Below are 48,190 nucleotides of genomic sequence, written 5' to 3'. Positions count from 1 at the left end.
GTCAGCGACCTGATTGCTTCGAATGCCACCTTCGGCGCGCTGCTGTTTTCCGACCTCAGCAACAAGCTCAGTGCGCTTTCCGAGCGCAAGAACCAGCACGAGCTGCAGTCGCTCACGATGTCCCGCGTGGACGAGGCGTTCCTTCGGCCGGCCCATTTCGTCGACGCCAGCACCGACATCCTCTCGGTGGTGAAGCTGTTCCAGGCGCACCGCACGTCCAACGTGCTGGTGCGCGACACCCAGTCGCAACCGCCACGGCTGGGCATCTTCACCGCCACGGCGCTGCAGCGTGCCATCCTGGACGGCCGGCCGCTCGATCAGCTGGCCGTCGGGGAGCTGTCCACCTTCAAGCTGATCGAGGTGAAACCCTCCGACCAGCTGGGCGACGCGATGGCCGTGATGCTGCGCCGTCGCGTGCACCGGGTGGTGGTGGCCGAGGGCGATGAGATCCTGGGCATTCTGGAGGCGCTGGACCTGTTCAGCTTCCTGTCCAACCAGTCGCACATGATCACGGTGCAGATCGAGGAGGCGAAGGACCTGGAGGGCTTGAGCCAGGCCGCCACACGGATCACACGGATGATCGCCCTGCTGTACCGCAGCGGTTCACGGGTCAACCTGATCGCCAAGCTGGTGCAGCAGCTCAATGCCCGCCTTTTCGAGCGGGCCTGGCAGCTCATCGCTCCCCCCGACCTGGTGGCCCACAGCTGCCTGTTCGTGATGGGCAGCGAAGGACGGGGCGAACAACTGCTGAAGACCGACCAGGACAACGGCCTGGTTCTGCGCGACGGCTATGTACCGCCTGCGGACCTGGCGGGCATCTGCGAGCGCTTCTCGGGGGCGCTGCGTGATTTCGGCTATCCGGAATGCCCGGGGCACATCATGGTGAGCAACGCCCAGTGGCGCAAGCCGGTCAGCGAGTTCGCCCAGATGACGCGCCAGTGGCTGATCATGCCCGACGGCGACAGCCTGATGAACCTGGCTATCTTCATGGACGCCCATGCGGTGTGTGGCGATGCCCACCTGCTGGAGGCGGTGCAGCGCGGCCTGATGAAGCTGGCCACCGACAACGACGCCATGCTCGGTCGGTTCGCGGCGGCCATTGACGCCTTTGGCAGCAGCACCGGCTGGTGGAACCGGTTGCTGGGCCTCGGTGACGCCGAATCGCATCTCAACCTCAAGAAAGAAGGCATCTTTCCGCTGGTGCATGGCGTGCGCAGCCTGGCGCTGGCGCATCGCCTGACCGAGACCGGCACAGCGGGCCGCATCACGGCACTGGTGGCGGGCGGACAGCTCAGCCCCGACATGGCCGCGGACCTGACCGACAGCCTGCATTTCTTCATGGGGCTCAAACTCAAGGCCGGCCTGGCCGAACTCGATACCGGCAAAGCGGTGACGGGTGCCATCGACGTGGCGCGGCTCAGCAGCCTGGACCGCGACCTGCTCAAGGACACGCTGGGTGTGGTCAAGCGGTTCAAGGTGCTGCTGCGCCATCGGTTCCACCTGGACGCGGTCCGATGAGGGCCGGTCTCCCATCGCCGCGCTGGCTCGGCGCGCTCAAGCGCGAGTGGATGCTGTACCACCTGGGTGATCCCGCATTCCGTTTCATGTTCGATGCACCGCCCGAGGGCGAATGGGTGTCGCTGGACTGCGAGACCACCGGACTGAACGTGCGCACCGACGAGATCGTGTCGATCGGCGCAGTGCGCATCGTCGGCAACCGGATCATGACCAGCGAACGCCTGGAACTCCTGGTTCGGCCCGAGCGGGGGGTTTCAGCCGAGAGCGTGCGCATTCACCGCCTGCGCGAGCGCGACCTGGCGCAGGGCCTGCCCATCGACGAGGCTTTGAAGCAGCTGATGCGCTTCATTGGCAGCCGGCCCCTGGTCGGCTATTACCTGGAGTTCGACCTGGCCATGCTGAATCGAGCCCTGTTTCCGATGCTGGGGCAGGGGCTGCCGCAGCCGGCGATCGAGGTCTCGTCGCTCTATTACGACTACAAGTTCCGGCAGCTGCCTGCGTACCAGCAGCAGGCGAACGCGCCGATCGACCTGCGTTTTGCGACGCTGATGGGCGATCTGGGTTTGCCGGTGCGCGATGCGCACGACGCCCTCAACGATGCGGTCATGGCCGCTTTGGCTTTCATCAAGTTGCGGCATCTGCAGCGCCACTGAGGGGCCCCGCCTTCCAACAAAAAAACCGGGCGCAGGGCCCGGTTTATTTCTGACGGCGTGCGGGCAGGCCCGCACGGATCATTGGTATCGGATCAGTGTCCCGATGCGCCCGAAGCGCCGAGGCCGGTTTCCGAGCGCACCTGCTGCGCGGGGAACGCGGCGCGCTCCCGGGCGGCGTTCGGGCTGCGGTCCAGGATGGAGAACAGCCAGATGCCCACGAAGCCGATGGTCATGGAGAACAGCGCCGGCGAGGTGTAGGGGAACAGCGCCGAACCCTTGGGGTTGCCCAGCGTGGCTTCCCACACCGACGGCGAAACCACGGTCAGCGCCACCGACGAAATCAGCCCCAGGAAGCCGCCGATGACCGCACCCTTGGTGGTGCAGTCTTTCCACAGCACGGACATGAACAGAACCGGGAAGTTGGCCGAGGCAGCGATGGCGAAAGCCAGCGACACCATGAAGGCGATGTTCTGCTTCTCGAAGACGATGCCCAGGGTCACGGCCAGCACGCCCAGCGCCAGCGTTGTGACGCGGGACACCTTCAGTTCGGCGGCGCTGTCGGCCTTGCCCTTCTTGATCAGCGTGGCGTAGATGTCGTGCGAGACGGCGGAGGCGCCCGAAAGCGTCAGGCCGGCCACCACCGCCAGGATCGTCGCGAAGGCCACGGCCGAGATGAAGCCGTAGAACACGTTGCCACCGACCGACTTGGCCACCAGCACGGCCGCCATGTTGGCCGTGCCCGCGCCGCCCTTGATGACGCCCTTGGCCACGTCGGAGAACTCGGGGTTCGTCAGCACCAGGGTGATCGCGCCAAAGCCGATGATGAAGATCAGCACGTAGAAATAGCCGATCCAGGTGGTCGCCCAGAACACCGACTTGCGTGCTTCCTTCGCGTCGGGGACGGTAAAGAAGCGCATCAGGATGTGGGGCAGGCCGGCGGTGCCGAACATCAGCGCCATGCCGAAGGAAATGGCCGAGATCGGATCCTTCACGAAGCCGCCCGGCCCCATGATGGACAGGCCAGCCTTGGCGGCCTCCTCTGGCGTCTTCCCGGTGTTGGCGGCAATGGCCGACCGCACCTCGACCCCCTTGGCGAACAGGGCCTCGGGGCTGAAGCCGAACTGCGCCAGCACCATGAAGGCCATGAAGGTCACGCCCGAGAGCAGCAGGCAGGCCTTGATGATCTGGACCCAGGTCGTGGCCGTCATGCCGCCGAACAGCACGTAGACCATCATCAGCGCGCCGACGATCACGACCGCCATCCAGTAGTCCAGACCGAACAGCAGCTTGATCAGCTGGCCGGCACCCACCATCTGGGCGATCAGGTAGAAAGCGACGACCACCAGCGTGCCGGAAGCAGCGAAGGCGCGGATCGGACCCTGTTGAAAGCGGTAGCCTGCCACGTCGGCAAAGGTGAATTTGCCCAGGTTGCGCAGGCGCTCGGCCATCAGGAAGGTGATGACCGGCCAGCCGACCAGGAAACCGATCGAGTAGATCAGGCCGTCATAGCCGGTGGCCATCACAGCCGCGGAAATACCCAGGAACGAGGCCGCGGACATGTAATCGCCCGCAATCGCCAGGCCGTTCTGGAAGCCGGTGATGCCGCCACCGCCAGTGTAGAAGTCAGCGGCCGACTTGGTCTTGGCCGCGGCCCATTTGGTAATGTAGAGCGTGCCGGCCACGAACAGGGCAAACATGCTGATCGCGGTCCAGTTGGTTTCCTGCTTGGCCGCCTGGCCGACGTCGCCACCGGCGGCGTAGACCAAACCGGTCGTCAGCAGCGCCAGCAGCGCGGCCAGGGTGAGGGTCATCTTTTTCATTTGGAGGCGTCTTTCAGGATTTCGGTGGTCAGTGCGTCGAATTCGCTGTTGGCGCGGCGCACGTAGATGCCGGTGATCACGATCGTGAAGATGATCACGCCCATGCCGATGGGGATGCCCAGGGTGGTGACACCTGCGCCGATGGGCTGGGCCAGAAAGGGCTTGTTGAATGCGATCAGCGCGATGTAGCCGTAGTACACGACCATCATCAGCAGCGTCAGGAACCAGCCGAAGCCACTGCGCTTCTTGCGAAGCTCCAGGTACTTGGGGTTCTTCTGGATTTTGTCGACCACCGGATCACTCATGTGGGTCTCCTCAGGGTTGATTGAAAAAATGATAGGCAAAAAATATGTGCGACAAGCACATTGCGGCGATTTTGTAAATTGGGACTGACCATGTGCTTACGCTTCTGATGGAGGTCTCGTGGCGTGGGTGAGACACCACAAGCCGGCTCAGAATGCAATAAAACATGAGGGCTTTCCCTAGGTCAACGGCATCCAGACTCCTCTCGTTTCAGGTGGTTTCTGGTGCAAATTTCGCATCAAGAAAAAGTAAGCAAGGGTTAACGCCTGTGCCGTAAGCATGCGTACAGCTTGAAGTAAGCCTTTGCAAGAAATTCGTCAGATTGCGGTCAGTCCCCCCTCTGATAGTCCGCCGCAGACACCGGTCCGGGTGTCCTTCATTGAACCTATTGGAGACAACCTCATGAGAAGCTCACAAACAGCAGCCGTGGCAGCACGGCCGATGTCCGCGGAGGAGAAGAAGGTCATCTTCGCCTCCTCGCTCGGCACCGTGTTCGAGTGGTACGACTTTTACCTTTACGGCTCGCTCGCAGCCATCATTGCCAAGCAGTTCTTCAGCGGGCTCGACGAAGGTTCCGCCTTCATCTTCGCGCTGCTCGCGTTCGCAGCCGGCTTCATCGTGCGCCCATTCGGCGCGCTGGTGTTCGGACGCCTCGGCGACATGATCGGCCGCAAATACACGTTCCTGGTGACCATCCTGATCATGGGCCTGTCCACGTTCATCGTGGGTATCTTGCCGAATTACGCCACCATCGGCGTCGCAGCCCCGGTGATCCTGATTGCCCTGCGCATGCTGCAAGGTCTGGCGCTGGGTGGCGAGTACGGCGGTGCGGCGACCTATGTGGCCGAACATGCGCCCATGGGCAAGCGCGGTGCCTACACCTCCTGGATTCAGACCACGGCGACGCTGGGCCTGTTCCTGTCCCTGATGATCATTCTGGGCACCCGGACGGTGATCGGCGAAGCCGCCTTTGCCGACTGGGGCTGGCGCGTTCCGTTCATCGTCTCGATCCTGCTGCTGGCCGTGTCGGTCTACATCCGCCTGAGCATGAACGAGTCGCCTGCCTTCGCCAAGATGAAGGCCGAAGGCAAGACCTCCAAGGCGCCGCTGTCCGAATCCTTCGGTCAGTGGAAAAACCTGAAGATCGTGATTCTGGCACTCATCGGTCTGACCGCCGGCCAGGCCGTCGTCTGGTATTCGGGCCAGTTCTATGCCCTGTTCTTCCTGACCCAGGCGCTCAAGGTTGATGGCGCGACCGCCAACATCATGGTGGCGATCTCCCTGATCATCGGAACGCCCTTCTTCATCGTCTTCGGCGCTTGGTCCGACAAGATTGGCCGCAAGCCCATCATCATGGCCGGCTGCCTGTTGGCCGTGGTGACCTACTTCCCGGTGTTCGAAGCGCTGACCAAGGCCGCCAACCCCGATCTGGCTGCCGCGCAGGCCAAGAACAAGGTGACGGTCACGGCCGATGCCAAGGAGTGCTCGTTCCAGTTCAACCCGACCGGCACCGTCAAGTTCACCAGCTCGTGCGACATCGCCAAGCAGGTGCTGGCGGGCGCCTCGGTGAGCTACGACAACATTGCCGGCCCCGCTGGCGCACCCGCCGTGATCAAGGTGGGCGAAACGGCCATCACGGGCTACAGCTCCAAGGGCCTGCCCGCCGCGGAAGCGAAGGCCAAGGACGCTGAGTTCAAGAAGGCCGTGGCGGATGCGCTGAAGGCCGCGGGCTATCCGCCGAAGGCCGACATGGCCAAGTTCGACAAGGTCAAGGTCATTGGTATCCTGACCTACCTCGTGATCCTGGTGACCATGGTGTACGGCCCGATCGCTGCCATGTTGGTGGAAATGTTCCCGACCCGGATTCGCTACACCTCCATGTCGCTGCCTTATCACATCGGCAACGGCTGGTTCGGCGGCCTGCTGCCCACCACGGCGTTTGCCATCGTGGCGCAGACCGGTAACATGTACAACGGTCTGTGGTATCCGATCATCGTCGCCGGCATGACCTTCGTGATCGGCATGTTGTTCGTCAAGGAGACGAAGGACGTTGACATCTACGCCAACGACTGAGTTGGGTGTTTTGGTTCACCCGCACCGCGTGTGCGGGTGTGTTGGACAGACCCTCCTTGCGAGGGTCTTTTTTTTCAGGAGAAACGGTATGTGGAAAATTGCTGTGGGTTTTGTCATCTTTGCGGGCCTGGCATTGTTCATTTTGTCCAAGGGTGGTGATATCGACATGGGTGGCGAAAAGCATGGCGCCGAGGCGACCCACGCGCCCGCCGAAGCGCCGGCAGCGAAAGCCTCTGCCGCGGCAGGCGCAAGTCAGGCAAAATAAGTTCGTCGCCAATATTGGCGCTTGCAGACTTGGGGGCCATTCAGCATGAAATACGCCAAGACAGAAGCCGGTCAGCTGGCCCTGAAGGAGCGCTCGCCCCAGCTGACCTCTCGTCAACGGTCGGCCATGATCCTGTTCGACGGCAAGAAGACGGTGGATCAGGTGTTGGCGGCAACGGCCGGGCTCGGCATCGTGGCCACCGACATCGACCATCTGCTGGCCCTTGGCTTTCTGGCTCCCGCTGAAGGTGCGGCACCCGCTCCGACTGCGCCACTTGCTGCACAGCCGCCGTCGGCCAGTGCCGTCCCTAGCGCGGCTGCCGCACCCGGTGCCGCGCTGCCAGCCGCGAACAAGTCGGAGCTGTTCAGTCAGGCCTGGCCGGTGGCCACCCGATTGACCGCAACGCTGGGTCTGCGGGGATTCCGCCTCAATGTGGCGGTGGAGCGTTGCATGGACTACGACGAGCTTCTGGCGCTGTTGCCGAAGATCACCGACGCGCTGGGTCCGGAAAAGACCCGCGAGTTGCGCGAAGCGCTGCGGGTCTGAGCATCACGACGATCAACGCTTGAATTTTCCGTCATTGCCGATGATCGACAGGTCGGCAAAGTCCAGCCCGGTGTGGTCGTCCGGGCTGTAGCTGATTTCCAGCCCCCCCAGATCGAATTTTTGCAGACTCTCCAGCGCAGCCAGCAGCTTCTGCCGCGTCGGGTTCGGTGACGCTCTTCGAAGCGCTTCGATCAACACCTTGGCCGCGGCATAGCCCTCCAGGATCGCCGGGGAAATCTCATTTAGTCCCTTGGCCTTGGCCAGTTCCAGGGCTTCTTTCACGATGCCGTAGGAGAACGACTTCTCATAAGGAAACACCTGGGTGACGATGACGCCCCGGCTGGCGTCACCCAAAGCCTTGATGAAGCCGGCGGACGCGTTGTTCGAGAGCGTGACCACTTGCGCCGCGGATCCTGCCGCACGCAGCGCCTTGATGCCGTCGGCCACCGCCGTTCCCGAACCGAACCAGAGGATGGCCTGCGGCGTCGTCTTGGCCAGCGCGGGGACGATTGCCGGGTAATCGGGCTTGTTGCGGTCGGCCTTGACCACCGCCACGGGCTTGAGGTTCGCCTTGGCAAAGCCCTTGTTGGCGCCCTCCAGCGCATCGGTCCCGAACGAGTCGTCCACGTGCACCACCGCAATCCGGTCGATGCCCAGAGTGTGCAGGTGGGCCACCGCCTTGGCGGCCTCGCGCTGGTAGCTGGACCGGACGTTGAAGATGTACCGGTTCACCGGGCTGTGCAGCAGCATTGCGCCGGTGGACGGTGCCACCAGGGCCACACCGTGCTTTTCCAGCAGCGGCATGATGGCCTCGGTGTGCGGCGTTCCGCGGTTGAGGAACAACGCCACCACGTTCTTCTCGTTAATCAGGGTGTTGGCGTTGGCCGCGGCGATCTTGGGGTCGAACTTGTCGTCGAGGGTGACCAGTTCGATCTTCTCACCGCGAATCCCGCCTTTGGCATTGACGCTATCGATGTACAGCTTTGCCCCGTCCACGGCCTCCTTGACGGTGGCCGCCACCGGACCGGTGAGGCCGACGGTCTGGCCGATCAGGATCTGGGCGCGGGCCGTGCCTGCCGTCCAGCTGACAGCGGCGGCCAAAAGACAGGTGTGGAACCATTTCATATCGGAGATCTCCTTGGGTGCGCCAGTGTAGAAACGGATCGCTGCCCCCGGTATTCGTAGTTCTACGTTCGTGCGCCGGCGTCGGGATGCCCCCTTGGCGCACACAAATCGCCGCCGTGCCTAGAATCTTTGGCCTGCTTCCAGAAAGACCCCCCCGCATGACCCAGGGATTGATCCGCATTCGCGGCGCGCGCCAGCACAACCTCAAGAACCTTGACCTCGACATTCGCACCGGCGAACTGACGGTGGTCACGGGTCCCAGTGGTTCGGGCAAATCGAGCCTGGTCTTCGACACGCTATATGCAGAAGGGCAGCGCCGCTACGTCGAAACCTTCTCGGCCTATGCGCGGCAGTTCCTGGACCGCATGGACAAGCCCGCCGTCGACAAGATCGAAGGCGTGCCGCCGGCCATCGCCATCGACCAGACCAACCCGGTGCGCAGCTCGCGCTCCACCGTGGGCACGATGACCGAGCTGAACGACCACCTGAAGCTGTTGTTTGCGCGCTCGGGCCAGCTGTTCGACCGGCAGACCGCGCAGCCGGTGAGGCACGACACGCCTGAGACGATCTACGCCGAATTGCTGCGGCGCAGCGCCGAACGCGACGAGCCGCGGCTGGTGTTGACCTTTCCGGTGGAACTGCCGGCCAACACCAGCGCGGAACAACTGGAGCAGTGGCTGTCGGCCAGCGGCTTCACCCGCGTGCAGGCCGAGCGGGAAGAGGTCCGTCCGGTCGGGCCGCGTACGAGCGCCGTGCCGGGCCGCCCCAAACAAGCGAGCGCCCCCTCGGGGGGCAGCGAACCACGCGCAGCGGGGAGCGTGGGGGTGGTCAAGGTGCTGGACGTGGTTGCCGACCGCTTCCGGATCGGGCAGGTGGAAAAAGCCCGTGTGGTCGAGGCGATCGAGGTGGCGCTCAAGCGCGGCGCGGGTCGACTGAACGTCTACGTGATGCCCGCCGGCACGGAATCGTCGGATTCCGAGCTGTGGCGCTTCTCGTCGGGACTGCACTGCCCCGACAGCGACCTGCGCTACACCGATCCGATCCCCTCGGCCTTCTCGTTCAACTCGGCCGTCGGTGCTTGCGAGGCCTGCCGGGGCTTCGGCCGCGTGATCGGCGTGGACTACGGCCTGGTGATTCCCAACGACAAGCTCACCCTGCGTGCCGGCGCGATCAAGCCGATGCAGACCCCAGCCTGGAAGGAATGCCAGGACGACCTGATGCGCCATGCCGAGACCGCCGGCATTCCGCGAGACACCCCCTGGAACAAGCTCACGCCCGAGCAGCAGCACTGGGTCATCCAGGGGTCGCCGAACTGGAACGGCAAGTGGAACCAGCACTGGTACGGCGTCAAGCGCTTCTTCGAATACCTGGAGACCAAGTCCTACAAGATGCACATCCGGGTGCTGCTGTCCAAGTACCGCAGCTACACGCCCTGCGGCACCTGCGGCGGCGCGCGCCTGAAGACCGAGAGCCTGCTCTGGCGCATCGGTTCGAAGGCCGATGCCGACGCGGTGATGGAGCCACCAAAGCGCTTCATGCCTGAAGGGGTTGCCTGGCCCCGCGCCCAGCTGGAGGCCCTGCCGGGCCTGTGTCTGCATGACCTGATGCTGCTGCCACTGGACCGCCTGCGCCGCTTCTTCGAGTCGATGACCCAGGTGCCCAACGTCGTGGCCAACGAGGGAGAAACGCAAGCGCTGAAGCTGTTGTTCGAAGAGATCACCACCCGGCTGAAGTACCTGTGCGACGTCGGGATCGGCTACCTCACGCTGGACCGCCAGAGCCGCACGCTGAGCGGTGGCGAGGTGCAGCGCATCAACCTGACCACGGCCCTGGGCACCTCGCTGGTGAACACGTTGTTCGTGCTGGACGAGCCCAGCATCGGCCTGCATCCGCGCGACATGCACCGCATCATCAAGGCCATGCAGCGCCTGCGCGATGCCGGCAACACGCTGGTGGTGGTGGAGCACGACCCGGCTGTGATGCTGGCGGCCGACCGCATGATCGACATGGGCCCTGGCCCGGGCGAGCGCGGCGGACAGATCGTGTTCGACGGCACGACCGAGGCGCTGCGCAGCGCCGACACGCTGACCGGCGCCTACCTTGGGGGCCGCAAACAGGTCGGGATGGGCTTCAAGCGCATGGTGACCGACCACACGCCGCGTCTCATCCTTGAGGGCGCGCGCGAGCACAACCTGCGGAACGTGACCGTCGAAATCCCGCTGCAGCGCCTGGTCTGCGTCACGGGTGTCAGCGGCTCCGGCAAGTCCAGTTTGATCCAGGACGTGCTGGCCCCGGCACTGATGCGGCACTTCGGCAAGGCCACGGAAACCCCCGGGGCACACGACCGGCTGCTGGGCGCGGACCACCTGTCGGAGGCGGTGTTCGTGGACCAGTCACCGATCGGCAAGACCGCGCGCTCGAACCCGGTGAGCTACGTCGGCGCCTGGGATGCCGTCCGTGAGATCTTTGCCACCGCGCCGCTGTCACGCCAGCGCGGCTACACCGCGAGCAAATTCAGCTTCAACAGCGGCGACGGGCGCTGCCCGACCTGTGGCGGTTCGGGCTTCGAACACGTGGAGATGCAGTTCCTCAGCGATGTCTACCTGCGCTGTCCGGACTGCGACGGCAAACGCTACCGGCCCGAAATCCTGGAGATCACTGTCGAACGCCAGCCGCTGGGCGCGGTGCATCCGCGCGTGATGAACGTGGCCGACGTGCTGGACCTGACCGTCAGCGAGGCCGCAGCGGTGTTCGCCAACGACCGCGAGGTGATCCGCGCGCTGCAGCCCATCGTCGATGTTGGGCTGGAATACGTCAAGCTGGGCCAGCCGGTGCCGACGTTGTCGGGCGGCGAGGCGCAGCGCCTGAAGCTTGCCGGCTTTCTGGCGGAGGCGGCAAAGAGCGCCAGTGCCAGCCGCCAGCCCACGGCGCGCAAAGGCACGCTGTTCCTGTTTGACGAGCCCACCACCGGGCTGCACTTCGACGACATCGCCAAGCTCATGCGCGCCCTGCGCAAGCTGCTGGATGCCGGGCATTCGCTGGTGGTGATCGAGCACAACCTCGACGTGATCCGCGCCAGCGACTGGCTGATCGACCTCGGCCCCGAAGGCGGCGACGCCGGCGGCCTGATCGTCGCCCAGGGCACGCCCGAGGAGGTGCGCCTGCACGCCACTTCTCACACGGGCCAGGCCCTGCGCGAGTACGACCGGGCGCTTGGCATGGGCAGCCACCGCGCGGAAGAAGGCGTGCCGCTGCAACTGATCGCCCGCGCGCGCCGCCAGGCGACGGGGGCCGACAACGCCATCCAGATCATCAATGCCCGCGAGCACAACCTCAAGTCGCTCAGCGTCAACATCCCGCGCGGCCAGTTCAGCGTGGTCACGGGGGTCAGCGGCTCGGGCAAGTCCACGCTGGCGTTCGACATCCTGTTCAACGAGGGCCAGCGCCGCTATCTGGAGAGCCTGAACGCCTACGCGCGCAGCATCGTGCAACCGGCCGGCCGGCCCGAGGTGGACGCCGTGTATGGCATCCCGCCGACGGTCGCGATCGAGCAGCGCCTGTCGCGCGGCGGGCGCAAGAGCACGGTGGGTACCACCACCGAGGTCTGGCATTTCTTGCGCTTGCTGTATGTGAAGCTCGGCGTGCAGCATTGCATCCATGACGGCGCGGCGGTGCAGCCGCAGACGCCGGAGCGCATCGCCGCGCAGCTGATGACGCAGTTTCGCGGGCAGCACATCGGCCTGCTGGCGCCGCTGGTCATGAACCGCAAGGGCGTCTACACGGAGCTGGCCGATTGGGCCCGCCCGCGCGGCTACACCCACCTGCGCGTGGACGGCCACTTCCTGCCGACCACCGGCTTCCCGCGCATCGACCGCTTCAAGGAACACACCATCGAGCTGCCGGTCTTGAGCCTGGACATCAAGCCCGAGAACGAGACCTTGCTGCGCGATGCGCTGGCGCGCGCCCTGGAGCACGGCAAGGGCGTGGTCCATGTGCTGAGCGACCTGCACGGCCTGCGCGCAGCCATGCAGGCAGGCTCGCCTACGGCGGGCATTGGCAAGTTGCTGGCCTTTTCCACGCTGCGCGCCTGCCCGGTGTGCAGCACGAGCTACGCGGAGCTCGACCCGCGGCTGTTCTCCTACAACAGCAAGCACGGCTGGTGCCCGGACTGTGTGGGCACCGGCGTGAAACTGACGAAAGAGCAGCGCAAGGTGTTCGATGACTCGGTGCGCGACGACGACCACAACAAAGGCCGCGAGCAGACCTTTGCCGAGCCCGAAGCCGAAGACGTCACCGACATGGTGTGCCCGACCTGCCAGGGCACACGGCTGAACGCGACGGCGCGCGCCGTGCGGTTCGGCGACGGGGTGCTGCCGGGTGCTGCCGGCAAGGGCATCACCGACCTGGCGCGCCTGGCCGTCACGGACATCCGCCAATGGGTGGACACGCTGGCCTTGGCTGGCCGCGACCGCGAGATCGCCCGCGACCTGGTGCCCGAGATCAAAAGCCGACTGGAATTCCTCGAAGAAGTCGGCTTGGGCTACCTCACGCTGGACCGCGGCGCGCCCACGCTCAGCGGCGGCGAGGCCCAGCGCATCCGCCTGGCGGCGCAGCTCGGCAGCAACCTGCAAGGCGTGTGCTATGTGCTCGACGAGCCGACCATCGGCCTGCATGCGCGCGACAACCGGATCCTGTTGAACGCGCTGAAGACCCTCAGCGACAAGGGCAACACGCTGGTGGTGGTGGAGCACGACGAAGACACCATCCGCCGTGCCGACCACATCATCGACATCGGCCCCAGCGCCGGCAAGCGTGGCGGGCGGCTGGTCGCCGAGGGCACCGTGAAAGACATCACCGGCGCCAGCGATTCCCAGACCGGGCGCTACCTGCTGCACGCCATGAAGCACCCGCTGCAGGCACGCCGGCCGGTGACGGAGATTGCTCCTGAAAGTGAAGCAATAAAAGACCAATCGACGTTGGAAACCGGCAAAAGAAGCCAGAAAGATGACGCCATTCGCTGGCTGGCCCTGCACGGGGCCAACCTCCACAACCTGCAAAACGTCAGCGCGGCCGTGCCGCTCCAGCGCCTGGTTGCCGTCACCGGCGTGTCCGGCTCCGGCAAATCCACGCTGGCGCGCGACGTGCTGCTCGCCAGCGTCCAGGCGCTGGTGACGCAGCGCGCCACCCGGGCCGGCCGCGACGCCATGGCCGCCGGGCAGTTTCCCGCGCTCACCGGCTGCACCGGCCTGACGGGATTCGAGACCATCGACCGCGTGCTGGAAGTCGATCAGACCCCCATCGGCAAGACGCCGCGCAGCTGCCCCGCCACCTACATCGGCTTCTGGGACACCATCCGCAAGTTGTTCGCCGAGACGCTGGAGGCCAAGGCGCGCGGCTATGGGCCCGGGCGCTTCAGCTTCAATACCGGCGAGGGCCGCTGCCCGGGCTGCGAAGGCCAGGGCATCCGTACCATCGCCATGAGCTTTCTGCCCGATGTGAAGGTGCTGTGCGAGACCTGCCACGGCGCCCGCTTCAACCCCGAGACGCTGGCCGTCACCTGGCGCGGCAAGAGCATCGGCGACATCCTGCAGATGGAGGTGGACGAGGCGGTGGACTTCTTTGCCTCCCTGCCCGCCATCAGTCACCCGCTGCAGCTGCTGAAAGATGTGGGCCTGGGCTACCTGACGCTGGGCCAGCCCTCACCCACGCTCTCGGGCGGCGAGGCGCAGCGCATCAAGCTTGTCACCGAGCTGTCCAAGGTGCGCGACGACGTGACGCGGCGCGGCCAGAAGGCGCCGCACACCCTCTACGTGCTGGACGAGCCCACGGTGGGCCTGCACATGGCCGACGTCGACAAGCTCATCCGTGTGCTGCACCGCCTGGTCGACGGCGGCCACAGCGTGGTGGTGATTGAGCACGACCTGGATGTCATCGCCGAGGCTGACTGGATCATCGACCTTGGCCCCGACGGCGGCCAGGCCGGCGGGCGCATCGTCGCGGCTGCCACGCCCGAGGACGTCGTGCGCGCGGGCACGCACACCGGGGTGGCGCTGGCGCCGTTGTTGGCGCGGCGTTGATCGCTATGATAGTTATAGCTAATTGAGACCGTTCGACGCTGGGATTTGCCTGTTTTTGATCAAGATCCGGGGCTGGAACCTGGGTGACAGTGTGTCAGGGCTTTCCAGATGGCTTTCGGGGCCGGGTTCCGGTTGAATGGGGTACACGACAGCCATTCGATCAGGAGAACCCCATGAAACGCCGCCATATTGTCCAACTCGCCGCCGCCACGCTGGTCGGACCCGCCCTCACGGCCCGCGCACAGGCCTTCCCGGCCAAGCCGATCAAGCTGATCATTGCCTTTCCCGCCGGTGGGCCGACCGACATCACCATGCGTTCGCTGGCCGACAACGCCAGCAAGATCCTGGGTCAGCCGGTGATCGTGGAGAACAAGCCTGGCGCCGGCGGCACACTGCCGGCGCAGGCCCTGCAGTCCGCCCCGGCGGACGGCTACACCGTCGCCCAGATACCACTGGGCGTGTTCCGCCTGCCCTACACCACCAAGATCAACTGGGACCCGGTGAAGGACATCACCTATGTGCTCAATGTCACCGGCTACGCCTTCGGCCTCGTCGTGCCCGCCGATTCGCAACTCAAGACTTGGACGCATTTCGTCGCCTGGGCCAAGGCCAACCCGGGCAAGCTGACTTACGGCTCCACGGGCACCATGACCAGCCCGCACTTGACCATGGAGCTGATCGCGCAGAAGCTGAACCTGGAATTGCTGCATGTGCCCTACAAGGGCAGCGCCGACCTGATGCAGTCCATCCTGGGCGGCAACATCATGGCCGCGGCCGATTCCACCGGCTTCGCGCCGCAGGTGGAGGCTGGCAAGCTGCGCGTGCTGAACACCTGGGGCGCCGAGCGCCTGGCCAAGTTCCCCGACGCGCCCACGCTCAAGGAGCTGGGCCTGGACCTGGTGCAGAACTCGCCGTTCGGCATTGGCGCCCCCAAGGGCACACCGCCGGCCGTCGTGAAACGCCTGCATGATGCCTTCAAGCAGGCCATGGAACAGGAAAGCTACATCACCGCACTCAAGCGCTATGACATGGTGCCCATGTACATGAGCAGCGCGCAGTACCAGAAGTTCGCGCAGGAGACGTTTGTGAAGGAAAAGGCGCTGGTCGAGAAGCTCGGGCTGGCCAAGCCGCAGTAGTCGAGTCAGCGCTGGCGAGCGGTCAGCAAGGCTTGCGCCACCTCGGCAAATCCGGCGCCGCCGCGCGACGGCGCGACGTAGCTGGGGAAATGAAGCATCCGGCCTGCAAACGCCGCCACATTGGCGACGCCGGCCGCATGCGGCAGGTAGGCAAACATCGGGGCGTCATTCGGCGAATCCCCGACGAACATGCACTTTTCTCGCTCCCGCGACAGCTCCAGGCCGTAACGCTCGCGCATGAGCAGATGCGCCATGCTGAGCTTGTCGTACTGGCCGAACCAGCCGTTGACGTGGATGGAACTGACCTTCGCTGTCATGCCGGCCGCTTCCATCAGAGCGACGATCCGATCCACGTCGGCATCCGCAAGGGCGGGGACGTCTTCACAGAAATCGATGGCCAGGTCGTACAGGCGGCAGAACTGGTCAGACGCCACGGCACAGCCAGGCACCTCGCGCAGGATGGTGTCGCGCACGGCCGCGAGCCGTTCGGTATTGGTCTGGCGGGCCACCGTGTCCAGCAGATGGCGGCACTGGAGCTTGCGTTCGACCGGATCGTGCCAGTAGTAGAAGGCGCCGTTTTCCCCGATGACCGCGTCAACCGGCCACATGCGGGCGATGTGGTCGCACCACCCCGCTGGGCGCCCCGTGATGAGGATGACGCGCAGGCCGGCGCGGCGCAAGGTGTCCAGCGCCACGTAGGCTTGTGGCACGAGCTGGCCATCGGTGGTCAGCGTGTCGTCGATGTCGCTGAACACCGTGTGCATGCCGGCAGCCACGGTGCGGGGGAGTTCGTTCAACGCACGCATGGTGTGGCTCAGGCCGCGCTGCCCAGCGCCAGCCCGGCGTGCTCCCGAAGCGGGTGGAAATGGATCTTCGGGAAGCGCTCCTGTGCCAGCCGCACGTCGTAGGGGCTGGTGCAGAGGTAGGCCAGGGTGTTGGCGGCGTCCAGCGCCAGGCGTTGCGGGTAGGCGTTGGTGAACTCCCGCAGCTCGGCGGGCGTGTCGGCGGTGATCCAGCGCGCGCCGGTGTACTGGCAGCCTTCCAGGCGCACGTCGCAGTCGTATTCGCTCTTCAGGCGGTGTTGCACCACCTCGAACTGCAGCTGGCCCACCGCGCCCAGCAGCATGGGGCCGCCGACTTCGGGCTTGAAAACCTGGATCGCGCCTTCCTCGCCGAGCTGCTCCAGCCCGGTCTGCAGCTGCTTGGTGCGCAGCGGGTTCTTCAGGATCACGGTCATGAACAGCTCGGGCGCGAAGAAGGGCAGGCCGGTGAACTGCAGGCTGGCGCCGTCGGTGATGGTGTCGCCGAGCTGCACGCCGCCATGGGTCGTGAAGCCGATGATGTCGCCGGCGTAGGCCTCCTCGACGGCCTCACGGCGCTGCGACATGAAGGTGACCACAGACGTCGGCCGCAGCTCCTTGGCGGAGCGCTGCACCTTGAGCTTCATGCCCGGCATGTACTTGCCCGAGGCCACGCGCACAAAAGCGATGCGGTCGCGGTGGTTGGCGTCCATGTTGGCCTGCACCTTGAACACCACGCCGGAGAAGCCTTCGTCGTCGGGCAACACGGTTTTTTCCACCGGCTGCTTGTTGACGACCAGCGCGCTCTTGCGCGGGCCGGGCGACGGCGCCAGATCCACCAGCGCGTCCAGCACCTCCATGACCCCGAAGTTGTTCACGCCGGAGCCGAAGAACACCGGCGTCTGCTTGCCGGCCAGGAAGGCCTCGCGGTCGAAGGCCGGCGAGGCGCCGGTGGCCAGTTCCATGCTCTCCATGGCAGTTTCCCAGTCGTGGCCGAAGCGGGCCTTCAGGGAGGACGGGTCGGCCAGCGGCACGGTTTCGAAGTCTTGCGGGCGGCGTTCGCTGCCGGATTCGAACACCGTCATGGCCTGGGTGCGAAGGTTCACGATGCCACCGAAGGTCTTGCCTTGTCCCACCGGCCAGGTCATGGGCACGCAGGGCATGCCGAGTTCGCGCTCCACCTCGTCCAGGATGTCCAGAGGGTCGCGCACCTCGCGGTCCATCTTGTTGACAAAGGTGATGATGGGCGTGTCGCGCTGGCGGCAGACTTCGATCAGCCGGCGGGTCTGCGCTTCCACGCCGTTGGCCGCGTCGATCACCATCAGCGCCGAATCGACGGCGGTCAGCACGCGGTAGGTGTCCTCGCTGAAGTCCTTGTGGCCGGGGGTGTCGAGCAGGTTGATGACGTGCTCGCGGTACAGCATCTGCATCACCGACGAGGCCACCGAAATACCGCGCTGCTTCTCGATCTCCATCCAGTCGCTGGTGGCGTGGCGGCTGGCCTTGCGCGCCTTCACGCTGCCGGCGATCTGGATCGCACCGGAGAACAGCAGCAGCTTCTCGGTCAGCGTGGTCTTGCCGGCGTCGGGGTGGGAAATGATGGCAAAGGTGCGGCGGCGCCGGGTTTCGGAGGCGTAGGACACAGGAATTCCAGAACGTGAGGGTGGGGGCGGGCGCGCCCCGGCGGACAAGCGGCCGGACCGGCGAGCGCGAGTTCAGCGGCAGCCGGCCGGAGCGCGGATTTTACCGGCGAGCGGGGATTTGCCGCCTGCTTCTATAATCCATCGTTCCGAGGAGCGTTGCAGCGTCCCCTTTTGTGCGGGGCGTGAGGCTCGGAACCCATTCATGCAACGACGCTCATCCACTGAAGTGTGCGGTGAGCCTGTCTTTTCCCCCTCAGTGGCTTTTTCTGAACGTGCTTTGGAGCCCACCATGAACGCCCGACTCGATACCCCTGTCTTTTCCGATTGCGCCATTGCCGACCTGTCGCTTGCCGACTGGGGCCGCAAGGAAATCCGCATCGCCGAAACCGAAATGCCCGGCCTGATGGCCATCCGCGAGGAATTTGCTGCGAAGCAGCCGCTCAAGGGCGCGCGCATCACCGGCAGCCTGCACATGACGATCCAGACCGCGGTGCTGATCGAGACGCTGCAGGCGCTGGGCGCCCAGGTGCGCTGGGCCAGCTGCAACATCTACTCCACGCAGGACCATGCCGCCGCCGCCATTGCCGCCAGCGGCACGCCGGTGTTCGCCGTCAAGGGCGAGACGCTGGCCGACTATTGGGACTACACCCACCGCATCTTCGACTTCGGTGCGGCCGGCAGCGAGGGCGAAGGCCCGAACATGATCCTGGACGACGGCGGCGACGCCACGCTGCTGATGCACCTGGGCAAGCGTGCCGAGAAGGATGCGTCGCTGGTCGCGGGCGACGGCCATAGCGAGGAAGAGCGCATCCTGTTCGCGTCCATTCGCGCCAAGCTGGCCGTCGACCCGACCTGGTACAGCCGCAAGGCCGCCCAGATCATCGGGGTGACCGAGGAAACGACGACCGGCGTGCACCGCCTGAAGGAAATGTCGGCCAAGGGCTCGCTGCTGTTCCGCGCCATCAACGTGAACGACTCGGTGACCAAGAGCAAGTTCGACAACCTCTACGGCTGCCGCGAATCGCTGGTGGACGGCATCAAGCGCGCCACCGACGTGATGATCGCCGGCAAGGTGGCCTGTGTGGCCGGCTATGGCGACGTGGGCAAGGGTTCGGCCCAGGCGCTGCGGGCGCTCTCGGCGCAGGTCTGGGTGACCGAGATCGACCCGATCAACGCGCTGCAGGCGGCCATGGAAGGCTATCGCGTGGTCACCATGGACTACGCGGCCGCCCATGCGGACATCTTCGTCACCGCCACCGGCAACAAGGGGGTCATCACCCGTGCCCACATGGCGGCGATGAAAGACCAGGCCATTGTCTGCAACATCGGCCACTTCGACAACGAGATCGAAGTGGAGGCGCTGGCCGATTGCCAGTGGGAAGAGATCAAGCCGCAGGTGGACCACGTGATCTTCCCGGACGGCAAGAAGATCATCCTGCTGGCCAAGGGCCGGCTGGTGAACCTGGGCTGTGGCACCGGGCACCCGAGCTTCGTCATGTCGTCGAGCTTCGCCAACCAGACGATTGCGCAGATCGAGCTGTTCACCCACAGCGATTACTACGAAATCGGCAAGGTCTACGTGTTGCCCAAGCACCTGGACGAGAAGGTCGCCCGGCTGCACCTGAAGAAGGTCGGCGCGATGCTGACCGAGCTGTCGGACGAGCAGGCCGCCTACATCGGTGTGCCCAAGCAGGGCCCGTACAAGCCCGACACCTACCGTTATTGAGCCGCATGCGCATCGACCAGCTTCTGGGCGAACGCGGCCTGGCCACTTCGCGCTCGCAGGCCCAGCGGCTGATTGCCGCTGGCGTGCAGTGGCGGCTCGATGCCGGCTCGCCCTGGAAGCGTATCGCCAAGAACGGCGACGAGGTGCCCGGTGACGCGCAGATCGAGCTGCTGGACACGGCAGAGGCGCGCTATGTGTCACGGGGCGGGCTCAAGCTCGAAGGGGCGCTCAAATCCACCGGGCTTCAGGTGGCTGGTTTGCGCTGCATGGACATCGGCCAGTCCACCGGGGGGTTCACCGACTGCCTGTTGCAGCATGGGGCTGCCCACGTGGTCGGCGTCGACGTCGGCTCGAATCAGGTGCATCCGAACATCCGCGCTGACGAACGAGTGACCTGCATTGAAGGCGTCAATGCGCGCGAACTGGATGCTTCTGATTTGATCGCTGATGACGAGCAGTCGACGCTGGGAGAGGCTGGTTCTGAGCCAGAATTCGACTTCGTGACCGGTGATCTGTCGTTCATTTCATTGACCCTGGTGCTGCCGGCACTGGTGCCATTCCTGAAGACGGGTGGCAACCTGCTGGCGCTGGTCAAACCGCAATTCGAGCTGCAGCCAGGTCAGGTGGGCAAGGGCGGCATCGTGCGCGATCCCGCGCTGTACGCGGTGGTCGAGCGGCGCATTCGTGACGCCTGCGAGTCGCTCGGGTTGACGGTGGCCGGCTGGTTTGACAGCCCGATCGCCGGCGGCGACGGCAACCGCGAGTTTTTTGTCTGGGCCCGCAAGCGGTCCGATGAATGAATGGAAGGAGGCACGATATGGCCATGAGCGAAGCCGGGATGCCCCAGGGCGAGAAGGACACCACCGGGGTGCGTCTGCCTCTGAGTTTTGAATTTTTCCCACCCAAGACACCCGAAGGCGTGGAAAAGCTGCGCGGCGTGCGCCAGAAGTTGTACGCGCTGTCGCCGCAGTTCTGTTCGGTCACCTATGGTGCGGGAGGCTCCACGCAGGAAGGCACTTTTTCCGCGGTGGGCGCCATCCTGGCCGAGGGTGTGGCCGCGGCCTCGCATTTCTCCTGCGTGGGCGCCACCCGCACTTCGGTGCGCGAGCAATTGCAAACCCTCAAAGGCATGGGCGTGAAGCGCCTGGTGGCCTTGCGTGGCGACCTGCCCAGCGGCTATGGCGCGGGCGGCGAATTTGCCTACGCCAGCGACCTGGTGGCTTTCATCCGCGCTGAAACCGGAGGCGACTTTCACATCGAGGTGGCGGCCTATCCGGAGATCCATCCGCAGTCGCGCTCCGCCGAGGCGGACCTGCGGGCGTACGCCACCAAGGTACGGGCCGGTGCGAACTCTGCGATCACCCAGTACTTTTACAACGCCGATGCGTATGTCCGCTTCGTGGACGAGGCGGCCCGCATGGGCGTAGACGCGCCGGTGGTTCCCGGCATCATGCCGATCATCAGCTCCACCCAGCTCATGCGTTTTTCAGACGCCTGCGGCGCCGAGATCCCGCGCTGGATCCGTCTGCGGCTGCAGGGTTTCGGCGACGACACCGCGTCGATCCGTGCGTTCGGGCTGGATGTGGTCACCGCGCTGTGCGAGCAGCTGGTGCGCGCCGGTGCACCGGGCCTGCATTTCTACACCATGAACCAGAGCGCCGCGACGACAGAGATCGTCAGGCGGCTGGGCCTGGCATGAGCACGACGATGCATGCGGGGCTCAAGCGGGTGGGCCGCGGCGCTGCGACCGGCCTGCTGGCGAGCCTGGCCGCACTTTTTGTGGCTGGGCCGTCATTTGCGGACATCCATCTCCCCACCGCTTGGGCTCAGGGCGATACGGAAGCTTCGTCGATCTATTCGCTCGACACGGTCTTGTCGGTTCCGGATGCAGAGGAGGATGTGGCCGGTCAGACCGATGGGCCCTCTGCGTCGGGACCTGGGCTGAGCGAGGGCGTGGAAATCGCCCGCGGCGCGGCATCCTGGTACGGTGGCCGGTTTCACGGCCGGCGTACCGCCAGCGGAGAGCGCTTCGACATGTATGCGCTGACCGCGGCGCACCCGACACTGCCGTTCGGCACGCGCATCAAGGTGCGCCGCCTCGATACCGGGCAGGAGATCGAGGTCCGTATCAACGATCGCGGCCCGCATGCGCGCGGGCGCATCCTCGACCTCAGCCGCGGGGCCGCCCAGGCCCTGGGCGTGCTGCAGGCCGGGGAATCGAACGTGGCGCTGGTGCGGCCCTGAGCGCGCACGCCGCATCGCGGCCTGTGCTGCCGCACAATCCCTGGCTGCCTTTTCGTCGATCACAGGAGACTTCATGAGAATCGAAACCATTGCCGTTCACGGCGGCTACAGCCCCGATCCCACCACCAAGGCCGTCGCAGTCCCGATCTACCAGACGGTGGCCTATGCCTTCGACAACACCCAGCACGGCGCCGACCTATTTGACCTGAAGGTACCGGGCAACATCTACAGCCGCATCATGAACCCGACCAACGGCGTGCTCGAAGCGCGACTGGCGGCGATGGAAGGCGGCATCGGCGCACTGGCGGTGGCATCCGGCATGGCCGCCATCGCCTATGCGATCCAGACAATCGCCGAGGCGGGGGACAACATCGTTTCAGCATCCACGCTGTACGGCGGAACCTATAACCTGTTTGCCCATACCTTTCCACAGATGGGCATCACGGTGCGTTTTGCCGATCCGCGCGACCCGGCCGCTTTTGCCGCGCTGATCGACGAGCGCACCAAGGCGGTCTACTGCGAATCCGTGGGCAATCCGCTGGGCAACGTGACCGATATCGGCGCCCTCGCGGCCGTGGCCCATGCAGCCGGGGTGCCGCTGATCGTGGACAACACGGTCACCAGCCCGTACCTGTGCCGTCCGTTCGAGCATGGCGCCGACATCGTGGTGCATTCGCTCACCAAGTACCTGGGCGGCCACGGCACCAGCATCGGCGGTGCGATTGTCGACAGCGGCAAGTTTCCCTGGTCCGAACACAAAGCCCGCTTCAAACGACTGAATGAGCCCGACGTGAGCTACCACGGCGTGGTCTATACCGAAGCGCTGGGCCCGGCAGCCTACATTGGGCGCGCACGCGTTGTTCCCCTCCGCAACATGGGAGCGGCGCTCTCTCCCATGAATGCGTTTCAGATCCTGCAGGGTGTCGAGACCCTCGCGCTGCGCATGGACCGCATCTGCGAAAACGCCGTCAAGGTGGCGAGTCACCTGACGAATCATCCCAAAGTGGGCTGGGTCAATTACGCCGGCTTGCCAGACCACAAGGATCACGCCCTGGTGCAGAAATACATGGGCGGCCGTGCGTCGGGCATCATCAGTTTTGGGCTTAGGGCGGCCGACGCCATTGCCGCCGGTGCACATTTCCAGGATGCGCTTCAATTGTTCACCCGGCTCGTCAATATCGGTGATGCCAAGTCGCTGGCCTGTCACCCGGCCTCCACCACCCACCGCCAGCTCAATCCGGACGAACTCAAAAAAGCCGGTGTGAGCACGGACATGGTTCGTCTGTCGATCGGCATCGAGCATATCGACGACCTTCTGGCCGACCTCGATCAAGCCCTGGCGGCCGTCTGAGACGGTCATGCGGGCACGCGGCTTTGTCGCGGGCTCGCAACGAAGCCGCTGTGGCGGTTTGATCTGGCTCAAACTGTTGTGTCGGCGGGCGATGAGCCGGCGAGTGTTTGATTTTTGTCAAACGAGCGGCGGGTGGTCCAAATTCCAATTGCGTCCGGGGATTTCCCGGGCCTAATTTTTGAAGATTGGATGCTGATCGTGAAGAAACATATCATTGCCGCCGCCGTGCTCTGCACCCTTGCCTCTGGCGCTGCTCTTGCGCAACAGGCACAGAAGACCGAAGGTCCCTGGATGGTGCGTGCGCGTGCTGTGTACGTTGACACCTACAACAGCACGTCCGGCGTCGCAACCGCGCTGGATCTGAACGTGGACAGCAAGTGGATTCCTGAGGTTGACATCAGCTACTTCTTCAACAAGAACGTGGCAGCTGAGTTGATCCTGACCTGGCCCCAAAAAATGACGGTGAATGCCGGCAACACGTCGATCGGTTCGATCAAGGTCTTGCCGCCGACGCTCCTGTTGCAGTACCACTTCGACGGCCTGCCGGTGAAGCCTTATGTCGGCGCGGGTATCAATTACACGAATTTCTCCGGTGTCAGCCTGCCAGCCGGTGTCACCATCAACAACAGCAGTTGGGGTGGCGCCTTGCAGGCTGGCGTGGACATTCCGCTCAAGGACAACATGTACCTCAACCTGGATCTGAAGAAGGTCTGGATGGGGACCGACGTCTATGTCGGCGGTGTCAACTCGGGTAGCCTCAATGTGAACCCCTTGCTCCTGGGTGTTGGCTTGGGCTGGCGCTTCTGAGCCGGGACGCACTCGACATGAAAAAGCCCCGCAATGCGGGGCTTTTTTTGTGCCTGGCCTGAGACGTCAGGTTGCTGACCGGGCCTGGCGCGCTTCAGCGCTCGTCGTAGCTCACCACCAGACGCTCGCTGGTCGGTCGGGCCTGGCAACTGAGCACAAAACCTTTGTCGGTCTCCCAGGATTCCAGCGTGAAATTCCGGTCCATCTGCACGCCGCCTTGAAGGACCTTGGCGCGGCAGGTGCAGCACACGCCGCCGCGGCACGAATAGGGAAGGTCCAGGCCGGCTGCCAGGGCCACGTCAAGGACGTGCTGGTCGGGGTTCATCCGCATTTCGTGGGGCTTGCCATCCAGCACCACGGTGAGCGCGACCGAGCCCTCGGCAACCGGTGCGTGACTCTGCATGGCGGCCTTGCGTGCGTCGGGCGTCAGGCTCTCCAATGTGGGCGAGGTGAAGCGCTCGGTGTGCACACGTTCACGCGGCACACCTGCCTCGAGCAGCGCCGATTCCGTGGCCTCGATCATGGCCTCGGGTCCGCAGATGAAGACCTCGTCCATGCTACCGACCGGCAGCAGGGAGGCGATGATCGCGCGCACCTTGTCGCCGTCGATCCGCCCCTGCAGCAGGTCCACTTCCTGGGCCTGGCGCGACAGAATGTGGATCAGCGTCAGCCGATCCGGGTAGCGGTCCTTGAGATCCTGCAGAGCCTCGTTGAACATCACGCTGTCCATGCGCCGGTTGCCGTAGACCAGGGTGAACTTCGAGTTGGGCTGATCTTCCAGCGTGCTGGCCATGATGGAGAGGATCGGCGTGATGCCTGAACCGGCGGCAAAACCGACTCGGTGCAGCGCGCGGGGCCGCTTCGAAGTGAAGCGACCATCGGGCGGCATCACCGCCAGCGTATCGCCGGGCTTCAGCCGGGTCGCCGCCCAGTTCGAGAAGACGCCACCGTCCATCGGGCGAATGCCGATTTCCAGTTCCCCTTCCCTAGCGAGGTGGCTCTGGGCGCAACAGATCGAGTAGCTGCGCCGAACGTCCTGCCCATCGATCTGTGACCGCAGGGTGAGGAACTGCCCTGGCTGGAAGGCGAAGGTCTCGCGCAATGGCTCGGGAATGGCCAGCGCGATCGCGACGGAACCGGCGGCTTCGGGGTTGACGCGGGCGACGGAAAGTTCATGGAAACGGGGAGCTGCGGACATGTTGTTTCGCGCCGGATGCGCGTCTCCTTCCTGTCGGATCAATAGGGTTTGAAGTAGTCGAACGGTTCCATGCAATCGAGGCAGCGGTATTGCGCCTTGCAGGCTGTGGAGCCAAAGTGGGAAATCTCGGTGGTGCTGGATGAGCCGCATCGGGGGCAGGGCACATCCGTGGCCGAGGGCGACCTGCCCGCAAAGCGCACCACGGCTGAGCCGCCAGCGGGTGCATGGCTGGCACACTGCGGTGGCGCGATGCCGTAGGCGCGCAGTTTTTCGCGGGCCACCTCGCTCATCCAGTCGGTCGTCCAGGCGGGCGCAAGTTGCGTCACCACCCGCGCGGGCATGCCGGCGGCTGCGAGAGCGGCGCGCACGTCGTCCTCGATCTGGCCCATGGCCGGACACCCGCTGTACGTGGGCGTGATCACCACTTCGGTCACACCGTCCCCGCCTTGTCGCACCTCGCGCAGGATGCCCATCTCGCGCAGCGTGATCACCGGGATCTCCGGGTCGGTCAACGGATCCAACGCGGCCCAGACCTCGGCTTGCGTGGACGAATGCGAAGAGGCTGGGGTGTTCATCGCTGCAGGGCCGCCGGCTTACCAGGTGGCACCAGGGTGGGCGCGCGCCAGGCTCTGCATTTCCGCAAGGACGAACCCGAGGTGTTCCGAGTGCACACCTTGTTTGCCTTGGGTGATATAGCCGCCGGGGACCGGGCGAGTCAGCGTGGCCTCGGCCAGGGCGTCGTCCACCAGGGCGGTCCAGTCGGCGCGCAGTTCAGCCACATCCACGCCGGTGCCCGAAGCCTGGGCGGCCGTCTCGGCCGGGCTGGCGGTCCAGAACTCCGCCGTATAGGGGAACAGATGATCCAGCGCGGCCTGGGCGCGGGCATGGGATTCATCGGTGCCATCGCCGAATCGCACCAGCCAGTCGCGCGAGTGGCGCAGATGGTAGTGAACTTCCTTCAGCGACCGGGCAGCGATGGCGGCCAGTTGTGCATCGGGCGAAGCCTTCAGGCGTTCCCAAACCAGCACCATCAGGGCGCTGTAGAGGAAGTTGCGCACGATCGTCGTGGCGTAGTCGCGATCCGCGCGGGCCGGAGCGGCTAGGGGCGGGGTGTGTGGCAACTCCACCAGGGTGTAGTTGCGAAAATCGGGGACGTCGCGGAAGTACGCCAGGCTGTCCTCGGTCGCACCCTGGCCTCGCTGCTGGGCTGCGTACTGGTACAGCAACCGGGCCTGGCCAATCAGGTCCAGGCTGTTGTTGGCCATGGACAGGTCTTCCTCGATGATGGGGCCATGTCCGCACCATTCGGCGTTGCGCTGACCGAGGATCAGGGCATTGTCGGCCAGGTGCAGCAGGTAGTCCGTCGGTGCGGTGGATACGGCAGTGCTGGCGTCCATCACATGTGCCCCACTTCGTCCGGGATTTCGTAGAAGGTCGGGTGGCGGTAAATCTTGTCGGCCGCCGGATCGAAGAACTCCCCCTTGTCGCCAGGGTCGCTCGCCGCGATCGCGGCCGACGGCACCACCCAGATGCTCACGCCTTCCTGGCGGCGCGTGTAAACATCCCGCGCCATTTGAAGCGCATGCTGCGCGTCGCTGGCGTGCAGGCTGCCACAGTGCTTGTGCTCGAGGCCTTGCTTGCTGCGGACAAAGACTTCCCAAAGGGGCCATTCCTTCAGGGCGGGGGCGGTGCTTTTCTGATCGGCGCTCATGCGGCCTCCTGGATGCTGCGTTGCTGTTGTTTGCGGGCGTGGGCCAGCGCGGCGTCGCGCACCCACTGGCCGTCGTTGTGCGCCTTGACACGGGTCGCCAGGCGTTCCTTGTTGCACGGGCCATGGCCGTTGACGGTGGACCAGAACTCATCCCAGTCGATTTCGCCATAGTCCCAGTGCCCGCGAGCTTCGTTCCACTTCAGGTCGGGGTCTGGCAGGCTGACGCCCAGAACCTGTGCCTGCGGCACCGTGGCATCGATGAACTTCTGACGCAGGTCGTCGTTGGAAATGCGTTTGATGCCCCAGCGCATGCCTTGGGCGCTGTGGGGGCTGTCGCTGTCCGGCGGGCCGAACATGGCCAGGCATTTCCACCAGAAGCGGTTCACCGCGTCCTGAACCATGGCCTTTTGCGCGTCATTGCCCTTCATCATGACCAGCAAGGCCTCGTAGCCCTGCCGCTGATGGAACGATTCCTCCTTGCAGACCCGGATCATGGCGCGGGCGTAGGGTCCGTAGCTGCATCGGCACAAGGGGATCTGGTTCATGATCGCAGCGCCGTCGACCAACCAGCCGATCACGCCGACGTCGGCCCAGTTCAGCGTCGGGTAGTTGAAGATGGAGCTGTACTTGGCTTTGCCGCTGTGCAGCGCGTCGAGCATCTGTCCGCGGCTGGTGCCCAAGGTTTCGGCGGCCGAATACAGATACAGGCCGTGTCCGCCTTCGTCCTGCACCTTGGCGATCAGGATGGCCTTGCGCTTCAGGCTGGGTGCGCGGCTGATCCAGTTGCCCTCGGGCAGCATGCCGACGATTTCGCTGTGGGCGTGCTGGCTGATCTGCCGAACCAGCGTCTTGCGGTACGCGTCGGGCATCCAGTCCTTGGGCTCGATCTTCTCGTCGGCGTCCACCCGGGTATCAAACCGGGCCTGAAGCGCGATTTCGGCCTCGCTCGGCGGTCGTGCCACGGCCTTGAGCGTGCTTGTCTTCGGGTCGTCCGCGGCGTCCGGGACGTTGAAGGATTGCGTATACATGGCGGATCTCCTTCGCCTGCAACAGGGGCGAGGGAGGCAGTATATCAATTAACCGACCGATCGGTCGGTTAATTCGGGTTTGTCCTGATCCCGGGTTGGTCGGCTGAACTCAGCCGCCCGTTTCGAGCGAAGTGCCTTTGCCGGGGCCCCGACCCAGCGCCTTGAGCATGGTCGCCAGGGCCGGTTCCAGAGCCGCCTTCAACGTATGCGGCGGATTGATGAGAAACACGCCACTGGCGCGCAGTCCGTGGCGGCGCGGCTCGCCGGGAACAGCAAGTGCGGCAGGAGGTGTTTCGTCGGCACCAATGGCCAGTGTGGCGTGCAACCACGGGCGCTTGGCCTGATTGGCAAGCGTTTTGAGCCGGCGCGGAAGGTCGTGCGCCTCCGGACGGGGAATCACCGGGTACCAGACCATGTAGGTGCCCGTGGCGAAGCGCTTGAGGCAGTCCTGGATGCAGGCGCTCACCTGCGCATAGTCGGACTTCAGTTCGTAGCTGGGGTCGATCAGCACCAGCGCCCGGCGGTTCGGTGGCGGCAGGAAGGCCTTGAGGCCTTCGAAGCCGTCCTGGCGTGCCACGGCGATCTGCCTGCCCGCCTCGAGCTGTGCGACATTGGCGGCAAGCACCTTGCTGTCGGTGGGATGCAGTTCAAACAGCTTGAGCTTGTCCCGGGCTTCGGTGCGCAGCAGGCTGTGCATCACGAAGGGTGATCCGGGATAGACGCGCAGGCGTCCGTCGGGATTGAAGCCGGTGATGAGATCGAGATAGTCCTGGATCGCCGAGGTGTCAACTTTCATAGCGCTGTCAGACCGTTCGGTGCTGGGTCTGGCCGTTTTATTGCTGGCATCAGGGCTGGCAGGCCTCTGGTCCGTCATCAACTTGAAGATGCCGTCCCGGGCTTCCCCGCCGGTCTCGGAAAAGTCGCTGTCCAGACGGTAAAGGCCAGCGCCGGCATGGGTGTCGATCAGCGTCAAGCCGGCGTCTTTTTGCGTCAGGTACTGCAGTGTGGCGATCAGCGTGGTGTGCTTGAGTACGTCGGCGTGGTTGCCGGCATGGAAGGCGTGGCGGTAACTGAACATGGCGGCATGGTAACCCGTTGGCCTGTCGCGCGAAAGTCGATTTGCGCCAAGTGCTTGATTCTTCGTATAATCTCAGGCTTCGCAGCGATTTTGTGGCTCCGCGGCGAAGACCTCAGTATCGTCCTGATCCTAGCGATTGGGCCGTGTGCCGAGTGAACCCCACCTAAGAGATTCCCGCCAGAGGAACGCCGACCGTGGAAAAGAGCCCGCCAAACCCTCTGTTTATTAGAGTAATCTCATGTCAACTTTCAGCGCAAAACCCGCTGAGGTCGTGCACGAGTGGTTTGTGATTGACGCGACCGACAAGGTCCTCGGACGAGTAGCCAGCGAAGTTGCTCTCCGTTTGCGCGGCAAACACAAGGCCATTTACACGCCTCACGTCGATACCGGTGACTTCATCGTCATCATTAATGCAGCCCAGCTGCGCGTCACAGGGGCCAAATCCTTGGACAAGGTGTACTACCGCCATTCCGGTTACCCGGGCGGTATCACAGCCACGAACTTCCGCGACATGCAGGCCAAGCATCCTGGCCGCGCCCTGGAAAAGGCCGTCAAGGGCATGCTGCCCAAGGGCCCCCTGGGCTACGCCATGATCAAGAAGCTCAAGGTGTACGGTGGTGCCGAGCACCCGCACACCGCCCAGCAACCCAAAGTGTTGGAAATCTAAGGAGCCTTGAGATGATTGGTGAATGGAACAATGGAACCGGCCGTCGCAAGTCCAGCGTCGCCCGCGTTTTCCTGAAAAAAGGCACCGGCAAGATCACGGTCAATGGCAAGGATATTCAGGACTATTTCGGTCGTGAAACCTCGATCATGATTGCCAAGCAACCCCTGGTCTTGACCAACCATGTCGAAACCTTCGACATCCAGGTCAATGTCCACGGTGGCGGCGAATCCGGCCAGGCCGGCGCCACGCGCCACGGCATCACCCGCGCCCTGATCGACTACGAAGCCACGCTCAAGCCCGCGCTGAGCCAGGCCGGGTTCGTGACGCGTGACGCCCGTGAAGTCGAGCGCAAGAAGACCGGTCTGCACGGCGCCCGCCGCGCGAAGCAGTTCTCGAAGCGCTGATCCGCTTTTTGCTGCCACGACAAAGCCGCCCAGGTTGACACCTGGAGCGGCTTTTTCAGTTTTTGCGATACTGGCTCCCCTTTACCAAGGGATCATGCGTTTCAAGCTCCTTCGTCGACGGCTGACCATCAGCGCGCCCCGCGTCGCGGTGCGCAGCGCTTTGCCCTGGCCTCTGCGGTGGGCCGTGGCGGCCATCGTTTTCGGGTTCTGCGCCGCCATTGCCCTGTGGGCGTTCGAGTTCGGCAAGGGCATCGCGGGCCTCGACGCCGGGGCGCGGGAAGACCTGACGCGGCTGCGGCAGGAAGTGGGCCGGCTGCGAGATGAACGTGATCGTGCCCAGTCGGTTGCCAACACGGCGGGCAGTCTGCTGACTTCGGAGAAGGCCGCACAGGAGCAACTGGTGACACAGATCAAGGGACTGGAAGCCGAAAACAGGGAGTTGCGCGACAACCTCGGATTCTTCGAGAAACTGCTGCCGACCGCGGCCACAGACGGCGTGGTCATCCGGGGCCTTCAGGCGGAGCTGCTCGCGGGCTCACAACTGAAGTGGCAGGTTCTGATCATGCAGCCGGCGGCACGTGCGACGGAGTTCACAGGCCGCCTGGAGATCACGGTTGACGGACTGCAAAACGGCAAACCCTGGACCACCGTGCTGCCGGGAGGACTGCAGGCCCTTCAGCTGCGCCAGTACCGCAGGCTGGAAGGCTTGATCGATGTACCGGCGCAGACCGTGGTAAAAACCGTGACTGCCAAAGTCTTTGAGGGCAACAACATCCGCGCCGTGCAGACGTTCAAGTTCTAGTCCCGCGAAGGCCAGCCGAGTCCCGTCCTTACCGGAGTCCGCCATGTTTGGAAAAAAGAAACAGCCGCCCATCAAGAGCCTGGTCGCCCACGGCAGCCATATCGAAGGCCACTACATTTTTTCGGAGGGCTTGCGCGTCGACGGCGAGGTGGTGGGCGATATCCGCGCCAATCCCGATCGTCCCAGCATCCTGGTCATCTCGGAATCCGCCTCGGTCACCGGCGTCATCCAGGCCGATCACGTCATCATCAATGGACGGGTGGTCGGCCCGGTTCATGCCCATGAACTGCTGGAGCTCCAGCCGAAGGCGAATATCGAGGGCGATGTGAGCTACAAAGGGCTCGAGATGCACCAGGGCGCCCTGATTGCCGGCCGCCTGATCCCGCTGGTTGGCGCCGGGGAAAAGCCCACACTGCAACTGGCGGCAAACAACGACTGACGGTATTCCCGACGGATTTGCTGTAGTATTCCCTTCAACTTTTCAACGGAGCCACCCATGAGTGCCGTAGCCGAAAACATCCAGACTGAAATGCCTGCACCCATTCTGTTCACCGACAGCGCGGCGGCCAAAGTGGCCGACCTCATTGCCGAGGAGGGCAATCCCGACCTGAAACTGCGCGTGTTCGTGCAGGGAGGGGGCTGCTCCGGCTTTCAGTACGGATTTACCTTTGACGAGATCACAAACGAAGACGACACCACCATGACCAAGAATGGTGTGTCGCTTCTGATCGACGCAATGAGCTACCAGTACCTGGTTGGTGCTGAAATTGATTACAAGGAAGACCTGCAGGGTGCCCAGTTCGTGATCAAGAATCCGAACGCGACGACCACCTGCGGTTGTGGATCGTCGTTCTCGACCTGATCTGACGGGGTCACCAGCCGCTACCCTTCTAGCGGGGGTAGATGGCTCCCAGAACACGGGCACCGCGGGTGCCCGTGACACTTTTCAGACTACCGGTTTCGCGGTGCATCGCCTTGCGCGCCAGCCAGGCAAAGGCGGCGGCTTCCACCTGAAGCGGGGGCAATCCCTGCAGCGCCGATGAGGTTACCTTGACAGTGGGCAGGGCCGATTGCAGGCGTCGCATCAGCGTGGTGTTCAATGCACCACCGCCGCAGACGATCAGGGCCTGACTTGGCGCCGCATGGCGCTGCAAGTCGGCGGCGCAGGCTTGGGCCGTGAATTCGAGCAGTGTCGCCTGCACATCCGCGGGCGCCGCAGCGGCAAAGCCGACAAGCCTGCCTTGCAACCAGTCCGGATTGAACAGGTCGCGCCCCGTGCTCTTGGGCGGTGGTAGGTCCAGATAGGGTTCCGACAGCAGCGCGCGCAGCATCGGCTCGATGACCCGCCCGCTGGCCGCCCACAAGCCGTCCTGGTCAAACAACCGGCCGGTGTGCCGCTGGCACCAGTGATCCATGAGGGCGTTGCCCGGACCGCAGTCGAAGCCGATCACTCCCCCATCCGAGCCCAACACGCTGAGATTGGAGATGCCGCCGATGTTCAGAACGCACACAGTGGTCCCGGCTTGTGCGAAGACCTCGCGATGAAACAGCGGGACCAGCGGCGCGCCCTGCCCGCCGGCGGCGACGTCGCGGCTGCGGAAATCCGCCACCGCGTCGATGCCGGTCAGCTCAGCCAGCAGGGCCGGATTGTTCAGCTGCAGGGTGTACCCGGTACCGTCGAAGCACTGCGGCCGGTGACGGACTGTCTGCCCGTGCGAGCCGATGGCGGCCACTGCGCTGGCCCGCTGGCCGGTCTGCGCCAGCAGCATGCCCACCACACCGGCATAGATCCGCACCAGTCCGTTGGCGGCGAGTGCCGCGCGATGCAGTTCGTCGTTCCCGCTCGAATTGAGTGCCAGCAACTCGGCCCGAAGCTCGGCAGGAAAGGATTGGAAGGCGTGCGCTTCGACCTGTGGCCGTCCTGATTCAAAGGCCACCATCACGCCATCGACGCCGTCCAGCGACGTGCCGGACATCAGCCCGACATAGCGCTCGACGGCTCCAGGCAAGTGGAGGGTCCCGCTCGGGCAGTTACTGGGCGCTGGCTTGCCGCATCGAATCGGCGGCAGCCAGGTTCACGCGCTGGGCCAGCGCGGACTGGGCAAAGGCGGCCCGGGCGGCCTGCGAAACCGGGATGGACTCGCTTTGCTGGGCAATGGCCACCGGATCCTGGTGCTGACCGTTGACGCGGAACTCAAAATGCAGGTGCGGTCCGGTCGCCCAGCCCGTGGCGCCGACGGCACCGATCTGATCGCCCTGTCCCACTGACTGTCCCTTGCGAACGCCGATGCGGCTCAGATGGGCATAGACCGTGGTGTGCTGGTTGCGGTGCTTGATGTAGACCACGTTGCCAAAACCGCCCTGGTTGCCCGCGAACTCGACGACGCCGCCGCCCACGCTGCGAACCGGGGTTCCGACAGGGGCGCCATAGTCGACGCCGAGGTGGGCCCGCCACGTTTGCAGGATCGGGTGAAAGCGCATCTTGAAGCCGCTGGTGACTCTGGAGAATTCCATCGGTGACGCCAGATAGGCCCGCCGCAGGCTCTGGCCGTCCAGGTTGTAGTAGCCTCCCTTCTGTCCGGGTTCCTGGAACCACATGGCCTGATGGGTCTTGCCGGCGTTGACGAATTCGGTACTCAGCACACGGCCGGCTCGCAGCGGCTCACCGTCGGCCTCCAGCGTTTCGTAGACGATCGAGAAACGGTCACCTTTGCGCAGCGCGCGGTGAAAGTCGATGCTGCCCGAAAAGATCTCGGCAACCTGAGTTGCAATGGTGTCGGGGATGCGGGCCTCATCGGTGGCCGCAAACAGGGAGGACCGGATGCTGCCGCTGGCCAGTCGGGTCGAAGCGACCAGGGGGGCTGTCTCCAGCCGCGACACGAACCCCTTCGGGGTCTTCTCGATCACCATGCGATGAAAGTGGCTGTCGGTGTCGGCGTTGATCCAGCGTGTCTTCAATGACAGCAGTTCCTCGCGATCATTGGCCTCGATGGTCACGTTGCGCCCGGCGCGCCCCAGCAGCGCCTGGCGGGCGGTCGCGTCACTTCGCACGAACGCGGCTGCCAAGGGGTCGACCAGGCCCAGGCGGCGCAACAGCGCCTCGGGCGTGTCATTGGTTCGGGTCGTCTCGCTGCGAAACAGCTTGAAACTGTGGACGTCCAAGGCCTCCGCCTGAGCCTGTAGCGGCAGAGGTTGCACTGCCTCCAGCACCTGCCGAACGGGGATCTGGCTGGCGTCGGGCGCCAGCGACGCAACGGCAAAGGCCCCACCTCCGCCGCCCAGCAGCAGGGCAGCAATGGCGGCGGTCAGTCGTTTGGGGTGGCGTTGAACAAGGTCGGCAAGAGCAACGGCGGTCGAAATCAGGCTTTGTTTCAAGGCAGGTCTTCCCAACAGGACGGCAAGGTATCCGACGGGAACCGTCTGGACGGTCCCTGGATGTATCATTTTGGCAACAGTTAGGCCCTAGAATTCACGGGGCACAAGGCGCAAGTATACCGGCGGCAGCCCTCTGTAGACCACCCGAAAACCCTTATGAACAAAGCACTTGACAAATCTTTTCCCGTGACCGATAGGGTTCAGGAATCATTGGCAGTGACTCTGCGTGGCTGCGAAGAGCTGATTCCCGAAGGCGACTGGGTGCGCAAGCTGGCCCGTTCCGAGGCCACCGGCGTTCCGCTGCGCATCAAGCTGGGCCTGGATCCGACCGCACCCGACATCCACGTCGGGCACACCGTGGTGCTCAACAAGATGCGCCAACTGCAGGATCTGGGCCATACCGTCATCTTCCTGATCGGCGACTTCACCACGTTGATCGGCGACCCGTCCGGCCGCAACAGCACCCGTCCGCCGCTCACGCGCGAAGAGATCGAGATCAATGCCCAGACCTATTACCGCCAGGCGTCGATGGTGCTGGATCCGGCCAGGACCGAGATCCGCTACAACAGCGAATGGGGCGACGCCCTGGGCTCGCGCGGCATGATCCAGCTGGCGGCGCGCTACACGGTGGCGCGCATGATGGAGCGCAACGACTTCCATGACCGCTTCAAATCTGGTGCGCCGATCAGCGTGCACGAGTTCCTGTACCCGCTGATGCAGGGCTACGACTCGGTGGCGCTCAAGAGCGACCTGGAACTGGGCGGCACCGACCAGAAATTCAACCTGCTGGTGGGTCGCCATCTGCAGGCCGAATACGGCCAGGAGCCCCAGTGCATCCTGACCATGCCCTTGCTTGAAGGCCTGGACGGCATCGAGAAGATGTCCAAGTCCAAGAACAACTACATCGGCATCAGCGAAGACGCCAACACCATGTTCGCCAAGTGCTTGAGCATCTCCGACGTGCTGATGTGGCGGTGGTACACCCTGCTGAGCTTCAAGTCCGAAGCCGCCATCGCAGCCTTGAAGGCCGAGGTCGATGGCGGGCGCAACCCTAAGGACGCCAAGGTGGCGCTGGCCAAGGAAATCACCGCGCGCTTCCACAGCGCTGCAGCGGCGGACGCAGCCGAGCAGGACTTCATCAACCGCAGCAAGGGCGGCGTACCCGATGAGATCCCCGAGGTCACCCTTGCTGGTGCCCCGATGGGCATCGGCGCGCTGCTCAAGGCCGCCGGACTTGCGCCCTCCACATCAGAGGCGAGCCGCCTGATCGATGGCGGCGGCGTGCGGGTGGATTCCAGTGTGGTCAGCGACAAGGGGCTGAAACTGGCCGCTGGCGCCTATGTGTTGCAGGTGGGCAAGCGCAAGTTCGCCCGCGTCACGCTGAACTGAACGACCTCCAGGAGGCACGCCAGGATCATTTCGTGCCGGCGGTCTCCAGCATCTTGACCATGTCCTTGTAGCCTCTGGCGCGTGCCAGCTGCAGCGGCGTCTGACCCTGCCTGTCGGTCAGTCTTACGCTGGCGCCGGCGTCGAGCAAGGCCTTGAGCGTGGCTTGGTGGCGCGGTCCGCCGTCACCCAGCACGATGGCCTCGATCAGCGCCGTCCAGTGCAGGTTGTTCACGTGGTCCAGTGGGGCGCCGGCGGCGATCAGCTGGCGCACCACGCCGTCGTGACCCAGATGCGCCGCTGCGATCAGCGCCGTGCCGTCGTAGCGGCTGGTCATCTGTTTCGCGCTGGCGCCCAGCGACAGCAGCACACGCAGGGTTTCCTCGTCGTCCGCCACCGAGGCGATCGTCACCCCGTCGTAGCGGTCGTTCTCCAGCAGGTTGATGTCGGCGCCGGCCTTGACCAGCGCGCGGATCGCACCGCGCTGCCGAGCAAACGAGGCCACATGCAATGGCGTGCGGCCATGGGGATCGCGCACATTCAGGTTGGCGCCGGCAGCGGCGAGCTTCTCGATTTTTTGCACGTCGCCCCGCCATGCGGCGGCATGAAGGCCTTGGTACTGAGCACCTTCGGCCGGGCTGGGCGGGACCTGGGCCAGCGCCGGGAGTGCGCCCGGCAGGCCCATGGCGCAGAAGACCATCGCCAGGGCAAGGCGGCGCTTCGAGCGCTTGATGTCATCAATCTGGTCCATGTGCGGCATACCGTGCGTCGTGTGTGACTTACTTCAGCAGGTCCTGGACCTTGGCGATGCCGTCCATCGCGCATTTCTCGTCGAGATGGCCGCCTGGCGCGCCGCCCACGCCGACCGCGCCGATGACCTCGTTGCCCACCTTGATCGGCACGCCGCCGCCGAGCAGCAGGAAGCCGGGCATGTAGACCAGGTTGGCGCCGGCCGGGTTCTTCTGTGCGCCCTCCATCATCGCCGTGGTCGTGTTCTTCGCGGAAGCCGAGGTGTAGGCCTTGGCCTGGCTGGAGGACAGGGTGTGCGGGCCGGCGTTGTCGGCGCGTTGCAGGGCGCGCAGCGAGCCGGCGCGATCGACCACCGCGGCCGCCACGTTGTAGCCAGCGGCGGAGCACGATGCGACCGTGGCGGCGGCAATCTGGTTGGCCAGTTCGAGCGAGATGTTCTTCTCGGTGCGCACGGCCTGCGCACTGGCGGCGGTGGCGACCAGCGAGAGGGCGAGGGCAGAGACGGCGAGCAGTTTGTTCATGGGGTTCTCCTGTGGGTCAGCCGGTTCGATCAACCGTGGGTGAACTGTAGAAAACCGGCGGCGGTTTGCCCATTCGTACGGCTACGCGCGCAGTTCCGTAGTTCTACGGAGTGGGGTCGGCACTGGCGCCTCAGGGCGTTTCGACCAGTGCGGCGTAATGGCGGATCAGCTGCGCCAGCGACTCGGCTTCGAGCTTGGCGAAGAGGTTGGCGCGGTGTGTCTCCACCGTGCGCGGCGAGAGGTCGAGCGCGCGTCCGATCTCCTTGTTGGTCAGCCCCGCCACGATCAGGCCGAGCACCTCGCGCTCGCGCTCCGACAGATGGGCGTAACGTTCACGCGCCCGCCGGTCGGCCTGATGGCGCTCACGCGAGCGCACATGCTGGCGCACCGCGTTCTGCAGAGCTTCGAGCAGTTGCTCGTCGTTGACCGGCTTTTCCAGGAACTCGGCCGCGCCCGACTTGAATGCGCGCCGGCACATCTCCACCGTACCGTGGCCTGTCAGCATGATCACCGGCTGGTCCACGCCCTGTGCCGCCAGCGTGTCCAGCACGGTGAGGCCGCTGATACCGGGCATGCGCACGTCCAGCACGATGGCGCCAATGCCCTGGCGGTCAAAACCGTCGATGAAGGCCATTGGATCGGCCCAGGTCTGCACCCGCAGGCCCACGGTGCCGATCAGCAAGGCCAGGCTGTCGCGGACCGCCGCGTCGTCGTCGATCAGATGAATCAATGGTGACAGCGGGGCGCTGCCGGCCGGGGTGGGTGCCGCGGGGTTCATGGCGTCTGCGGCTGACATGGCAGCGTCAGCGTGAACAGGGCGCCGTGCGACTCGTTGGGAGCCGCCGTGAGTGCGCCACCCATGTTCGTGGCCAGGGTTTCGCACAGGCTCAGGCCGAGTCCCAGGCCCCCGGTGCGCGTGGAGAAGAAGGGTTCGAAGATGCGGGACAACACCTCTGGCGCGATGCCGGGGCCGGTGTCGGCCACTTGGAGCCGCCCGGACGACCCGTTCGCGTCCACGGTCAGCGTCAGGCGGCGGTCCGCAGGGGCATGCTCCAGCGCTTGCAGCGCGTTCATCAGCAGGTTGTGGATGATCTGTTCAAGGGCCACCGGTTCGGCCAGCACGGTGACCGGTTGGGGCGCCTCGATCACCGGCGCGACGCCGCGGCGCTGGCATTCGGGCTCCAGAAGGTAGAGCGCACGCCGCACGGCTTCAACCAGATCCAGCGCCTGGGTCTGGCCGGACAGGTCGGGTCGCTCGATCGCCCGTCGCAGGCGACCCACCACGTCAGAGGCGCGGCGGGCCTGTTCAACCGCCTGCGCCATCGCCTGGCGCGCGGTGTCCAGTTCGGGCGGATCGTCGTCCAGCAAGCGCCGGGCCGCCTGGGCGCTGGCCATCACCGCCGTCAGGGGCTGGTTCAGCTCATGCGCCATGCCGGCCGCCAGCTCGCCCAAGGTGTTCAGCCGCGCCACCTGGCCCAGGCGCAGCAATTCCTCGGCGCGACTGCGCTCGGCGCGCTGGCGCAAGCCGTGACGCGCCCAGGCCAGCACGGCCGCCAGGACCAGGGCCCACAAGGCCATGCGTCCCCATGGCAGTTCAGCCCAGCCCACCGTCTGGGTGGCGACCACGTCGAACGCCTGGCTGTCGGCCGCCAGATGCTTGTGAAACTCGAAGCGCCAGCCACCTGGCGCCAGCCGGCCGGGCTGCAGGACAAACTGCTGACCCGAATGCTCCAGCACGACACGCACCGGGCTGCTGGCTGGCTCCAGCGGCCACTCGGCCCAGGGCACCATAGCCCTCAGGTCGATCGTGAGGGCATAGCTGGCGGGCTGCGCCGCCAGAACCAGCTGATAGCGCCCGCTGGCGAAATCCAGGTCCGCCAGGGTGGCGCGCCGGAGCTGGCGGGAGGTCGCCTCGGCGGACGCCATGGCCGGATCGCTCCATGCGGCTTCACGGTCGCGCCGCTGCGCCGACAGGATCTGCGGGTACAGGGCGGGCAGGCGCTGCTCGGGTGCGGCGTCTGCCGGCCCGTCGGGACCCGGTTGGAGCAGCGCCAGCGTGGCCAGGATGGCATCGTGCTGAACGACACGCTGGCTGAGCAGGCGGTGCATGATGCGCGCGTTGGTTTCAAAAGCGTCCTTCAGCTGGGCCAGCTCCAGGCGCGCGATCGCGACGGCGCCAGCGAGGGTGAGCGCCACCCAGGCCAGGATCCACCATCGAAATGCCTTCCATTGCCGCGCCATCGGCCGGATTCTGGCACGGGGGCGCCCAGACGCTACGCGACAATAGCGGCATGATCCCCGCCACCGTCCGGCTGCTCACCCCGCGTCGCCTGCTCATGGCGTCGATCGCGGTGGCGGTCATCACGATCACGCTCAAGACCCTGGCCTGGTATGTGACGGATTCGGTCGGCCTGCTGTCGGACGCGATGGAGTCCTTTGTCAACCTGGCCAGCGCCATTTTCGGGCTGGTGATGGTGACGATCGCGGCGCGCCCCGCCGACGAGGACCATCCCTACGGGCACCACAAGGCCGAATACTTTTCCTCCGGCTTCGAAGGCGCGCTGATCATCGCGGCGGCGGCCGGCATCATCTGGGCGGCTGGGCACCGGCTGTTTGACCCGCAGCCGATCGAACAGGTGGGTTGGGGCCTGGCACTGTCGGTGGCCAGCTCCGCCCTCAATGGCCTGCTGGCCTGGGTCATGTTCCGCTCCGCCAAGGAGCACCGGTCCATCGCGCTGGAGGCCGATGCCAAACATCTGGTGACCGATGTCTGGACCTCCGTGGGCGTGATCGTGGGCATCGCGCTGGTGTATTTCACCGGCTGGCTGTGGCTCGACCCGGTGGTGGCCATCGGCGTGGCGCTGAACATCCTGTGGGAGGGTTTCCACCTGATGTGGCGCTCGTCGCAGGGTCTGATGGATGAGGCGGTGGAGCCGGACGTGATGGTCGCCATCCAGCAGACGCTGGACGGGTTTTCGCACAGCCGTGGCGCGACGCCGATCATCCGTTTCGACCACATCACCACGCGCAAGGCGGGTCAGCGACGCTTTGTCGACTTGCACATGCACATGCCGGCGGGCTGGTCGCTGGGGCGCGCGGCGGCGGTGCGCACCAGCGTGGAGAAGGCGCTGATGAGCGCCGTGCCGGGCCTGCGGGCCAGCATCCAGCTATTGCCCAGCGATGTGGAGGCCCACATCGACGATCCGAAGGATCTGAAATGAAACGCCATGCGCATCGGTGCGATGTCCGCTGTCCTTCGAGGGCGCGCTGAATGATCTCCCTCCTGCAACGTGTCAGCGAGGCGCGCGTGGTGGTGGAGGGCGCGGTGATCGGCGAGATCGGCGCCGGCCTGCTGGTGCTGGTGTGCGCCGAACGGGGCGACAGCGAGGCCCAGGCGGACAAGCTGCTGGCGAAGATCCTGAAACTGCGCGTCTTCAGCGACGAGGCCGGCAAGATGAACCGCAGCGTGCAGGACGTCGGTGGCGGCCTGCTGATCGTCAGCCAGTTCACACTGGCCGCCGACACCACCGGCGGCAACCGGCCCAGCTTCACCCAGGCTGCGGCGCCAGACGACGGGCGGCGCTTGTACGACTATTTTGTGGATCGTGCCCGTGCAACGCACCCGGTCGTGCAAACCGGCCGTTTTGCCACCGACATGAAGGTGCACCTTGTCAACGACGGGCCGGTGACGATTCCCCTGTGGGTGAACTGAAGCGCCAAAAGCATCTCATTACTGTCCGATAGATTTCGACCTATAGTGGCGCAAACGTAGGCTGGAAGAGGGTTCCAAGAGGATCTGAGATTCCGGCAATTTGAAATCCGGAGTTGCTCATTGGGCGTAGCGTGACCTCATTTGAACGAGGTCCGCACCATAAACCCACTCGCACGGTCCTGGCGCAGTTGTTGGCGATCGTGCCGTATGCGCAATCCGAGCATCCCGTTGACAGCTACCAGGCCAACCGCTGGACGCGAGGATTCACTGCGTGGAGTCACCTCATCTGCATGATCTATGTGCAACTGACCCGCCGCGAAGGCTTGCGTGACCTTGTGGACTGCCTGAACTCCCAAGGCACCAAGCTGTACCGCGCGGGATTGCGCCAGCGGGAATCGCGCTCCACGCTGGCCGACGCCTACGAGTTCCGCAGCGCCGAGTTGTTTGAAGCTCTGGGCCAGCGCCTAATTGCCATGGTGTCGGCCCAGTACCGGGACGAGGACATCGGGCTGGGCGTGAAGGAACCGCTGCATGCCATGGACTCCACCACCGTGGACCTGTGTCTGAAGCTGTTTCCGTGGGCCGACTTTCGCTCGACCAAGGCCGGCATTAAGGCCCATACCGCCTTCGATCTGCGCGGTGCCACTCCGTTCATGCTGAGCATCACCACGGCAAGGGTCAGCGATGTGTCCACGCTCGACAGCCTAAGGCTGCCTGCGGGGTCCATCGTGGTGCTGGACCGCGGGTATGTGTACTTTGCCCGGCTGCAACGGCTGGTGCAGCGCGAGTGCAGCTTGGTGGTTTGTGCCAACGCCAACCTGAGCTTTCGCAGCATCCAGGCGCACCCCGGCGACGCAAAGACTGGTGTGTGGTCGGATCAGACGATCGCGCTGGTGGGCCAAAGAGCGAGCAAGGATTGCCCGGGGCCGTTGCGCGGGGCTCGCCTTTGTGACGCAAGCACCTGTCTGGAACTGGTGTACCTGAGCAATCGCCTGGACCTGCCCGCGCTGACGATTGCGGCCATCTACAAGCCGCGCTGCCAGATCGAGTTGTTCTTCAAGTGGCTCAAGCAGAACCTGAGCATCCAGCATTTCTTTGGCAACTCCTTAAACGCCATGAAGTCCCAGATCTGGATCGCAGTTTGCTCGTACCTGTTGGCGTTGATCGCGCATCGCCCGTTTCGCGATCAGCTCTCGTTGCGCAATTTCCTGCATCTGGTGGAGGTCAATATGTTCGAGAAGATTACCCATCACAAGGATGGTTTCCAACTCAGTTCGATCCCAAGAACCGGATACCTCTCCTCTACAAACAGAGTTGTTCTGATACGGTGAAGACTTACCGGGCAGTAGTGAAGGTATCTTTCGGGGACTCTCAATTCAAAGTCTGGAAATGGCGATGACTAGTTATCAATAGTGTAGTGGCTGTCAGGCGGCCCGTGCGCCGTCCTTCACGCAGATCTCGCCGCGCAGGGAATGCGGCATGGCTTCGGTGATGGTCACGTCGATCATCTGACCTACCAGCCGGGCGGCGTTCGGCCCGCCGGGGAAATTGACGGCACGGTGGCATTCCGTGCGCCCCATCAGCTCCTGCGGGTTGCGGCGCGCCGGGCCTTCGACCAGGATGCGCTGCACCGTGCCCAGGCGCGTGGCGCCGATGCTGCGGATGTTGGCCTCGATCACGGCCTGCAGTTCCTGCAGGCGGCGCAGCTTGACATCGTGCGGCGTGTCGTCATGCAGGTTGGCCGCGGGCGTGCCCGGGCGCGGGCTGAAAATGAAGCTGAAGCTGTTGTCAAAGCCGATGTCGTCGATCAGTTTCATCGTCTTGGCGTGGTCCTCTTCCGTCTCGCCAGGGAAGCCCACGATGAAGTCGCTGCTCATCGCCATGTCCGGGCGGATGGCGCGCAGCTTGCGCACCGTGCTCTTGTATTCCACGGCCGTGTAGCCACGCTTCATCGCCATCAGGATGCGGTCACTGCCGTGCTGCACCGGCAGGTGCAGGTGGCTCACCAGCTTGGGCACCTTGTCGTACACGTCGATCAGGCGTTGCGTGAACTCGTTCGGGTGGCTGGTGGTGTAGCGGATGCGCTCGATGCCGGGGATGTCGGCCACATACTCGATCAGCAGGGCGAAATCGGCGATGTCGTTGGTTCCGCCCATCGGGCCTCGGTAGGCGTTGACGTTCTGGCCCAGCAGCGTGACTTCCTTCACGCCCTGGTCGGCCAGGCCGGCAATTTCGACCAGCACGTCATCGAACGGGCGGCTGACTTCCTCCCCGCGCGTGTAGGGCACCACGCAGTAGCTGCAATATTTGCTGCAGCCTTCCATGATCGAGACGTAGGCGGCGGCCCCTTCGACCCGCGCGGGCGGCAGATGATCGAACTTCTCGATCTCCGGGAAGCTGATGTCCACTTGCGGACGGGCCTGGGCGGCGCGGGATGCCAGCAACTCGGGCAGGCGGTGCAGCGTCTGCGGGCCGAAGACCACATCCACATAGGGCGCACGCTTGATGATCTCGGCACCTTCCTGGCTGGCCACGCAGCCGCCCACGCCGATCAGCACGCCTTTTTTCTTCAGGTGCTGCACCCGCCCGAGGTCGCTGAACACCTTTTCCTGCGCTTTCTCGCGCACCGAGCAGGTGTTGAACAGGATCAGGTCGGCCTCGTCCACGTCGGTGGTGGGCTCGTAGCCCTCGGCGGCGCGCATCACGTCGGCCATCTTGTCCGAGTCGTACTCGTTCATTTGGCAGCCGAAGGTTTTGATGAAGACTTTTTTGGCCATGGCGGACTTGCTGAATCTGAAAAAAGGTGAGCAATCAAGCATCGTTCCACGAGGGGAATCGGCTGCCTTTCTTGATGAATCGAGGGGCGCCGGACCTTTTTGGCCACTCTTGCCCCTGTGGGTTCAGGCCGGGCGGGCCGGCCGCTTCATGGCGGCCTCCTGGGGCGTGAGGATCCAGACTTCGTGGATCAGGCCATGGCCGTCGCGCACATAGTTCACGACCAATTCCCGGTTGATCAGTCCGCCGGACATCACCAGCAGGTTGTTCGTGTCGTGGATGCGCGCGCCAGGCGACAGGCGGTCGGGTTTGCCGTTGAGCGAGACTTCCGGCGGAAGCGTCACCACCAGCTTGCCGCGCAAGGCGGACTCCGGAAAGGTGCGCGGGGTGCCTTGGGCTTGCACTGACAGAGGCGCCAACAAAGGCAGGCTGGTCGCGGCCAGCATCATCGAGGAAAGAAACAAAGTCAGACAGCGGTTCATGGTGTTCATCCAGAGGCTGAGGAGGAGGGCGTGGCACCATCTCGGCGCCACCTGCGGCTGGAAAAGTGTAGCACCCGGCGCCCAAACGAAAAGCCCGCAGAGTGGGCACTCATGCGGGCTTGGGAATCCTGGTGGTGGTACCGGGACTTGAACCTGGGACATCAGCATTATGAATGCTGCGCTCTAACCGACTGAGCTATACCACCGAAGGCCAGAATTCTAGCAAAGAATCCGGCATGTTTTCATCGGTGGGTGAAGGCGGGGGGGCGTTTGTTCAGGAAAGCGTCCATGCCCTCCTTCTGGTCGGCGGTGGCGAACAGGGAATGGAACAGCCGGCGCTCGAACATCACCCCGTCGCTCAGCCCGCTCTCGAAGGAGCGGTTCACGCTTTCCTTGGCCGCCATGGTGGCGAGCTGGCCGTGGCCGCAGATCACCAGCGCGGCGGCCAGCGCTTCGTCCATGAGCTTGTCCAGCGGCACCACGCGGCTGACCAGCCCGGCGCGCTCGGCCTCGGTGGCGTCCATCATGCGGCCGGTGAGCACCATGTCCATCGCCTTGGACTTGCCCACGGCCCTGGGCAGGCGCTGGGTGCCGCCCGCGCCAGGGATGATCCCGATCTTGATCTCCGGCTGGCCGAACTTCGCGTTGTCGGCGGCGATCATGAAGTCGCACATCATGGCCAGTTCGCAGCCGCCACCCAGCGCGAAGCCGGCCACGGCCGCGATCACGGGCTTGCGGATCGAGCGGATGGTTTCCCAGTTGCGAGTGATGAAGTCTTCCTTGTAGGCGTCGGAGAAGGTGAATTTCGCCATGGCCGAGATGTCGGCACCGGCGGCAAAGGCTTTTTCGCTGCCAGTGATGATCATGCAGCCGATGGCCTCATCGGCGTCGAAGGCCTTGAGTGCGGTACCGAGTTCGTCCATCAGGGCGCTGTTGAGCGCGTTGAGTGCCTTCGGCCGGTTCAGTGTGATGATGCCGACCTTCTCGGCCTCAATGCGCACCTCGATCAGTTCATAAGCCATGGGCTTTCTCCGGGTTTTCTGTTGAAAGATTGGGGGGTAGCGTAGGACTATAACCAAGGCCCGACCAAGGGAAAACATTGGCCAACCGATCGGTCGGCTAATGGTAAATTCGAGCCCAGGAGACACCATGACCGAACCGACCGTCCTTTATGAAGAGCGCGGCGCCGTGGCCATCGCCACGCTGAACCGACCTCAGGCTCTCAACAGCTTCACGCGACAGATGCATCGCGAGCTCGGCGCCGCGATGGGCCACGTGGAGGCCAATCCGGCGCTGCGGGCCTTCGTCATTACCGGCGCCGGCCGTGGCTTCTGCGCCGGTGCTGACCTGTCGGAGTTCGACTTTGCGCCCGGGCCGGATCTGGTCGAGCGCGCCAATCCCGGCCCGGTGATCGATCAGGCCTTCAACCCCACCGTGCGCCGGCTGCAGGCGCTGCGCGTGCCGACGATCGCGGCCGTCAATGGCGTGGCGGCCGGCGCAGGTGCCTCGCTGGCCATGACCTGTGACATCGCCATTGCCGCGCCGGGCGCGAGCTTCATCCAGGCCTTCAGCAAGATCGGCCTGATTCCGGACGCGGGGGGCAGCTGGTTTCTGGTGGAGCGCCTCGGGCTGGCACGCGCCCTGGCGCTGGCCATGACCGGCGACAAGCTGCCGGCGGCGAGGGCCTTGGAGTGGGGCATGATCTGGGACGTGGCCGACGACCCGCTGGCCGCCGCGCTGGCCATGGCCGAAAGACTGGCCGTGATGCCCACACGGGCATTGGTGGCCACCCGTCACCTCCTGCGCGACGGCGCCACGCGCACGCTGCACCAGCAGCTGGATGCCGAACGCGATGCACAGGCGGCCATGGGCCACACCCACGACTACATCGAAGGCGTGATGGCCTTCCTGGAAAAGCGCACGGCGCAGTTCAAGGGCGAATGACGATGAGCGCCCACAGCCACGCGCCCGCGCCGGAACAAGCCCGTGACCTGGCACGCAGGGTCGGCGAGGCCATGTTTGCCGTGGATACCGCCTCCAAGGACACGATGGGCATGGAGCTCGTCAGCTGCGAGCCCGGCCGGGCCGTCATTCGCATGACGGTGCGGGAGCTGCACCTGAACGGCCACCAGATCTGCCACGGCGGTTTCATTTTCACGCTGGCCGACTCCACCTTTGCCTTTGCCTGCAACAGCTACAACAAGAACACGGTGGCGGCCGGCTGCAGCATCGAATTTCTCAAGCCGGGCCATCTCGGCGACGTGCTGACCTGTGAAGGCGTCGAGCAGACGCTCAGCGGGCGGCACGGCATCTACGACATGAAGGTCACCAACCAGCGTGGCCAGGTGATCGCCCTGTTCCGCGGCAAGAGCGCGCAGATCCAGGGCACGGTGATTCCTGAAACTGCCGACGCGGGAGACCAGCCATGACCGCCTTCCCCCTGGAGCCGATCGAAAAGGCCAGCATCGACGAGCTGCGCACCCTGCAGCTCAAGCGCCTGAAGGCCACGCTGGCGCACGCCTACGCCAACTCACCGGTCTACAAGGCCAAGTTCGACGCGGCCGGGGTGCATCCGGCGGATCTGAAGACCCTGTCGGACCTGGCGAAATTCCCGTTCACCACCAAGACGGACCTGCGCGACAGCTACCCCTTCGGCATGTTCGCCGTGCCGCGGGAGAAGTGCGCCCGCATCCATGCGTCCAGCGGCACCACGGGCAAACCCACGGTGGTGGGCTACACACTGAGGGACATCGACACCTGGGCGGGCGTGGTGGCGCGCTCGATCCGGGCCGCCGGCGCGCGGCGCGGTGACATGGTGCATGTGAGCTATGGCTACGGCCTGTTCACCGGCGGGCTGGGTGCGCACTACGGTGCCGAGAAGCTCGGCCTGACGGTGGTGCCCTTCGGCGGCGGGCAGACCGAGCGCCAGGTGCAGCTGATCCAGGACTTCCGGCCCGACATCATCATGGTCACGCCCAGCTACATGCTGGCGATCGCCGACGAATTCGAACGCCAGGGCATCAACCCGGCGGACTCGTCACTGCGCATCGGCATCTTCGGCGCAGAGCCCTGGACCAACGACATGCGCCTGGCGATCGAGCAGCGCGCGGGCATTCACGCGGTCGACATCTATGGTCTGAGCGAGGTCATGGGCCCTGGCGTGGCCAGCGAATGCGCCGAGACCAAGGACGGCCCGACCATCTGGGAAGACCATTTCTACCCCGAGATCATCCACCCCGAGACCGGCGAGCCGGTGGCGGACGGCGAGATGGGCGAGATGGTCTTCACCAGCCTGACCAAGGAGGCGCTGCCCATCATTCGCTACCGCACGCGCGACCTCACGCGCCTGCTGCCCGGCACGGCGCGCACCATGCGCCGCATGGAAAAGATCACCGGCCGCAGCGACGACATGATGATCATCCGCGGCGTGAACGTCTTCCCGACGCAGATCGAAGAGCTGATCCTCAAGCGCCCGGAGCTCAGCGCCCACTACCAGTGCGTGCTGACCCGCGAGGGCCCGCTGGACAACCTCCGGGTGGCCGTGGAAACCCGGCCCGGCCTGTCGCCCGAAAGCATCGAGGCGCGCGCAGCGGCCAAGATGCTGCAGCACGAGATCAAGGTCTACGTGGGCAGCAGTGTCGAGATCGAGCTGCGCGCCGAAGGCGGCGTGGAACGCAGCCAGGGCAAGGCCAAGCGTGTGGTGGACCAGCGGCGCTGAGCGCGCCCGGTCGTTACGAAACAGGATCGTCGATCGCTAACCATTTTTTGCTGAGAACGGCCGTTGCGCTTTGGGAACTGACTTTCATTCCCGGACCCCTCCATCTCCGGACGGTCGTTGTTTGGTTCGGTTGGTGTAGCACTTTGCAGTGCTGCCGGTTGGTGGAATGTTGCACTCTGTGTTTAGGATTTAAGCGGCTATTGGCGCAAATGACCTTTTGCAGGATGTCGCGAACGCTCTTGATCCAGATGAACGGCTTGGGATTGATGTTGTGATGCTCGACGTATTCATCAATGGCAGTCACCAGTTCCGGCAGGCTGTTGAACATGCCTTGGCGTAGCGGTTCGGTAGTGATGTGGCGCAAGAGACGCTCGACCATGTTCAGCCACGAGGCCGAGGTTGGAGTGAAGTGCATGTGGAATCGTGGATGCTTGTCCAGCCACGCCTGCACAGTGGGGTGCTTATGGGTGGCGTAATTGTCGGCAATCAGGTGCAG

45 protein-coding genes, 1 tRNA gene, 1 pseudogene and 1 riboswitch are annotated in these 48,190 nt (G+C 64.7%); of the genes and pseudogenes, 25 read left to right on the top strand and 22 right to left on the bottom strand.

The window, feature by feature from the left end:
- Together ACMUOY_RS15630 and ACMUOY_RS15625 are read left to right on the top strand one after the other, a co-directional pair.
- A partial coding sequence (locus tag ACMUOY_RS15630; RefSeq protein ID WP_413893663.1) for a DUF294 nucleotidyltransferase-like domain-containing protein occupies positions 1–1,518 on the top strand: 1,518 nt, incomplete at its 5' end.
- Positions 1,515–2,171, top strand: a complete 657-nt coding sequence (locus ACMUOY_RS15625) for a 3'-5' exonuclease (protein WP_413893662.1) — start codon at positions 1,515–1,517, stop codon at positions 2,169–2,171. The genes ACMUOY_RS15630 and ACMUOY_RS15625, both read left to right, overlap by 4 nt.
- 92 nt (positions 2,172–2,263) lie before the next feature.
- On the opposite strand, the gene ACMUOY_RS15620 is transcribed toward ACMUOY_RS15625, so the two are convergent.
- Entirely contained in the window at positions 2,264–3,991 is a 1,728-nt protein-coding gene (locus ACMUOY_RS15620; protein WP_413893661.1) for a cation acetate symporter, read from the bottom strand.
- Positions 3,988–4,296 (bottom strand): DUF485 domain-containing protein, encoded by a 309-nt coding sequence (locus tag ACMUOY_RS15615; protein ID WP_413893660.1) that lies wholly within the window; start codon positions 4,294–4,296, stop codon positions 3,988–3,990. Before ACMUOY_RS15615 ends, ACMUOY_RS15620 begins: the two co-directional genes overlap by 4 nt.
- 400 nt (positions 4,297–4,696) lie before the next feature.
- Here ACMUOY_RS15615 and ACMUOY_RS15610 point away from each other — a divergent pair, with 400 nt between their 5' ends.
- The 3 genes from ACMUOY_RS15610 (at position 4,697) to ACMUOY_RS15600 (ending at position 7,178) form a co-directional block, all read left to right on the top strand.
- The gene (locus ACMUOY_RS15610) at positions 4,697–6,367 is read left to right on the top strand and encodes an MFS transporter (RefSeq protein WP_413893659.1); all 1,671 of its coding nucleotides are present in this window, start codon (positions 4,697–4,699) and stop codon (positions 6,365–6,367) included.
- Positions 6,368–6,455: 88 nt separating this feature from the next.
- Positions 6,456–6,632: a hypothetical protein gene (locus ACMUOY_RS15605; RefSeq protein ID WP_413893658.1), complete on the top strand. Its 177-nt coding sequence runs from the start codon at positions 6,456–6,458 to the stop codon at positions 6,630–6,632.
- A 45-nt stretch (positions 6,633–6,677) separates the two neighbouring features.
- On the top strand, positions 6,678–7,178 hold the full coding sequence (locus ACMUOY_RS15600) for a hypothetical protein (RefSeq protein WP_413893657.1): 501 nt from the start codon (positions 6,678–6,680) through the stop codon (positions 7,176–7,178).
- A gap of 12 nt (positions 7,179–7,190) precedes the next feature.
- Here ACMUOY_RS15600 and ACMUOY_RS15595 read toward each other — a convergent pair whose 3' ends face one another.
- On the bottom strand, positions 7,191–8,303 hold the full coding sequence (locus ACMUOY_RS15595) for an ABC transporter substrate-binding protein (RefSeq protein WP_413893656.1): 1,113 nt from the start codon (positions 8,301–8,303) through the stop codon (positions 7,191–7,193).
- Positions 8,304–8,461: 158 nt separating this feature from the next.
- Between ACMUOY_RS15595 and uvrA the strand changes: the two genes are divergently transcribed.
- Positions 8,462–14,380, top strand: a complete 5,919-nt coding sequence (gene uvrA, locus ACMUOY_RS15590; protein ID WP_413893655.1) for an excinuclease ABC subunit UvrA — start codon at positions 8,462–8,464, stop codon at positions 14,378–14,380.
- Between the two features lie 173 nt (positions 14,381–14,553).
- Positions 14,554–15,516: a Bug family tripartite tricarboxylate transporter substrate binding protein gene (locus tag ACMUOY_RS15585; protein WP_413893654.1), complete on the top strand. Its 963-nt coding sequence runs from the start codon at positions 14,554–14,556 to the stop codon at positions 15,514–15,516.
- 5 nt (positions 15,517–15,521) lie between these two features.
- On the opposite strand, the gene ACMUOY_RS15580 is transcribed toward ACMUOY_RS15585, so the two are convergent.
- Both ACMUOY_RS15580 and ACMUOY_RS15575 read right to left on the bottom strand, forming a co-directional pair.
- Entirely contained in the window at positions 15,522–16,322 is an 801-nt protein-coding gene (locus ACMUOY_RS15580) for an HAD-IIB family hydrolase (RefSeq protein WP_413893653.1), read from the bottom strand.
- 8 nt (positions 16,323–16,330) lie between these two features.
- Positions 16,331–17,959, bottom strand: a complete 1,629-nt coding sequence (locus ACMUOY_RS15575; protein ID WP_413893652.1) for a peptide chain release factor 3 — start codon at positions 17,957–17,959, stop codon at positions 16,331–16,333.
- A gap of 142 nt (positions 17,960–18,101) precedes the next feature.
- A riboswitch (S-adenosyl-L-homocysteine riboswitch) is annotated at positions 18,102–18,182 on the top strand.
- 66 nt (positions 18,183–18,248) lie between these two features.
- On the opposite strand from ACMUOY_RS15575, the gene ahcY reads away from it, so the two are divergent.
- From ahcY to ACMUOY_RS15545, 6 genes are all read left to right on the top strand, one after another.
- Positions 18,249–19,685, top strand: coding sequence for an adenosylhomocysteinase (gene ahcY / locus ACMUOY_RS15570; protein ID WP_413893651.1), 1,437 nt, complete (start codon positions 18,249–18,251; stop codon positions 19,683–19,685).
- Between the two features lie 5 nt (positions 19,686–19,690).
- On the top strand, positions 19,691–20,485 hold the full coding sequence (locus tag ACMUOY_RS15565) for a TlyA family RNA methyltransferase (protein WP_413893650.1): 795 nt from the start codon (positions 19,691–19,693) through the stop codon (positions 20,483–20,485).
- A 17-nt stretch (positions 20,486–20,502) separates the two neighbouring features.
- Positions 20,503–21,384: a methylenetetrahydrofolate reductase gene (gene metF / locus ACMUOY_RS15560; RefSeq protein ID WP_413893649.1), complete on the top strand. Its 882-nt coding sequence runs from the start codon at positions 20,503–20,505 to the stop codon at positions 21,382–21,384.
- Positions 21,381–21,929, top strand: coding sequence for a septal ring lytic transglycosylase RlpA family protein (locus ACMUOY_RS15555; RefSeq protein WP_413893648.1), 549 nt, complete (start codon positions 21,381–21,383; stop codon positions 21,927–21,929). Before metF ends, ACMUOY_RS15555 begins: the two co-directional genes overlap by 4 nt.
- Positions 21,930–22,002: 73 nt before the next feature.
- Positions 22,003–23,280 (top strand): O-acetylhomoserine aminocarboxypropyltransferase/cysteine synthase family protein, encoded by a 1,278-nt coding sequence (locus tag ACMUOY_RS15550; protein WP_413893647.1) that lies wholly within the window; start codon positions 22,003–22,005, stop codon positions 23,278–23,280.
- Between the two features lie 198 nt (positions 23,281–23,478).
- The gene (locus ACMUOY_RS15545; protein WP_413893646.1) at positions 23,479–24,087 is read left to right on the top strand and encodes an OmpW/AlkL family protein; all 609 of its coding nucleotides are present in this window, start codon (positions 23,479–23,481) and stop codon (positions 24,085–24,087) included.
- 94 nt (positions 24,088–24,181) lie between these two features.
- Here the strand turns inward: ACMUOY_RS15545 and paaE are convergent, their stop codons facing one another.
- The 6 genes from paaE to ACMUOY_RS15515 form a co-directional block, all read right to left on the bottom strand.
- Positions 24,182–25,285, bottom strand: a complete 1,104-nt coding sequence (gene paaE, locus ACMUOY_RS15540; protein WP_413893645.1) for a 1,2-phenylacetyl-CoA epoxidase subunit PaaE — start codon at positions 25,283–25,285, stop codon at positions 24,182–24,184.
- A 38-nt stretch (positions 25,286–25,323) separates the two neighbouring features.
- Complete coding sequence (paaD, locus tag ACMUOY_RS15535) at positions 25,324–25,860, bottom strand: 1,2-phenylacetyl-CoA epoxidase subunit PaaD (RefSeq protein WP_413893644.1); 537 nt, start codon at positions 25,858–25,860, stop codon at positions 25,324–25,326.
- 18 nt (positions 25,861–25,878) lie between these two features.
- A complete protein-coding gene (gene paaC / locus ACMUOY_RS15530; RefSeq protein WP_413893643.1) occupies positions 25,879–26,682 on the bottom strand; it encodes a 1,2-phenylacetyl-CoA epoxidase subunit PaaC in 804 nt (267 codons plus the stop codon).
- Positions 26,682–26,996, bottom strand: a complete 315-nt coding sequence (paaB, locus tag ACMUOY_RS15525; RefSeq protein WP_413893642.1) for a 1,2-phenylacetyl-CoA epoxidase subunit PaaB — start codon at positions 26,994–26,996, stop codon at positions 26,682–26,684. Before paaB ends, paaC begins: the two co-directional genes overlap by 1 nt.
- A complete protein-coding gene (gene paaA / locus ACMUOY_RS15520; protein ID WP_413893641.1) occupies positions 26,993–28,024 on the bottom strand; it encodes a 1,2-phenylacetyl-CoA epoxidase subunit PaaA in 1,032 nt (343 codons plus the stop codon). Before paaA ends, paaB begins: the two co-directional genes overlap by 4 nt.
- Before the next feature lie 109 nt (positions 28,025–28,133).
- Entirely contained in the window at positions 28,134–29,102 is a 969-nt protein-coding gene (locus tag ACMUOY_RS15515) for a 23S rRNA (adenine(2030)-N(6))-methyltransferase RlmJ (RefSeq protein ID WP_413893640.1), read from the bottom strand.
- 238 nt (positions 29,103–29,340) lie between these two features.
- Between ACMUOY_RS15515 and rplM the strand changes: the two genes are divergently transcribed.
- The 5 genes from rplM to erpA all read left to right on the top strand — a co-directional run bounded on the left by rplM (position 29,341) and on the right by erpA (position 31,837).
- Positions 29,341–29,769, top strand: coding sequence for a 50S ribosomal protein L13 (gene rplM / locus ACMUOY_RS15510; protein WP_413893639.1), 429 nt, complete (start codon positions 29,341–29,343; stop codon positions 29,767–29,769).
- A gap of 11 nt (positions 29,770–29,780) precedes the next feature.
- Positions 29,781–30,173 (top strand): 30S ribosomal protein S9, encoded by a 393-nt coding sequence (gene rpsI, locus ACMUOY_RS15505; protein WP_413893638.1) that lies wholly within the window; start codon positions 29,781–29,783, stop codon positions 30,171–30,173.
- A gap of 94 nt (positions 30,174–30,267) precedes the next feature.
- Positions 30,268–30,975, top strand: coding sequence for a DUF6776 family protein (locus tag ACMUOY_RS15500; RefSeq protein ID WP_413893637.1), 708 nt, complete (start codon positions 30,268–30,270; stop codon positions 30,973–30,975).
- A gap of 43 nt (positions 30,976–31,018) precedes the next feature.
- On the top strand, positions 31,019–31,414 hold the full coding sequence (locus ACMUOY_RS15495) for a bactofilin family protein (RefSeq protein ID WP_413893636.1): 396 nt from the start codon (positions 31,019–31,021) through the stop codon (positions 31,412–31,414).
- A gap of 57 nt (positions 31,415–31,471) precedes the next feature.
- A complete protein-coding gene (gene erpA, locus ACMUOY_RS15490; RefSeq protein WP_087495111.1) occupies positions 31,472–31,837 on the top strand; it encodes an iron-sulfur cluster insertion protein ErpA in 366 nt (121 codons plus the stop codon).
- 28 nt (positions 31,838–31,865) lie between these two features.
- Here erpA and ACMUOY_RS15485 read toward each other — a convergent pair whose 3' ends face one another.
- A complete protein-coding gene (locus ACMUOY_RS15485; protein ID WP_413893635.1) occupies positions 31,866–32,984 on the bottom strand; it encodes an anhydro-N-acetylmuramic acid kinase in 1,119 nt (372 codons plus the stop codon).
- A gap of 22 nt (positions 32,985–33,006) precedes the next feature.
- A complete protein-coding gene (locus tag ACMUOY_RS15480) occupies positions 33,007–34,350 on the bottom strand; it encodes a peptidoglycan DD-metalloendopeptidase family protein (protein WP_413893634.1) in 1,344 nt (447 codons plus the stop codon).
- A 156-nt stretch (positions 34,351–34,506) separates the two neighbouring features.
- On the opposite strand from ACMUOY_RS15480, the gene tyrS reads away from it, so the two are divergent.
- Positions 34,507–35,739 (top strand): tyrosine--tRNA ligase, encoded by a 1,233-nt coding sequence (gene tyrS, locus ACMUOY_RS15475; protein WP_413893633.1) that lies wholly within the window; start codon positions 34,507–34,509, stop codon positions 35,737–35,739.
- Positions 35,740–35,764: 25 nt separating this feature from the next.
- Here the strand turns inward: tyrS and ACMUOY_RS15470 are convergent, their stop codons facing one another.
- The 4 genes from ACMUOY_RS15470 to ACMUOY_RS15455 form a co-directional block, all read right to left on the bottom strand.
- On the bottom strand, positions 35,765–36,436 hold the full coding sequence (locus ACMUOY_RS15470; protein WP_413893664.1) for an ankyrin repeat domain-containing protein: 672 nt from the start codon (positions 36,434–36,436) through the stop codon (positions 35,765–35,767).
- 79 nt (positions 36,437–36,515) lie between these two features.
- The gene (locus ACMUOY_RS15465) at positions 36,516–37,007 is read right to left on the bottom strand and encodes a GlcG/HbpS family heme-binding protein (protein ID WP_413893632.1); all 492 of its coding nucleotides are present in this window, start codon (positions 37,005–37,007) and stop codon (positions 36,516–36,518) included.
- Between the two features lie 130 nt (positions 37,008–37,137).
- On the bottom strand, positions 37,138–37,803 hold the full coding sequence (locus tag ACMUOY_RS15460; protein WP_413893631.1) for a response regulator transcription factor: 666 nt from the start codon (positions 37,801–37,803) through the stop codon (positions 37,138–37,140).
- On the bottom strand, positions 37,782–39,248 hold the full coding sequence (locus ACMUOY_RS15455) for a sensor histidine kinase (RefSeq protein WP_413893630.1): 1,467 nt from the start codon (positions 39,246–39,248) through the stop codon (positions 37,782–37,784). Before ACMUOY_RS15455 ends, ACMUOY_RS15460 begins: the two co-directional genes overlap by 22 nt.
- Positions 39,249–39,298: 50 nt before the next feature.
- On the opposite strand from ACMUOY_RS15455, the gene ACMUOY_RS15450 reads away from it, so the two are divergent.
- From ACMUOY_RS15450 to ACMUOY_RS15440, 3 genes are all read left to right on the top strand, one after another.
- Positions 39,299–40,228, top strand: a complete 930-nt coding sequence (locus ACMUOY_RS15450) for a cation diffusion facilitator family transporter (RefSeq protein WP_413893629.1) — start codon at positions 39,299–39,301, stop codon at positions 40,226–40,228.
- 50 nt (positions 40,229–40,278) lie between these two features.
- Positions 40,279–40,719, top strand: coding sequence for a D-aminoacyl-tRNA deacylase (gene dtd, locus ACMUOY_RS15445; protein WP_413893628.1), 441 nt, complete (start codon positions 40,279–40,281; stop codon positions 40,717–40,719).
- Positions 40,720–40,850: 131 nt separating this feature from the next.
- Positions 40,851–42,050 (top strand): IS4 family transposase, encoded by a 1,200-nt coding sequence (locus tag ACMUOY_RS15440; RefSeq protein ID WP_413893627.1) that lies wholly within the window; start codon positions 40,851–40,853, stop codon positions 42,048–42,050.
- A gap of 93 nt (positions 42,051–42,143) precedes the next feature.
- Here the strand turns inward: ACMUOY_RS15440 and miaB are convergent, their stop codons facing one another.
- The 4 genes from miaB to ACMUOY_RS15420 form a co-directional block, all read right to left on the bottom strand.
- Positions 42,144–43,496, bottom strand: coding sequence for a MiaB/RimO family radical SAM methylthiotransferase (miaB, locus tag ACMUOY_RS15435; protein WP_413893626.1), 1,353 nt, complete (start codon positions 43,494–43,496; stop codon positions 42,144–42,146).
- A gap of 123 nt (positions 43,497–43,619) precedes the next feature.
- The gene (locus ACMUOY_RS15430; RefSeq protein WP_413893625.1) at positions 43,620–43,976 is read right to left on the bottom strand and encodes a hypothetical protein; all 357 of its coding nucleotides are present in this window, start codon (positions 43,974–43,976) and stop codon (positions 43,620–43,622) included.
- A 129-nt stretch (positions 43,977–44,105) separates the two neighbouring features.
- Positions 44,106–44,182 (bottom strand) — tRNA-Met (locus ACMUOY_RS15425).
- Positions 44,183–44,218: 36 nt separating this feature from the next.
- Positions 44,219–44,998, bottom strand: coding sequence for an enoyl-CoA hydratase (locus ACMUOY_RS15420; RefSeq protein ID WP_413893624.1), 780 nt, complete (start codon positions 44,996–44,998; stop codon positions 44,219–44,221).
- Between the two features lie 127 nt (positions 44,999–45,125).
- On the opposite strand from ACMUOY_RS15420, the gene ACMUOY_RS15415 reads away from it, so the two are divergent.
- Genes ACMUOY_RS15415 through paaK form a run of 3 tightly spaced genes read left to right on the top strand, consistent with a single transcriptional unit; the run spans position 45,126 to position 47,694 of the window.
- A complete protein-coding gene (locus ACMUOY_RS15415; protein ID WP_413893623.1) occupies positions 45,126–45,920 on the top strand; it encodes an enoyl-CoA hydratase-related protein in 795 nt (264 codons plus the stop codon).
- Positions 45,921–45,922: 2 nt separating this feature from the next.
- Positions 45,923–46,405 carry a hydroxyphenylacetyl-CoA thioesterase PaaI gene (gene paaI / locus ACMUOY_RS15410; RefSeq protein ID WP_413893622.1) on the top strand — a complete coding sequence of 161 codons (483 nt, stop codon included), beginning with the start codon at positions 45,923–45,925 and terminating at the stop codon, positions 46,403–46,405.
- The gene (gene paaK / locus ACMUOY_RS15405; RefSeq protein ID WP_413893621.1) at positions 46,402–47,694 is read left to right on the top strand and encodes a phenylacetate--CoA ligase PaaK; all 1,293 of its coding nucleotides are present in this window, start codon (positions 46,402–46,404) and stop codon (positions 47,692–47,694) included. The genes paaI and paaK overlap by 4 nt, the downstream gene beginning before the upstream one ends.
- A gap of 303 nt (positions 47,695–47,997) precedes the next feature.
- Here paaK and ACMUOY_RS15400 read toward each other — a convergent pair.
- Positions 47,998–48,190 (bottom strand): annotated as a pseudogene (locus tag ACMUOY_RS15400) (transposase); the annotation flags it as partial.

This window comes from Candidatus Skiveiella danica (genome assembly GCF_022705245.1).
Classification (GTDB): Bacteria; Pseudomonadota; Gammaproteobacteria; order Burkholderiales; family Burkholderiaceae_C; genus Skiveiella; species Skiveiella danica.
This window is presented reverse-complemented; position numbering and strand designations above follow the sequence as displayed.

Coding starts and splice junctions, on each gene's coding strand:
- ACMUOY_RS15625 (WP_413893662.1), top strand. CDS start 1,515: ATGAGGGCCGGTCTCCCATCGCCGCGCTGGCTCGGCGCGCTCAAGCGC.
- ACMUOY_RS15620 (WP_413893661.1), bottom strand. CDS start 3,991: ATGAAAAAGATGACCCTCACCCTGGCCGCGCTGCTGGCGCTGCTGACG.
- ACMUOY_RS15615 (WP_413893660.1), bottom strand. CDS start 4,296: ATGAGTGATCCGGTGGTCGACAAAATCCAGAAGAACCCCAAGTACCTG.
- ACMUOY_RS15610 (WP_413893659.1), top strand. CDS start 4,697: ATGAGAAGCTCACAAACAGCAGCCGTGGCAGCACGGCCGATGTCCGCG.
- ACMUOY_RS15605 (WP_413893658.1), top strand. CDS start 6,456: ATGTGGAAAATTGCTGTGGGTTTTGTCATCTTTGCGGGCCTGGCATTG.
- ACMUOY_RS15600 (WP_413893657.1), top strand. CDS start 6,678: ATGAAATACGCCAAGACAGAAGCCGGTCAGCTGGCCCTGAAGGAGCGC.
- ACMUOY_RS15595 (WP_413893656.1), bottom strand. CDS start 8,303: ATGAAATGGTTCCACACCTGTCTTTTGGCCGCCGCTGTCAGCTGGACG.
- uvrA (WP_413893655.1), top strand. CDS start 8,462: ATGACCCAGGGATTGATCCGCATTCGCGGCGCGCGCCAGCACAACCTC.
- ACMUOY_RS15585 (WP_413893654.1), top strand. CDS start 14,554: ATGAAACGCCGCCATATTGTCCAACTCGCCGCCGCCACGCTGGTCGGA.
- ACMUOY_RS15580 (WP_413893653.1), bottom strand. CDS start 16,322: ATGCGTGCGTTGAACGAACTCCCCCGCACCGTGGCTGCCGGCATGCAC.
- ahcY (WP_413893651.1), top strand. CDS start 18,249: ATGAACGCCCGACTCGATACCCCTGTCTTTTCCGATTGCGCCATTGCC.
- ACMUOY_RS15565 (WP_413893650.1), top strand. CDS start 19,691: ATGCGCATCGACCAGCTTCTGGGCGAACGCGGCCTGGCCACTTCGCGC.
- metF (WP_413893649.1), top strand. CDS start 20,503: ATGGCCATGAGCGAAGCCGGGATGCCCCAGGGCGAGAAGGACACCACC.
- ACMUOY_RS15555 (WP_413893648.1), top strand. CDS start 21,381: ATGAGCACGACGATGCATGCGGGGCTCAAGCGGGTGGGCCGCGGCGCT.
- ACMUOY_RS15550 (WP_413893647.1), top strand. CDS start 22,003: ATGAGAATCGAAACCATTGCCGTTCACGGCGGCTACAGCCCCGATCCC.
- paaE (WP_413893645.1), bottom strand. CDS start 25,285: ATGTCCGCAGCTCCCCGTTTCCATGAACTTTCCGTCGCCCGCGTCAAC.
- paaD (WP_413893644.1), bottom strand. CDS start 25,860: ATGAACACCCCAGCCTCTTCGCATTCGTCCACGCAAGCCGAGGTCTGG.
- paaC (WP_413893643.1), bottom strand. CDS start 26,682: ATGGACGCCAGCACTGCCGTATCCACCGCACCGACGGACTACCTGCTG.
- paaB (WP_413893642.1), bottom strand. CDS start 26,996: ATGAGCGCCGATCAGAAAAGCACCGCCCCCGCCCTGAAGGAATGGCCC.
- paaA (WP_413893641.1), bottom strand. CDS start 28,024: ATGTATACGCAATCCTTCAACGTCCCGGACGCCGCGGACGACCCGAAG.
- ACMUOY_RS15515 (WP_413893640.1), bottom strand. CDS start 29,102: ATGTTCAGTTACCGCCACGCCTTCCATGCCGGCAACCACGCCGACGTA.
- rplM (WP_413893639.1), top strand. CDS start 29,341: ATGTCAACTTTCAGCGCAAAACCCGCTGAGGTCGTGCACGAGTGGTTT.
- rpsI (WP_413893638.1), top strand. CDS start 29,781: ATGATTGGTGAATGGAACAATGGAACCGGCCGTCGCAAGTCCAGCGTC.
- ACMUOY_RS15500 (WP_413893637.1), top strand. CDS start 30,268: ATGCGTTTCAAGCTCCTTCGTCGACGGCTGACCATCAGCGCGCCCCGC.
- ACMUOY_RS15495 (WP_413893636.1), top strand. CDS start 31,019: ATGTTTGGAAAAAAGAAACAGCCGCCCATCAAGAGCCTGGTCGCCCAC.
- erpA (WP_087495111.1), top strand. CDS start 31,472: ATGAGTGCCGTAGCCGAAAACATCCAGACTGAAATGCCTGCACCCATT.
- tyrS (WP_413893633.1), top strand. CDS start 34,507: ATGAACAAAGCACTTGACAAATCTTTTCCCGTGACCGATAGGGTTCAG.
- ACMUOY_RS15470 (WP_413893664.1), bottom strand. CDS start 36,436: ATGGTCTTCTGCGCCATGGGCCTGCCGGGCGCACTCCCGGCGCTGGCC.
- ACMUOY_RS15465 (WP_413893632.1), bottom strand. CDS start 37,007: ATGAACAAACTGCTCGCCGTCTCTGCCCTCGCCCTCTCGCTGGTCGCC.
- ACMUOY_RS15460 (WP_413893631.1), bottom strand. CDS start 37,803: ATGTCAGCCGCAGACGCCATGAACCCCGCGGCACCCACCCCGGCCGGC.
- ACMUOY_RS15455 (WP_413893630.1), bottom strand. CDS start 39,248: ATGGCGCGGCAATGGAAGGCATTTCGATGGTGGATCCTGGCCTGGGTG.
- ACMUOY_RS15450 (WP_413893629.1), top strand. CDS start 39,299: ATGATCCCCGCCACCGTCCGGCTGCTCACCCCGCGTCGCCTGCTCATG.
- dtd (WP_413893628.1), top strand. CDS start 40,279: ATGATCTCCCTCCTGCAACGTGTCAGCGAGGCGCGCGTGGTGGTGGAG.
- miaB (WP_413893626.1), bottom strand. CDS start 43,496: ATGGCCAAAAAAGTCTTCATCAAAACCTTCGGCTGCCAAATGAACGAG.
- ACMUOY_RS15430 (WP_413893625.1), bottom strand. CDS start 43,976: ATGAACCGCTGTCTGACTTTGTTTCTTTCCTCGATGATGCTGGCCGCG.
- ACMUOY_RS15420 (WP_413893624.1), bottom strand. CDS start 44,998: ATGGCTTATGAACTGATCGAGGTGCGCATTGAGGCCGAGAAGGTCGGC.
- ACMUOY_RS15415 (WP_413893623.1), top strand. CDS start 45,126: ATGACCGAACCGACCGTCCTTTATGAAGAGCGCGGCGCCGTGGCCATC.
- paaI (WP_413893622.1), top strand. CDS start 45,923: ATGAGCGCCCACAGCCACGCGCCCGCGCCGGAACAAGCCCGTGACCTG.
- paaK (WP_413893621.1), top strand. CDS start 46,402: ATGACCGCCTTCCCCCTGGAGCCGATCGAAAAGGCCAGCATCGACGAG.